The following is a 57671-nucleotide window of genomic DNA, read 5'->3' on the forward strand; positions in this document are numbered from 1 at the left end:
TACCAAGAAGCACTAGCCAGACTCAACGCCGAACGGGAAACAGCCACAAAGACCCAGGCCATAGCACCAGCCCAAACCCCAGACACAACGCCACAACAACCACCAGACCCACCACCCGGCAGCAGCTAACACCCCCAACCACCTAACGCAGCAAGGACAGCGCCAACCACCGGCCCCGTCAACAACAGAACCGTTGACGGGCACATCGGCGATCCTTCGAGACTGTGCACCCGTCGACCCAAGACAGGTTGACGGGGATACCGGCGATCCCACACAACGATTCATTTGCCGCTAGGTGCAGCAGGGTCGTGACGGCAAGAACCTTAAGCCCTTAAAAGGCGAAGCCCGCCAACCGGAAAATGGTTGACGGGTTTGCTGTCGTGCACTGATGCAGCTCGAGCAGGCCGAGCCTTGCGGCGGCTGACCGCGTTGGGGCGAAGACCAGAGGTGGTTAGTCGAGTACCGGCGTGGGATCCTCGCCGATGACGACCTCCACCGTGACGGCATCAGGGCGCAGGGTCTCTTCCAACTGGGCAGCTACGATGCCGCCCTCTGCCTTGACGGTTCGAGTAATGCGCAAGACCGGTTGGTTGCGTCCCACACCCAGAGCTTTCTGTTCCTCCGTGCGCGCGGTGGCGGCCACAAGGGAGTCCCGCTTAAACACGGGCACTAGGTCAAGCTCCGTCAACAGCTCGGTCAGCGGCTTCTGGACGTCCTCTTCCGTGAGGTCCGAGGCCAAGGCCTGCGGGATAAAAAGGGTGGAGGCCATGATGGGCGAGCCCTCGGTCAACTGCACCGCGCGGCATTCCCACACGGAATCGCCTTCCTCAATCCCGAAGGAGGAAGCGAGATGCCCAGGCACCTCAATCAGCGTCAGCGACAACACCCGCACCTCAACATCGAGGCCATGCTCACGCAGCTGGTCAAGCGCGCTGCGTCCGCTCGTCAGGCTCAGCGTCGGCGGGGTGGCACGCACGAAGGTGCCACCGGTGCGCCCGCGCTTGCGGTCAATGAGACCTTCGATCTGGACGATGTCCAGCGCGTGACGCACCGTCATGCGCGCCACCTTGTATTCCTGGACTAACTCCCGCTCCGTGGGAAAGCGGTCACCCGGCTTCAGTTCGCCGGATTCAATCTTGCTCCGCAGCGAATCCGCGATCACCAAATAGGCGGGGCGGCGACGTTGAGAGGTGGACACGCCTCATCACTGTACCGTGCGCTGCGTTTTTCGCATCTTGAGAGAAAATGCGGCTCCTACTTGCGCTGATTCAACTCAATGCGCGGGCGTACGCGAATCTCCGTAAGCTGCGTCGTCGGGCCAGCATCAACGGTGGCGCGGATGGCCTTCGCCACCTCCACAGGAGCGATGACATGCTCCGGGTTGTAATCCTGCAGGCCCTGCAGCATCGGGGTATCCGTCGGGCCCGGCGCGACGGTGGACACGCGGATGCCGAGTTCGCCGAGGCGGAGGCCGTCGGCAAGCGCGTACAAAGCATGCTTCGTGGCGGCGTAAATGACGTTATCCCCGTAGGAGTGGATGCCGGCACCGGAGTTAATGAACACCGCAAGCCCCTCCGCCGCACGCAGCGCGGGCAGAAGCTGGCGGGTCAGCTCGGCTGGCACGTGCACGTTGAGGTCCATCTGCGCGCGCCAATCCTCCGGCCTAGCGCTTTCCACCGATCGCTTATCCGCCCGGGCCGCCGCGTGCACAAGCACGTCGACGCGCTCAAGCGAAGCCAGCTCGGCGGGGAGCGGTGAGCCGTCGAGAAGCGACAGCAAGTCAATTGCCACCGGCACGATGTTCTCCGCCTCCGGCAGCTCCCCGGCGCGCCGCCCCAGGGCATACACGCGGTGGTCCCGGGCAAGGTCCTTGATGATCTCCGCGCCCATTCCACCCGTCGCACCAGTTACAACGGCAGTTTTCACCATGGTTGTTCCTCCTTCTCGTTAGCGGAAGCGCTTCGGCACATCCGGCTCCCCCAGCGTCAGCATCAGGCGGTTGGCCCAGTTGAAGAACGCGGTGGAGTTGATGACATCGATGATGGCTAGGGTATCGAATCCCACGGCCTCGAGGCGTTCAACGTGGGAGGCGTCGAAGGCAAAGGGCGACTCGGTCAGGGCCACGGCAGCGTCACGGATGACGGACCACTGCGCCGAGCCCAGGTCAGCGGAAACGCCTTCCTCGAGCAGGCGGTCAATCGCCGCGACGTCACCGCCCTCTTCCTTCGCGCGCTGCTGGTGCACCGACGCGCAGTACTCGCAGCCATTCAGGCGCGAGACCACCGTAGCGGCCAGCTCACGCTCAGCACGACCCAGTCCGCCGTCGGTGTTGTAGAAGATGTCCAGGTCCGTGAGCGTGCGCGCCTTGAGCGCGGCCGGATCGCGGGCGAGCAGACGGAAGTACTCCATATCGATGCGCTCGGGCTTAATGAGCGCATCGCGCTGTGCGTCTGTGAACTCCTCCTTCGGCTGCGGCGGCACCCACGGCTTCCAGCCCAGCGAGTGCGCTACAAAGCCCTGCGGCTTGGCGACGTCCGGCACCAGCGTCCCCTCCCCCGGCACCCACTCCGGGGTCTGGGTGGGACGCGGCGCCTCAGTCACGGGCGCGGGCTGTGCAGTACCGGCAAGCACGGAGAGGCCGTGCGCCACGCGCAGCTGGAAAGACAGGAAGCTGACCAGCTGCGCCAGCGTCACGATGTCATCGTCGGAACAGCCGGCCGCCTGCAGGTGACCAATCGCAGCTGGAGAAGCATCCTTGGGGTGGAAGACCAGAAGGTGGGCGAAGTCGAGGGCGGCGGCGAGGCGCTGGGAGACCTCGAAAAGCGTGAAGCCGCCATCAATATACGGGCCGGTGGTGATGCCGCTCTCCACCGCGCGGGATATTTCGACGGCAAGCTCCTCTGATTCCTCCGCCAGCAGGTCAGAATAAAAGGCGACGGCAGGCGTCGCCTGATACACGCCCGCCACAAAGGTAGCGATGGCGTAGCGTTCCGCATAGCTGAACGTGCCGGGCGTTGAAGGTTCGAGGAGCGCGGCGAAGGAGGCCTGCGCATTCTCCTTGGCTTCGGGGCGGCGCTCGCGCAGCTGGGCGACGTCCTCGCTTGCATCCGACAGTAGGTTAATGATGTCTGCCATGAACTAATCCTTTCTTGATCGGCCCCAGGCTACAGGCCGAGGTTGAGGTCGCCGGCGCGGTAGCGCGAGCCGGGGATGGCCTCGATAAGCTTGCGGGTAAACGGCGATTGCGGGTTGCTAAAGACCTCGGCCGTGGGCCCGCATTCCACCTGCTGGCCCTTCGAGAGCACGGACACGGTATCGGAGATTTGGTTGACCACAGCTAGGTCGTGCGAGATGAAAATGTAGGTCAGGCCAAGCTCCTCCTGTAGCCGGGCCAGCAGCCGCAGGATCTGGGCCTGCACGGTGACGTCGAGGGCGGAGACGGCCTCGTCGAGGATGACCAGCTCCGGTTCCACGATCATGGCGCGCGCGATGGCCACGCGCTGGCGCTGGCCGCCGGAGAGCTCGCGCGGACGGCGGTCGTAATAGTCCGGGTTAAGGGCGACCAGCTCGAGGAACTCTTTGGCCTTGGCTTTCGCGCTGCTTGCCGACGCCCCCTTCAAATTCCGTAGCGGCTCCGCCACCGTCTGGCCAATCGTCTGCTTGGGGTCCAGCGAGCCATAGGGGTTCTGGTAGACCAGCTGGATGTTGTTTCGCTCTTCGCGCAAGGCCTTGCCGCGAAGGCCTACGATGTCGCGCCTGCCGACGGTGATGCTGCCCGCAGTCGGGGTATTGAACATGGCGATGCTGCGCCCCGTCGTGGTCTTGCCGGAGCCGGATTCGCCCACGATGGCGTGGGTCGAGCCCTTGGCCACGGTGAAGGAGATGTCATCGACGGCGGTGAAATCACCGAAGCGCTGGGTCAGGCCCTCCACCCGCACCAAGGGTTCGCCCGCGGTGCGGTCAGTGGTTGTGTCGGTCTTGACGACGGCGTTGCGCGAAGTAGCTGCTCGGCCGGCGTCGGCGACGGTGAGGGAGGGGGCGTCGGCAAGCAGGCGTTTGGTGTAGTCGTGGCGCGGGTTCGTCAGCACCGTGGCGGCCAGGCCCTCCTCGCGCAGCTGGCCGGACTCCATGACCACGACGCGGTCGGCGCGGTCACCGGCCACGGCGAGGTCGTGGGTGATGAAGAGGATGCCCATGCCGAGCTCCGCGCGCATGTCATCGAGGAGATCGAGGATGATCTTCTGCACGGTGACGTCGAGGGCGGAGGTCGGCTCGTCGGCGATGATGAGGTCGGGTTCTAGCGCCACGGCGGCGGCAATGAGCACGCGCTGCTTCATGCCGCCGGACAGCTCGTGCGGGTACTGGTGATAGCGGCGCGCAGGGTCATCGATGCCGACGCGCTCCAGCAACTCCAACACCTTTGCCTTGCGCTCGGCGGCAGTGCCCACCTTGTGGATACGCATGCCCTCCTCCACCGAGGCGCCGATGGTCTGGACTGGGTTGAGGGAGTTGTTCGGGTCCTGCGGGATCAGCCCGATGCGTCGCCCTCGCAACTCACGCCACTGACGGCGGCGCAGCGAGGTGATATCGCAACCATCGAAGGTGATGGTGCCGGCATCGATCGTGGCATTCGAGGGCAGCAAACCGATGGCTGCCATGGCGGAGGTGGTCTTGCCAGAGCCGGATTCGCCTACGATGGCGGTCATCTGCCCCGGGTGAACCTCGAGGTTGACGCCTTGCACGACGGAAACGTCACCACCTGCGGTGGAATAGGACACGTTGAGGTCCCGCACGCGCAGCAGGGGCTGCGCTGCATTTTTTGTAACAGACATGTTAGGCCTCCACGGGGAAGTTTTGGGACAGGCGGTTGGCGGACATCACCACGGCGACCAGCGCGATGCCGGGCAGGATGATGAGCCACCAGGCGGTGGCCATGAAGTCGCGGCCTTCGGCAATAATGAGGCCCCACTCCGGGGTGGGCGGCGGGGCGCCGTAGCCCAGGAAGCCGAGGATGGACAACTGCAGGATCGCGGTGCCGAACTGCAGGGCGGCCAGGGCGATGACGGGCGTGAGTGAGTTGGGAAGGATGTGGCGCAAGAGCACCGTGGCGTGGGTGGCACCGGCGCCGTATGCGGCCTCGATGTAGTCCGAGCTGGCCACGGTGATCACCTGGGAGCGGGCCAGGCGCGCGAAGGTCGCCACGGACGTCGCACCGACAGCCACCGCCGCCTGCACGGAGCCAAAACCAAGCACGATGATGATGGACAGCGACAGCAGGATGCCGGGGATGGACAGCAGCACGTCGACCACACGCATGAGGACGGTGTCCACCGCTCCGCGCAGGGAGCCGGCGAGCAAACCGATGAGCGTGCCGACGACCAGACCGACGGCCACGGCGATCAGCGCGCCGAGCAGCGACTGGCGGGCACCGTAAACGATGCGCGCATAGAGGTCGCGCCCCACCGCATCCGTGCCCATGAGGTGGCCGGACTCCCCCGGCGCCAACAGGGCCACGTCGGTGCCCGCATAGGGGTCGGCCGAGGTGAACAAACTTGGGAAAAGCGCGGCCAGGAAAGCGATCACGAGGACCACGATGGCGATGATGGAACCCGGCGCGAGCCAGGGATTCGCGGTGTGGCGGCGTGGCGCCCGTGTAGAACGCAGCGGATTGGTGTGCGTCATGCTCATGAGCGCACCGTCCTTTCTTCAGCAGCGGCAGCGCGGCGCTCTGGGGCGCTGGCGCGCAGGCGCGGATCCAGCACCGGGTAGAGCAGGTCCACCACGAGGTTGATGATGATGTAGGAGGTCGCAGCGATGAGAACCACGGCCAGCAGCACCGGGGTATCGCGGTTCGCCACTGCTTGGGCCACCATGTAGCCCAAGCCGGTGCGGCCAAAGACGGTCTCGGTCACCACGGCACCGCCGACGAGCTCACCGAAGAGCAGGCCCGCCATGGTCAAGGTGGGCAGCAGCGAATTGCGCAGGACAGTTCGCCAGAAGATCCACGCCTCCGAGGCGCCGCGTGCGCGCACCGCCTGGACGAAGGGCCGCGATTGCGTCTCATCGATGGAGCGGATCAACACCTGAATGAGCGGCGCGGCCATAGGTACCGAGAGCGTCAAGGTAGGCAGGATGAGGCCCTCCACGCTGCCGGGTTCAATGACGCGCACCCAGCCCAACTGGAAGGAAAAGAACTGGATGAGCAGGATGGCAATCCAGAAGCCGGGCAGCGAGACCATGAAGGAAGGCAGACCCCGGAAGAAAGAACCGATGGCGCCAAGCCCCGGCAGCGTGGCCACAAAGGCCACGAGCACGGCCACGATGAGTGCGAGAACGATGGCGCTGGCGGCGAGGATGAGGGTGTGGGGAAGGGCGTCGGCAAGCAGCGTGGCTACCGGAGCGCCCGACTGCGTGGAGTTGCCGAAGTGCCCGGTGAGGAAGCCACCCAGAGACGTGAAGTATTGCACCACGAGCGGCTTGTCGACGCCCATCTCCTCCCGGATGGCGTCAATCTCCGCCTGGGACAGGCCCAGGGCAGGGTCGCCGAAGCGCGACTGGACGGCATCCGATGGCAGCGCCGACAGGAGCACAAAGGCCACGGTGTAGGTAATGAGCAGCACGAGGAGGGCCTGCCCAATGCGGCTGAAGAGTTGGCGGGTTGTCATTTATTTCTCCTCCTCATCCGATGCCGCGGCGTCGATGGACACCTCGTAGAACCACGGGCGCGCCACCGATTCCGGGCTGAAGCCCGAAATACCCGGCCGGACGGCGTAGACCACGGGCTCCTCAAAGAGCGGCAGCGCATAGGCCTGCTCGGTGATGTAGTCCTGGACTTCTTCCGTGGCCTTGATGCGGCCTTCCTTGTCGGGGGTGTCGAGGACGGCGTCGAGAAGCTCCTGCAGGTGCGCGTCGATTGGGGTGCCCTCCGCGTCTTGGTTGAGGAAGGCGTCGCGGTTGTTGATGCCGTAGAGCGAGGTGATGACGTCGTAGTCGGCGCGGCCCACCATCGAGTGGTAGATCTGCACCTTGTCGACGTCCTTGGCATCGGCGTTCTGCGTGGCCTGGTCGCCGGCGTTGACTTGGATGCCGATGCCCAGCTCACCCAGCTGGTCCTGCACCATGGTCATGACTTCCTTAGAACGCGGCTGCGGCAAGGCGGTGTTGGTGCGCAGGACAAGGCGCTGGCCGTCCTTGACGCGGATGCCGTCGGGGCCGGGTTCCCAGCCGGCCTCGTCGAGAAGCCGCTTGGATTCCTCGGGATCGAAGGTATAGGCGGCGGACTGGTCCTTGTAGGCCAGGCCGGTCTTGGCCACCGTCGAGGTGGCCAGTGGGTAAGACTCGGAGAAGAGCACGCGGAGGATTTCCTCGCGGTCCACGCCGTGGATGATGGCCTCGCGCACGCGCTTGTCCTGCAGCAGCGGGTGGTCGAAGCGGAAGGCGAACTGGTTGTTCATGGAGTTCGTGCCGCGCGAGATGATGCCAACACCCCGGTCCTTGAGCAGCGGCTCCTGCGGGGCGGAGATTTGGCGGGCGATATCGGCCTGACCGGAAAGGATAGCGCCGGTGCGCACGGATTCCTCGGCGGCGAGGATGTAGTGGACGCCGTCGATCTCCGCGCGCCCCTGGTGCTTGACCGCTGGCGGGGCCCAGTCGTAGTCCTCGCGGGTCTTGAGCTTGAGGTCGGTGCCGATTTCTTCCGATTCCACCACGAAGGGGCCCGAGCCAATGACGTTGACCGCGTTGCCGGGGCCGAAGCCCTCGTTGTCCAGGGCCAGCGTGGAATCGGAGAGCAGGCCGGCGTTATAGGCAGAGGTGGCTTGGAGGAAGCCCGGGGAAGGCTGGGTGAAGTAGAACTTCACGGTGTCCTCGTCCACGACCTCGCCGTGGTCATAGTTGGCGATCTGCTCTGAGCTGGTCAGCGTGCGGGACTTATCGCCGCGGCCGAAGAGGTCGAAGTTGGCCACGACGTTTTCGGCGGTCAGCGGGGAGCCATCGGAGTAGGTGACGTCGGTGCGGATGTTGAACGTGTACTCCGTGGCATCCGCGTTGACCTTGGGCATCTCCGTGGCGATCCACGGCGAGAGCTCGAGGGTCTCGGGGTCTTGGTACAGGAGGCGATCGGTCAGCTGGTTGACCACGCCGCCGTTGGGATAAAAGCCGGCGGCCGGCGGGTAGAGCGTGCGGAAGAACTGCGGCTCTAGGTAGGTGAGGACGTTGTCCTCCCCGTCCGGCCGCTCCGCGGCGGAGCAGCCAGCTAAGGCGAGGGCTGCTGCCAGGGTGGCGGCGAGTGCGCGTAGGGTTTTCACGGTATTGCTTTCAGAGAGTAGATAGTCGGTTTGAATTGTGTCTACGGATTTAACACAACGTATACTGACCGGTATTATTCCACTAGACAGAACAGTCTAAAAGTTTGAGGTTGATTTTTATGCCCTCCATCGCCATCGTCGGGGCCGGCCCGCGCGGCATCTCGCTGGTCGAGCGCCTCGCGGCCCACCTGCGCGCGACCCCCCTTGAGTCACCCCTGCGCCTCCACATCATCGACGATGCCCCGCTAGGTTCCGGCCGCATTTGGGACACCGAGCAGACCCGCACGTTGTGCATGAACACGCTGGCCGGCGCGGTCACTCTGTTCACCGAGCCCAACTCCACCACCACCGCGCCGGTCCTCGAGGGCCCCATCCTCTACGAGTGGATCCAGCTCCTGCGCGGCGAGCGCCCCGACATCGCGCCTGCCAAGTTGGAGCTTTATGATTCCCACCCGCCGCGCGAGGAGTTAGCCGCTTCCTTTGCCGAAGAGCTCGCACAAACCCGCCCGGAGTCAAACCCTTCCCGCGCGCTTTACGGCGCCTACCTGGAGTGGGTCTTTGAGGTTGCGCTGACTCAGCTGCCGGAGAACGTGGACGTCGTCCAGCACCGCGCCCGCGCGCTGTCCGTGGAGGAGCGCGGTGAGCAGGACGCCATCGAGCTTTCCGACGGCACCACCATCACCGCCGACGCCACCGTCCTGGCCTATGGCTGGCAGGTGCCCGCTCTGAGCGAATCCGAACGCGCACTGGCGGAGGCTGCGCACTCGGATCTGCATTGGGTGCGGCCAGATAACCCCGTCGAGCAGCCAGTGTCTGAGGTCCCCGCGGGCGAGAAGGTCCTGATCCGCGGCCTGGGCATGGGCTTCTTCGACATCATGGCGCTGCTCACCATCGACCGCGGTGGTGAATTTGTGGAGGATCCCTCCACGCGCTCCGGGCTGCGCTACGAGCCCAGCGGCGAGGAGCCGCACTTCATCGTCTCCTCCGGCCGCGGCTACCCTTATATCCCAAAGTCGGAATATCACGCGCTGCCGCCGAAGGCCGCGCTGACCCGTTTCCGCGCCGCGGTGGCCGCACTGGACCCGGAGATGGAGCTGGACTTCGGCACGCAGTTGCTGCCGCACATTCTGCGCGATGCCTACGCCGAGTACTACGAGAACCAGGCGCGGGTCGCGCCCAATACACTGCAGCGCCCCCTCGCGGATATCATCGCCACCATCGATACCACTGTGGTGGATGCCAACGACCTAGCAGGCATGGCAGACCAGCTCACCGCAGCCCTCGAGGGCTCCTCCGCGCAGCCTTTGGATCTTGCGCATTGGGCGAACCCGCTCGACGGTTTCACCGGCGGTGAGATCACCGAGTACATCGCCGAAGGCTTAGCGCGCGACATCATCGAGGCCGTCGCCGCCGCCGATTCCCCGCTGAAGTCCGCGCTCTGGGCCATCTCGGCCGCGCGCAAGCCCTCCTCGATTGCGGGTTCAGAAGGCCGGATGACATGGGAGTCCCGCACCAGCACGTACAAGGAGTTCATGGCCTTCGGACAGATGGTGGGCTCCGGCCCGCCGCTCTTCCGCACGCGCCAGCTGCTCGCGCTTGTCGACGCCGGCCTCGTCACCTTCTTAGGCCAGCGCCCCCAGCTGGAGATCGGCGAGAAGTTCACGCTGCACACCGCGCACGGTGAGGCTTCCTCGACCTGGCTTATCGACGCCTGGATGCACTCCCCCGACGTCCGCCGCGCCGGCGACCCACTGGCGGTATCCCTCAACGGGCGTGTTCGCGCGTTCGTCGACCATGGCCAGGCCACCGGCTCGCCGGAGACGACGTGGAACCGCCGCGTGGTCAACCCCGGTGGCATCGAGGACCCGCGCCTGCACATCGTGGGCATCCCCACCTATTCGCAGTGGCCGGACACCACCATTTCCCCCATGCCCGGCACGGATCCGCTCATGCTGCAGGAAACCGACCGCACGGCCGGCTCCCTGCTCAATTCCCTCTAACCACACACAGCGAAAGCGCCGAGGCTCAAAACCTTGGCGCTTCGGCGGTTTTAGTGAAGGGCGTCGAGGGCCTGCTCCAGGTCCGCGAGCAGGTCATCGATGGACTCGATGCCCACCGAGATGCGCACGAGGTCTGCCGGTGGAACAAGTTCGGAGCCTTCGGCGGAAATGTGCGTCATGTTCTGTGGGTGCTCAATGAGGGACTCGACACCGCCGAGGGACTCAGCCAGCGAGATGAGCTTGGTGTTGAGACAAATCTGGCGGGCGTGCTCCTCGCTGTGGAAGCGCACGGACATCATCCCGCCGAAGCCACGCATCTGCTTCTTAGCCAGCTCGTGGCCCGGATGCGAGGGCAGGCCCGGGTAGAGAACCTGCTTGACCTCCGGGCGGGATTCCAAGAACTCGGCCACGGCCTGCGCATTGGAACAGTGGCGGTCCATCCGCACTTCAAGGGTTTTGATGCCGCGGGCGGTGAGGTAGGCGTCGAAAGGCGAGGACACCGCGCCGACGTTGCCCTGGAAATACAGCAGGCGCTCATCCATCTCCGCGGAGTTGGTCACGACCGCACCGCCCAGCACATCCGAGTGGCCGCCCAGGTACTTCGTGGTGGAGTGCAGGACGTGGTCCGCACCCAACTCCAAAGGGTTCTGCAGGTAGGGCGTGGCAAACGTGTTGTCGACGACGACTTGGGCGTCGCCGGCCGCCTTAACAACCTCAGAGACTGCGGCGATATCCGTGATCGTCGTCGCCGGATTGGTCGGGGTTTCCAACCAGATCAGCTTGGTGTTTTCCTTGAGCGCCCCTTTAACCGCCGCGGAATCGGCGGTATTGACGATGGACAGCTCGATGCCCCACTCGCCGTAGTCATGATGCAGGAGGCGATACATGCCGCCGTAGGCATCGTTACCCAAAATCACGTGGTCACCTGGGCGGACGAGAATCCGAATGAGGGTATCGACGGCCGCCATGCCCGTGGCGAAACAACGGGCGTACTCAGCGTTCTCCAGCGCCGCGAGGGTCTTCTCCAGCGAATGAACGGTGGGGTTGGCCACGCGCCCGTACTCATAGCCGCCGCGCAACTGCGCGAGGCCGTCCTGTTGGTAGGTCGTGGAGGCGTAGATCGGTACGTTGATGGATCCCATGTAGGGATCCGGCTGGTAACCGGCATGGATGGAACGGGAGGAAAAGCCAAGAGTGCGGTTGTCAGTCATGAGGCACAATTCTAGACCAAGCTGTTCAGTCGCGGGAAAGACAAGCTTTTTATATTCAGCTCTCTTCCCTACCATCGGTAGGTGTCAGTCGTGAGCGATAGCAGAAAGGACACACGTGACCAGACCAACCGCATACCTAAGCGCTTCCTCCGAGCCAACCGACGGGGCTGTCGACGCGGTCACCCGCTGGTGGCAAACAGAAAACATGCAGTCCTGGCTCATCGACAAACCCATCGGCATCGCGCTCATCCTCATCGTCGCCATCATCGGCAGCTGGCTGCTGCGCCGGCTCATCACCAAGCTGGCTGATAACAGCATCAAGAAGGGCAAGCTCAGCTCGCCGCTCTCCCCGCGCAAAGCGCACAAAACAACCGACAAGGTCCTCGAGCAAACACAGGAGGCTCGGCGCACCTCCCGCATCCAGACCCTCGCCGGCGTTGGACGCTCCGCGGTTGCCATATTCGTCTGGGTCTGGGCAGCGCTCGCTATCTTGGACAAGCTCGGAGTCAACGTCGCCCCGCTCGTAGCCTCAGCCGGCGTGGTTGGTGTCGCCCTTGGTTTCGGCGCCCAGGCGCTGGTCAAGGATTTCCTGTCCGGCATTTTCATGCTCATGGAGGACCAGTACGGCATCGGTGACACCATCGACCTCGGAAACGGGGTCTTCGGCGACGTGGAGTCCATTTCCCTACGTATTACCACGGTCCGCGATATCGATGGCGCGCTATGGTACGTCCGTAACGGCGAAATCTTGCAGGTGGCCAACCATTCCGACCGCTACTCCGTCGCCCGCGTGCAAGTGCCCATCGCACTGAGTAACGACCCCACCCGCGCAGTCGATGTCATCACCTCCGCAGCAGAGGACGCCGCCCGCGACCCCGAAATCAAGGGCTTCATCCTGGCCAAACCTACGGTCAATGGCATGTCCGGTTTGGAAGTTGACCACATGTCCTACCGCGTTTCCGTCAAGACGCTACCGGGCAAACAATGGGATGTGCAGCGCGCGATGCAGGCGAAAATCCTCACCGCCATGCATACGGAAGGAATTACCACGCCCTACCCGCGAGGGATGACTATCTTTGATTTGGAAGAACCCAGCCTGACGCGAAAGGAAGATTAGGCGTGCAACCAACGAGCGTGTACGAAGCCGTCGGCGGAATGGAGACCTTTGAGAAACTCGTCGGCGGTTTCTATGCACAGGTGCGCGAGGATGATCTCATCGGACCGATGTACCCGCAGCAGGATTGGGAAGGCGCGGAAAAACGCCTGACCTGGTTCCTCGTGCAGTACTGGGGCGGACCCCAGCTCTTCTCAGAGAATCGCGGTCACCCGCGCCTGCGCATGCGCCACGCGCCCTACCCCATCGATATGGCTGCCCATGATCGCTGGCTCGAGCTCATGGGCAACTCGTTGGCGCAGATCGACGAGGAGACCATCCCGCCGGCCTACCGCGCGATGATTTGGGACCACATGGAACGGGTAGCGGAGATGCTCATCAACCGCGCACCCTAAAGCCCGAAGGCCTCCTTCACGGGCTTGGACACCAGCTCTCCCCCGCGGGTCATCAGACCATTGGCCAAGCCAGGGAAGCGCTCGACTGCACCGTCGAAGCCGCCGGCAGCCAGGGCGCGCATGTACGGCAAGGTCGCCGAGCCGAGTGCGCGCGCGGAGGTGTTCGCCACCGCGCCCGGCATGTTGGCAACACAGTAGAAGAGGGTGTCGTGCACCTTGAAGGTTGGCTCATCGTGCGAGGTCTTGTGGGAGTTCTCGAAGCAGCCGCCTTGGTCAATGGCAACGTCGACAAGCACGGCGCCCTTCTTCATGCGCTTAACCACATCCTCCCGAACCAACTTCGGGGCGGCAGCACCGGGTACGAGGACGGCGCCGATGACGAGGTCGGCGGCGAGAAGCTCCGCTTCCAGCGTGGCAGGGTCCGACACCAGGGTGCGCACGCCGCCCTGGTACTGCTCATCGAAGCGCTGCAGGACGTGTGGGTCGAGGTCGAGCACCGTGACTTCCGCGCGCAGGCCGTGCGCCATAGCCACCGCGGACGCGCCAACCTGGCCGCCGCCGATGACCACCACTCGCGCCGGTTGGGTGCCCGGCACGCCGGAGACCAGCAAGCCACGCCCACCCTGCGTGGACAACAGATGGTGAGTTCCCTCAATGACGGCGAGGCGCCCGGCCACCTGGGACATCGGTGTCAAAAGCGGCAGGGTGCCGCGGGCATCGGTAACCGTCTCATAGGCCACGGCGGTGGTTCCGGCCTCAACCAGGGCGTCCGTCAGCGGACGGTCCGCCGCCAGGTGGAGATAAGTGAAGAGCAGCAGATCCTCGCGCAGGTAGCCATACTCGGCCTCGAGCGGTTCTTTGACTTTGACCACCATGTCCGCCGCCCAGGCCTCCTTAGCGGTGGCGACGATGGTCGCACCCACGGCTTGGTACTCGGAGTCTGGGAAAGAAGCGCCTTCTCCGGCCCCAGTTTCCACTAGAACCTCATGGCCGTCTTTGATGAGTGCGTGCGCAGCGCTCGGGGTAAGAGCGACGCGGTTCTCGTTGTTCATGATTTCTTTGGGTGCCGCAATACGCATCGTGCGAGCTATCTCCTTTTATTGAAGAAACTGAATTCGACCCCTTAATAGTAACGCAAATCACGCTGCGTTGCGGGCGTAGAAACCACACAGTTTTCCCGCGGTGCTGTGCCCCGCCGCGGACTCTGCGGCGGCGAGGCTGGAGACGTTTTAGAACAAAGACAGCCGCGTGGAGTGATAAACACTGCCATAGGGCGCGTCGAGGCGCACCCACCGCCCCTTGCCCGCCACGCGCAGGTGGCGGGGGATATCGAGCGACGCAGCAAAGCCCGGGATGAGACCCAAACTCGTGCAGGCGAAGATCATCCGCATGGGAATCTCTACTTGGGTCTCCGCGCTCTCCACGGTGAGCACGGTTTGATTCAACAGGCTTTTCGGTGGTCCCATCGGACCGGAGAATTGCCGAGCTAACTGCCGGCCTTTATCCGCTAATTCACGGACGACGTCGACAGGCAATGAATCAATCTCTCGAAACCCCGTTGCCGGCGGCAAGGCCCCCGGCCATGAGGGGTCGCGCGCGGGGCCTAGGTCAAGCACCTCCGCCCCGTCCTCTTCAAGAAGGTGTTCGGGGGTGGTGCGGAGGGCGTCGAGAAGCGCCTGCGCCGACACCACTGCACCATCGCGGCCAACGTTGCCTTCGCAGCGCCGCGCTACGACGACGTCGAAGGGGGTCGTGACAAAAACCTCAACGTGGGTGGCGTCGTATTGACGCAAGCGCACCGTCGCTGAGGCATCCAGCCCCGTCGCACGAGCGAGGAGGGCCTGCAGCCCCACCCCGCCGTTGTGCAATGTCAGGGATTCACTCTCCATAATTGCGCTGGCCGCCTACTGCTCGTCCAACTCGACGACAGCATTTTCCAGGATGATGGTGCGCTCCTGCTCAGAAACCTCCCGCGGCATCTGCGTATCTGGATCAATTGTGACCTGTACGCAGTCAATAACGCAGGCAACCTGGCCCTGCGCGTCCTTGATCTTCTGGCGAGTGGTAAACGACGTGGTTCCAAGGCGCACCACCGTGGTCTCCACCGTCACCGTGCCGTGCCGTCCATCCCACTTGATGGGGCGAACATAGTCCGCGTCGATGTGGCGAACAAAAGCCACCATGTTTAGGCCACGTGAATAGAAGTGGTGCATGGCAAAGGCCAAGCGCGCCTCCTGTGCCAGCTCGATAAAGTTGGCGTTCATCATGTGGCCGTACATGTCGAAGTCCGACCAACGCACTCCCACGGTGAGCTCGTGGACGTTGTCCTTAGTCTCCTCCGACACAACATTCTGAGCGGGCATTCCAGAATCCTTCCGAAGATTTCCTTTGAGTGTTAGGGCTGAGCGGCCCTAGCGGCTGAGCTTGCGGTGGGTAACGCAAGACGGACGGGCGGCGTCCTCACCGAGGCGCTCGACCTTGTTCTTCTCGTAATCACCGAAGTTACCCTCGAACCAGAACCACTGGCCTTCCTCGACGTTGCCTTCCCAGGCCAGGATGTGGGTACAGGTGCGGTCGAGGAACCAGCGATCGTGGGAAATAACCACGGCACAGCCGGGGAACTTCTCCAGCGCGTTTTCCAGGGAGCCCAGGGTTTCCACGTCCAAGTCGTTGGTCGGCTCATCAAGGAGGATCAGGTTGCCGCCCTCTTTGAGGGTCAGGGCCAGGTTCAGGCGGTTGCGCTCACCACCGGAAAGAACCTTAGACGGCTTCTGCTGGTCCGGGCCCTTAAAACCGAATGCGGAGAGGTAGGCGCGGGACGGCATCTCGTTCTGGCCAACGTGGATGTAGTCCAGCCCATCGGAGACGACCTCCCACACGGTGGCCTCTGGGTCGATGTTTTCGCGTCCCTGGTCAACGTAGGAAAGCTTGACGGTCTCGCCGACGGTGACAGAACCGGAATCCGGCTCTTCCAGGCCCACGATGGTCTTGAACAGGGTGGACTTACCCACACCGTTCGGGCCGATAACACCGACGATGCCGTTGCGCGGCAGGGTGAAGGACAGGTCCTTAATAAGGACGCGACCATCGAAGCCCTTGGTCAGGTCCTTGACCTCCACAACCTTGTTGCCCAGGCGCGGCGGGGTCGGAATCTGAATCTCCTCGAAATCGAGCTTCTTGTACTGCTCGGCTTCTGCAGCCATCTCCTCGTAGCGCTGGAGACGGGCCTTGTTCTTGGCCTGGCGCGCCTTCGCACCGGAACGAACCCACGCGAGTTCTTCCTTGAGGCGCTTCTGCAGCTTCTTGTCCTTAGCACCAGCAACTTCGAGGCGCTCTGCCTTCTTCTCCAGGTAAGTGGAGTAGTTGCCCTCGTAGGGGTAGAGCTTGCCGCGATCAACCTCGCAGATCCAGCCCGCAACGTGATCGAGGAAGTAGCGGTCGTGGGTCACGGCCAGGACGGCGCCCGGGTAGGACTCAAGGTGCTTCTCCAGCCACTGGACGGATTCGGCGTCGAGGTGGTTAGTGGGCTCGTCGAGCAGCAGGAGGTCCGGCTCACTCAGCAGCAGCTTGGCCAGCGCGACGCGGCGGCGCTCACCACCGGACAGGTTAGTCACCGGGTCATCAGACGGCGGGCAGCGCAGCGCCTCCATGGCCTGCTCGATCTTGGAGTCAACCTCCCACGCATCCGCGTGGTCGAGCTCCTCCTGCAGCTTGCCCATTTCTTCCATGAGCTCGTCGGAGTAGTTGGTGGCCATCTCTTCCGCGATCTCCTCGAAGCGCTGCTTCTTCTGGAAAATCTCCCCGAGGCCTTCTTCGACGTTCTCGCGAACCGTCTTCTCCTCGTTGAGCGGCGGCTCCTGGAGAAGGATGCCGACCGTCTTGCCCGGGTCAATGAAAGCCTCGCCGTTGGAAGGCTGATCGAGGCCGGCCATAATTTTCAGGATCGAGGACTTACCTGCACCGTTGGGGCCCACGACGCCAATCTTGGCGCCCGGGTAGAAAGCCATAGTGACATTGTCCAAAATAACCTTGTCACCGATGGCCTTACGCACGTTTTTCATCGTGTAGATGAATTCGCCCATGTTTCACCCTTTACTTCTGTCAGGATTGGTCAATAACAGTACAAAGAGTACATCACATGGGCGGTGGTAGTCCCCCGTCCTTAGGCCATAGCTTCTTCTGGCGCCGGTTCTCGGTGAGGTTCGGCCGCACTCTGCGCTTGCTGACGATCCGCCGCAGTATCCTGCGGGGTATCTCCCGACTGCAGAGCAGCCGGCAATGCCTCATCCTCCGCAGTACTCGGCGGTGCCGTGTAATCCACATCCGGTACTGGCGGATTCTCCCCCAGCCAGAGGGCTTCGCTGCCCTCCTGGCCATAGGAGGTACCAATCTTGGTGGACGTAATGCAGAAACGGTTCAGGTCAAGGCCCACGTGGGCGATCTTGATATAGGTCCTGGAGCGCGTGGCCCCGTTCTTATCCTCCCACCGGTCCGTGACAATGGAGCCCATAACAAAGACCGGCATGCCCTTAAACAGGGACTTCTTAACGTTGATGGCGCACTGACCCCACACCTCACCGTCGATATAGTTAAGGTCCAGCTCCCGCCACACAGTCTTGCCCTCGTCATCCTTTTCCGGAACGCTGCGCGAGGAAGCAAAGCGGAGGCGGGCCTTGTACATGGTTTCGCTGATTTTGGTCAGGTGCGGGTCGTGAGTCAGGCGCCCCGTGAGTGAAATTGGGTATTGAGACATTGCGTGATTCCTTTGCTGTTTGTGGCTGGTGCTCTTTTCAATGCGAGGAAGCGATGTGCCTCCCGTACCTCGCATCATCGCCACCGATCAGCGCGCCCGCAATGGCCTCACTGCCAACCTGTGAATAACTTGTTGAAAGTATCAACAAAAAATCCGTTTCGCCTGGTAAGGACTCCTTTTCACGCACCCAGGGTGGGCACTCCCGCTAGTGCTGGCGGAAGGTGGAATCATCCCCTTCGCTCATTTGCTTGAGCATGGCGTTATAGCTTTCCAAATCAGCATCACCGTCAATATCTGCCTTAGCATCATGGCGCCGAGCGGTGGCACGATCCTCCCGCAGCCAGTCGAGGAAGAGCGAACCAAACACAATCACCAGCGGGAATTGGCCGAAGCCCCAGGAAATACCGCCGCCGGTTCGTTGGTCCGTGACAAAGTCCGGGTGCCACGGCAAGCTCAAGGACTCATAGAAGTCCAAGCCCAGAATGACTTGCATCTGCATGAGGTAGACGCCGGCAAAAAGGTGCAGGGGCATCGACACGAAGAGGATGAGCAGGCGAATGCCCGTCGGCGCGCGCCACGGCAACGGGTCCGGGCCAATAACCTCCCAGTAGTAGATGTAGCCAGAGATCAAGAAGACCCAGTTCATAATCACGTGCCCAGCGTGTTCCGAAATAGCGAGCTCATAAAAGTTCGGGAAAAGGTAGAGCACGTAAAGGAAAGCCAGGAACTGCACAACGTTGACCGCCGGATGCGTAAGAATGCGCAAGGTACGGGCCTTGGTGAGGGCGACGGCAGCGTCGTGAAGCGTGGGCTTGCCCGGCTCCCCAGGCTCAAAAGCTTCCATCACTAAGGTCACCGGAGCGCCGAGCACAAGGCACAGCGGGACTGCCATGGACAGAATCATGTGCACCAACATGTGCATGGAGTACAGCGCCGGCATATACAAGCCGATGCCATTGCTCATGATCAGCGTCATACCCAGCGCTCCCACGAGGAACCACGCAGTGCGTCCTGCCGACCACGTCAGCCCGCGGCGCTTGAGGCGCCACAGCGCGTACAGGTAGAAGCCGGCCAGCACGATCCCCAGCGAGCCAAACATGAGATCAAAGCGGAACATGGTCCACACGTTGGTGGCGGTGGGGGCGTCGAAAAGCTCATAGCCCAGCAGGATCTGCATGGCGTTGAGATTCGGGTCCCGCGGCGGCGGGGGCGGCGTACGGCCCATCGAGATGGCCACGCCAACGGTCGCCGCCATGATGAGAACCTCAACCACAGCCACCCTGGTAAACAGGCGCGGCGAACTCTTCAAGTGAGGGATGGTAACCCGTCGGTGCACGAAGCCGATGGCCGCCAACACCACGGTGAGCACCGCTTTGCTCAGCACCAACAGGCCGTATCGAGTAGTGAACAGATCCCCGAACTCAACGCGAATCAGCGCATTAACTACGCCTGTAGCTGCCAGCCCCACGATGGAGAACAACGCGACCGTGGAATAGCGACGCACCGCCACGCCCATATCTGGGCCAAGGCGGCGGCCATGGGCGATGAGCCCCATGAGTCCACCGACCCAGAGCATGATGAAGAACAGGTGCAGCAGCAGCGAGTTCGTACCGTAGTCATGATCGCCGCCGGAAGCCGAGTGGCCCTCCATCCCGAGAGGCACCGTCAGCAACAAGGACAAGAAAAACGTTCCGACTTGGCCCGCCCATGTGCGTGCGACAAAACCAGATACGGCAACGACCACTGCGATTGCTGCGGTGAGCAGCCAGACTTGCGACGCCGCGATCTGCCCCACTGCCATGCCCATCAGCTCTGGGTTGAGAACCTTGGCCAACGGGGTACCGGTGAGATCCGACATGACGAGAGGGACCTCTAATAAAGACACCACCGCGGCGCCCACCGCCGCCCATGCGCCGGTCCGTGCTGCGATGTGCCCATCGACGGTGAGCGTGGCCTTGATGAGACGCTCGTTGTCCTTATCCGGTACCGCCGGGTAGATAAAGAAGGCGCTCGACATAAAGGAGCCGATGGAAAGCGCCATGAGCATCCACGCGATAGCGCGGAAGAAGGGCAGGCCGAACGTTGTCATGCGCCCTGGGTCGGGGATGCCTAGGGCGGCGAGCGAGTCCGCAAGAAAGAACAGAGAAATGATTCCGCCCACGAGGCCCGCGAAGACGACGAAAGAAAGATTCAACAAGCGGGAAGGCTGCGCTCCCGACGTCGAGCGCGCCGCCCCCCGAAAGCGCTGTGAGCTGGGAGTTTCTTTCTCAGTGTGCATGGTGGGCAGTCTACCGTCACGGAGGTTCTCTTACCTAAAAAGTAGTTTTTTCTAAGCTTTCGGGTAGTCTGCTCTTATGGACTCTCGCCAGCTTCACCATTTTCGGTCCGTTGTGGACCACGGTTCATTCACGCAAGCTGCGGAAGCACTGCAGCTCACGCAACCTTCTTTAAGCCTGACCGTGCGCAAACTTGAAAAGGATCTCAACGTGAAGCTGCTCTCCCGCGGGCGCGGTGGAGTCCGAACCACAGAGGCCGGAGATTACCTCTATGGCGTCGCTACCTCGATAGATTCCCTTCTTACCACCGCCACCACGCGCCTTGCCGAAATTGCATCCGGCAGCGCGGGCTCGGTGACGTTATGCTCCGCCCCTGAGTTCAACTGGCTTTATATGCCTGAGATTCTGTGCCGCATGCGCCAGCGCGCGCCGGAGGTAAGTGTTTCCTTAAAGGACTTAGAACCAACCGCCACGTTGAGAGAGGTCCTGGATGGCTCAGCGGAGTTAGGAATCCTCCTCACCACTAACCCACAGCGCTTCCGCCAAGACTACGGCGCGCAGCTCACCATTGACTGCGCCGCAGAAATTGAGGTGCGCGTCGCGCTCCCCGAGAGGCTTAAAGGCTTGCCCGACCCCGTGCGGTTGACCGACCTGAGCGCTGAGACCTGGCTCTTGCCGCCGCGCTGGCCGGAACTCAGCGGTTTGCCGGAAGCAATGGATCAGGTGTGGGCTAAGTCGGCATTAAGCAAGCCCGTCACGGTCCAAGAAGTTCCCACGTTGCAAACGGGGTTGCCACTCGTGGCGGGCGACTACGGCATCAGCCTCCTGCCGCACACCGCGCAGGCTTTAGGCCAGCAGGGAGTCCACTTCCGGCGAATCGCGGAAGCCCTCCCGACCGTGCAGGCGCTCGTCATCCACCGCGCGGACCGTGCGCTGAGCCCAGCGGCGCGCACGCTTAACGACGTCCTCCTCAACGCCAACGCCGAGCCAACGCCAGCGGTAGCCCGATAATCGGACTACACGCCCCAGTGCGTTATGATGGCGCGGTACGCCTCCATAGCTCAGTGGATTAGAGCAGTGGGTTTCTACCCCATGTGTCGCGGGTTCGAATCCTGCTGGGGGCACGCAGGTCAGGGCCACTTTTTGGGTTTTTATTAAGCCTCGGAAAGTGGCCCTTGGGCACAATTTAGGCACACTTTTATGGACATCACCCTCGCGACTTTTGACCACGCTCCACAATCCGCGCTGCGCGGAATGCGCTTCAGCAATGCCTGGGGGACGTCACCAAGCTATGCGGAGTCACGCCGCGGAGTGCTCACCGGGCAGTACCCGCAGCGCGGAGCCACAACGCGCATCACGGATATCTTTGCGGCAGCTGGCTTCGAGGTTCGGGAGGACACCAGCCCCGCATCGTCACGGGTCTTTCGGCTTCTTGAGCAACCAGACCCCCACGTGTTGGATGATCTCGATGGCGTCGTGGCAGTGTGTTCCCTGCAGGAGGATAAGGCCGCGATGTCTTTCCTGTGGCCCGGGGTTGCAGAGTCCGGGGAGTGCACTGAGCTTGTCTCCCCGCTCGACCTAGCTCCTACCCTCGCGGCGATCGCGGGACTTGATGTGCGCCCCAACGCGCCCTTGTCATTCGACGGGCTCAATTTGGTGCCGGTCCTCCGTTATGGCGCTTCCGGGCACGGGGCTCTCTTCTTCGACTACGGAGTGCGCATGCAGGACGCCGTGCTTGTCGACGGCACCGCTACCCCACCCAGCGCCCTGCCGCGTCTGCGGGATGAGTGGGAAACGTGGAAGCGCTTCATGGCGATGGGTCCGCTGCAGTAATTTGCAGAAGTTACCGATTACTCCACTGGAATGACGACCCAGAGGATGAGGTAGAGCAGAATTCCTGAGAAGCCCAGCAGCGTGGCAACAACGAAGAGGATTCGCACCAAGGTCGGGTCGAGGTTGTAGGTCTGTGCGATGCCGCCGCACACGCCTCCGAGCATCGTGTCAGTTGTGGAACGGGTCAAACGTTGGTTGTTCATGATGTCTCCTTTCACTGTCCATTATCCAGAGTTGGGCCGAAGGGTTCATCGGTGTTTACCCTGATTTAGACCCTGATTGCTCTACGCTGGGTGGAAACTTCCCACCCTGAGAGAAAGGACGCCGTTTCATGGCTCACTCCCCCGGGCTGCCCGCCCCTACCCGCTCCTCGTATGCGCTGCTGACCGGCGCTAGCCAGGGCATTGGCGCTGCGATGGCCAAGGACCTAGCCGCCCGCGGCTACAACGTCATTCTCGTTGCCCGCCGCGAAGACGTCCTTGGATCCATCGCCGCGGACCTGCGCTCGCGCCACGAGGTGGACGCCATCGCGCTGGCAGCGGACCTCTCCGAGGTCGCAGACGTGGACCGCGTCATCGAGTTCATGGCGGGCAAGGAAATCTCCATCATCGTCAACTCGGCGGGCATCGCCAGCTTTGGCAAGTTCATGGAGCAGGACTGGGATTATGAAACCCGGCAGTTCGACCTCAATGCAAAGGCCGTTCACCGCCTGACGCGCGCCGCCCTTGAGCAAATGCTGCCGCGACGCAGCGGCGCTATCTGCAACGTGGGATCGGCCGCGGGCAACGTCTCCATCCCGAACAACGCCACCTACGTGTTCACCAAGGCAGGTGTTAACGCGTTTACGGAGGCCCTGCACTACGAGCTCAAGGGCTCCGGCGTGACCTGCACGCTGCTTGCCCCCGGCCCGGTGCGCGATGCCGTCATCCCCGAAGAAGAGCAATCCATCGTGGACAAGGTAGTCCCGGATTTCTTGTGGACCACCTATGAGTCCTGCTCCGAAGAGACCCTGGAGGCCATGGCCCGCAACCAGCGCCGCGTGGTCCCTGGGCCGCTATCAAAAGCAATGAACGCGTTGGGCAAGATTGTGCCCACCCCAATTGCTGCACCGCTCATCGGCAGCTTCTATTCCAAGATGGCCTAGGACATAAAAATGCCCGCTCTCCTCCGTGGAGAGCGGGCATTGCTTTACTTGCCTTGGAGCGGCGATTGCTCCGCGATAGCCTTCTGTGCGGCCTCCTCCCGGGCGAGCTTGCGCTCTACCCAGAACTCGGCGTTCTTGATGCCCAACGCTTCTGGGTCAAATTGCGGGTCCTTGCCAGCTGCCTTCTGTGCGCTGTAATCCTTGAGGCACTTGAGGGCCGGGACCTGTAGGAAGAGGATGGCGATGATGTTGAGCCACGCGGTCGCGCCAACGCCGATATCGCCCAGCGCCCAGGCAGCACCCGGAGTCGTCGTTGCGCCAACAACCACGGACACCACGAGGAGAATGCGCAGGAGCCACACCAGCGCGCGGCGGGCGGTCTTGTTGCTGATCCAGCGGTTGAAGTAGGTCAGGTTGACCTCCGCCATGTAGTAGTACGCCAGAACGGTGGTAAAGGCGAAGAAGGCAATAGCGATGGCAATGAAGCTCGGGCCGAAACCTGCCAACAGGGTGTCCAGACCGTGCTGGACAAAGCCCGGACCGACCTCGACCCCATCCGGGATTGCACCGGCGTAGCGCACTGGGCCATCCTCCGACTCGCCTTCGAAGACCTTGTACATGTCCGTAGAGATAATGATGAAGGCAGTGGCGGAGCACACGAAGAGGGTGTCAATGTAGACCGCGAAGGCCTGCACGAAGCCTTGCTTGGCTGGGTGGGATACCTCCGCAGCTGCGGCAGATTGCGGGCCGGTACCTTGGCCTGCCTCGTTGGAGTAGATACCGCGCTTCACACCCCACATGATGGCCGAGCCCAATAGGCCGGAGAAAGCCTGCTCCGCACCGAAAGCGGACTTAAAGATCATGCCGAAGACCTCGGGGATCTGGTTGAAGTTCATGATCAGGATGATGATGGCAAAGAGGATATAGGCGCCGGCCATGAACGGGACCACGAGGGACGCGAAGTTAGCGATGCGCTTCACACCACCAATAATGATGATGGCGAGGATTCCGCCCAGAATCACGGCAGACCAACCGACCTCAACACCCCAAGCGTTCTGAACGGCCGCAGCCACGCCGTTAGCCTGAATGCCGGGCAGGAAGTAGCTGGTGGCAAGGATCATCGCAATAGCGAAGACGATTCCATAGACCACCATGAAAGGACCGGCCTTGGTGTGCTTATAGGCCTTCTCAATGTAATAAGCCGGACCACCGCGGTATTCGTCGGTGTCTTGGTCCTTCTCCTTATAAACCTGCGCCAAGGTACATTCCACGAAAGAAGTTGCGGAACCGAGCAGAGCCACCGCCCACATCCAGAACACGGCACCTGGGCCGCCGAAAGCGATGGCGGTTGCAACGCCCGAAATGTTTCCCACGCCAACGCGGCCCGCCAGGGAAATCATCAGCGATTGGAAGGACGAGACACCTGAATCGGAGCTTTCGCCGTCCTTCAGCTGCTTAATCATGTCCGGAATGCAGCGCACCTGTAAGAACTTGGTGGCCAGGGTGAAATAAATTCCCGCGCCGAGGCACAGGAAGACTAATGCTGGTGACCAAATTAATGAGTTGAGAGTGTCAAGAAAGGCTGACATCGGTAGGTTTCCGTCCTTCGATATATGTGAGTGCCATCACTTTAAAGGCTGACCTAATAATGTCCCATCTCCCAAGGCTTTGGTGAGAGAAATCATGAAAAAGTTCAAAAAGCCCTCGACACTGCCCCTCAATGCCAACCAGAAAACCCCAGAACACCTCGATAAAAAGGCACCTTCCACAACGAGACCCCTCCTCACCCCCATTTACCCCCATCTCAGCCGACTAGGGCACCTCCCAAACCATGACCGAAGAGAAACTATGGTGGAAGCCATGAGTGATATCCCCGCCAAAAATGACCGCCTCGTCTGGATCGACTTGGAGATGACCGGACTTGAACCGCAGCGCCACGTAATCGTGGAAGTCGCCGCCGTCATCACGGACGCCGAATTAAACATCCTCGACGAGGGCCTCGACCTCGTCGTGCACGCTACAGAGGAAGAACTGGCGGAGATGGATGACTTCGTCACCGAGATGCATGCGAAGTCCGGTCTCGACAAGGAAATCCGGGAATCCACGATCACTATCGAAGAGGCGGAGGAAGCGGTACTGAAGCTCGTCGAGAAGCACTGCGACGCCAACCACCCTGCTCCCCTTGCAGGCAATTCCATCGCCACGGACCGCACCTTCATTCGCGAGTACATGCCGCGCCTGGACGCCGCGCTGCACTACCGAATGATTGACGTTTCCACGATTAAGGAACTAGCACGCCGCTGGCACCCGCGGGCATACTACAACCAGCCACAAAAGGGCATGGCACACCGAGCCCTGCAAGACATTATTGAATCCATTCGAGAGCTCGACTTCTACCGCCGCAGCGTATTCCGCACGGACGACGGCCCCTCCACCGCGGAAGCGGAGGATCTTAAGGCTGCCACTACCGATGACTACCAGGCGTTTTTGTAAATTCAACGAGGTGAGTTAACCTGTATCTCGTTGCTTTCAGGCAACGATGGTGGCTGTAGTTCAGCTGGTAGAGCACCAGGTTGTGATCCTGGGTGTCGCGGGTTCGAGCCCCGTCAGCCACCCCGAATGTGCCCCGCGTCCTGTTCCGGCAGGACGCGGGGTAATTTTTTATGCCCACCAACCTTAAGCATGTTAGCCTTACCTAAACTTAGAGCATGTGGGCTTCTGTCCTCACAGAAGATCTAAGCTCATGAAGAGATAGCAAGGATAGTGATAACAATGGCTGACCAGGGCAAAGAGGCAGCGCCGAAGCGCAAACCCCGCAAGGCACATGAAGCGACCGTAACTGGCCGCCGCCAAGTATCTCCAGACCTGGTTCGGTTACACATGAACTCTCCAGCATTCATAGGCAAAGAGCTGGAGTTTACAGATCACTACATCAAGCTGTTGTTCGTGCCAGAGGGCGCCGATTACTCTTGGCCTTTTGATATTCAGCAGATTCGCGCAGAGCAACCGCGCGATAAGCAGCCGATTCTCCGCACCTACACCCTGATCAACGTGAACTCAGAAACCGGGGATTTTGACATCGATTTTGTGTCCCACGGTGATTCCGGCCTGGCTGGCCCCTGGGCACGCAGAGCCGAGGTTGGAGAGAAGCTCGGTTTCCTCGGCCCTGGTGGCGCGTGGGGACCAACCGAAGACTATGAGCACTTTGTGTTCGCCGGCGACGAGTCTGCAGCACCGGCCATCAGCGCTGGCTTGAAGCGGCTTCCCGACGGCGCGACTGCGACTGCATATATCGAGATCGAAGCCGAAGACCGCACGTTTGAACTGCCCACCCGCGATGGCGTGGAAATCACCTGGGTAGTCCGCAATGGCGCTACCCACGGTACTGAGCTATCCCGTGTGGTCCGCGCGGCTGGTATCCCCCAGGAGAAGAAAACCGGATGGTTCATCCACGGAGTCGCCGAAATGATCAAAGAGCTTCGTCGCTTCCTTTTCGTTGAATCAGGGATTCCCAAGGAAGACGTTTCTATCTCTGGCTACTGGCGTATCGGAATGACTGAGGACCAGTGGCAATCCTCCAAGCGTAATTTCAACGCAGAGATTGAGGCCGAGGAAGAACGAGCTAAGGCCTAACGTTTGTTTTCACGTTAGACTGCGGCAATGATCGATTTCACCGACACCGCCGACGTCGTTGCTCCCCAGCTTCTGGGCACGGTGCTCACGCACAACGGCGTTTCGGTGCGCATCACGGAGGTCGAGGCTTACCTCGGCGCAGACGATGAGGCCTCTCACACCTTCAACGGCCGCACCCCGCGCAACGCCGCCATGTTCGGCCCACCCGGCCGCCTCTACGTCTACATGTCCTACGGCATCCACCGGAACGGCAACATCGTCTGCGCGCCCGAAGGAACCGGTCAGGGTTGCTTGCTCCGCGGCGGGGAAGTCATCGACGGAGTAGACCTTGCCTACCAACGCCGGGGCGACACGGAATTTCATAACCTCGCCCGCGGACCCGGCAACTTGGGCAAGGCCTTAGGTTTCCGCCTCGAGGACAACGGCACGCCCATTCGCCTTAAACAACGCGATAAGGAACCTGAGTGGGTCCGCGGGCCGCGCATCGGCATCTCAAAGAACCAGGACGCCGCCCTGCGGTTTTGGATCCCCTTCGACAAGACAGTGTCTCGACGTCGCGGGCTCCCCCGCTAACCCCTACCGGTGTATGAGTCTCAGGACTCATACACCGCATGTGGGCTCATGCACCGTATCTTTAAGCCAAGGTTGCCCGCACCAGCTCCGCTGCCTGCGAGGGGGTCTTGCCCACCTTCACACCGGCCGCTTCCAGCGCCGCCTTCTTGCCTTCTGCCGTACCAGAACCACCAGACACGATGGCGCCAGCATGCCCCATCGTCTTGCCCTCCGGCGCGGTAAAGCCTGCGATATACGCAATGACCGGCTTTGTGACGTGGTCCTTGATATAGGCAGCGGCATGTTCCTCTGCATCACCGCCGATTTCACCGATCATGATGATCGCCTCGGTATCGGGATCATTCTGGAAGGCCTCAATCGCTGAAATGTGCGTGGTCCCGATAATCGGATCACCGCCAATTCCTACGCACGTACTAAAACCAATATCGGATAGCTCGTACATCATCTGATACGTCAAGGTGCCCGACTTCGACACCAAACCAATCTTTCCTGGGTTCGGCGCAGTCTCTGCCGGAATAATGCCCGCATTGGATTCACCCGGTGTGTAGAGCCCCGGACAGTTCGGCCCAATGATGCGTGTTTTGGACTCTCGTCCCAGCGCATAGAGCTCAGCGGTGTCCTTCACCGGAATTCCCTCCGTGATGATGACCACGAGTTCAATACCGGCACGGATGGCTTCTTCCGCGGCGTCCTTAGTGAATTTTGCCGGCACAAAAATCACGGTGACGTTGGCCTCTGTCGCCTGCATGGCCTCACGCACGCTGCCGAAGACGGGAATCTCGCGCCCGTCAATATCGACGCGCTCACCTGCCTTGCGCGGGTTGACCCCACCCACAATGTTGGAGCCGGATTCCAGCATGCGGCGCGTATGCTTCATGCCTTCGGATCCCGTCATGCCCTGCACGATGATCCGCGAGTCTTTGTTGAGAAAAATCGACATGTCTACTCCTAGTTCGCCAGCTCCGCAGCCCTGCGGGCGGCAGCATCCATGGTTTCTACCTGCTCCAGTTTGGGCAGGTATGCGTCGTTAAGAATCGTGCGTCCAAGTTCCGCGTTGTTGCCGTCGAGGCGCACCACGAGAGGCTTGGGCTCAATTCCCTCCGAGTCCAAGATCTTGTAGGCCTGCACGATGCCCTTGGCCACTTCATCACAGGCGGTAATACCGCCAAAGACGTTGACAAAGACCGCTTTCACCTGCGGATCACTAAGAATCACTTCGAGCCCGTTGGCCATCACTTCAGCGTTAGCGCCACCACCGATGTCTAGGAAGTTCGCGGGCTTCGGTTGCGAAGAAAGGTCCTCGCCGGCATAGGCCACAACGTCGAGCGTGGACATCACAAGGCCAGCACCATTGCCGATAATCCCCACGGAACCATCGAGCTTCACGTAGTTCAGCCCCATCTTTTGCGCCTTGAGCTCCAGTGGATCGGTCGCGCCATGGTCTTGGAGGTCGCGGTGCTCTGAGTGACGGAACTGCGCGTTATCATCCAGCGTAATTTTCCCATCGAGCGCAATGATCTCACCGCTCGATGTCTTGACCAGAGGATTAACTTCCACCAGCGTGGCATCTTCCTCGGTATAGACCGTGTAGAGCTTCTTGAACACGGGCACGAGCTTGGCGACGTCCCCCTCATCAAACCCGGCCTCATATGCCATGTCCCTAGCGAGGGTGTCCGTCATACCGTCGAGTGGGGAGAAGCTGCGCTTAATCAGGGCATCCGGGCGCTCTTCGGCGAGCTTTTCAATCTCTACGCCGCCCTCCTTGGAGAGCATGGCTAGGTAGCGCCGCTTGGTGCGGTCGAGGAGGATCGAGAAGTAATACTCCGCCGCAATGTCCGCGCCTTCGGCCACCATAACCTTGCGCACGGTGTGGCCTTTGATCTTCAGGCCCAAAATCTCGTTGGCCTTTTCCGCAGCTTCCGCGGGGCTATGCGCGAGCTTGACTCCCCCGGCCTTGCCGCGTCCGCCAGTTTTAATTTGCGCTTTGACCACGACCACCGGTGTCCCCAACTTCGCGGCTGCTTCTTCAGCCTGCACAGCTGAGGTCGCAACGATGCCTTTGAGGGTGGGAACGCCATGAGCTTCAAAGAGGTCTCGAGCTTGGTACTCGTAGAGATCCACTTCTGCCTCCATCTTTGCAGTGAAAACTAGTTCTCCACAAGATTCACCAAAACAAAGACGTGATGCAAACCACTTTACAAAAGCTAAAGCGTTACGCTTCACACACTTTGCACTCCGTACGCATGCGCCGCAACGCTGCCCGTTATAGCCGTTTGAACCACCGGCAAAGAATTAGCTGATTTAGCTTTCGGGGGCACCCTGGTCGGCAACGTCGATAAGCGCCGCCGCCCCAGGAGAGCTACTGATTAGCGGTAGCGTTGCCCGCAGACCAAGAAGCCCAGTCCATGTTCCAATCACCCAGACCATCGAGCGGGCTCAGCACGCCACCGCCGGTATTGGAGACCCTCACAATATCGCCGCGCTTGACCGTGTTTTGGAACCACTGAGCAGCCTCAGTAGTCACGTTGATGCAGCCGTGAGACTGGTTGTAGCTACCCATCGCACCGACAGCCCACGGCGCTGCGTGGACATAGATTCCGGAGTAGGACATCTGGGTTGCCCACTGAACGTCAGTCCTGTAGCCGCCGGCGTCGAGAGCCAGGCCGAAGGTAGTGGAGTCCATAACGAGGGACGGGTACTCGTCACCGATGACATAGGTTCCGTTCGGGGTATCCCACTGGCCATCCCTACCCATCGAGACAGGCAAACGGCGCAGCACTTCACCGTTTTTGAACACCGACATCATCTTCGTGTTGTTGTCGATCAGCGCGATGACGCGGTCACCAATGGTGAAGTTAGTGGAAGCATCCTCGCCGCCGTAGATGCCGCCGCCGAGGTTGCGGCCGTACAGGTCGACATCGACGGTCACTTTCGTGCCGGGTTCCCAGTAGTTTTCCGGGCGCCACCGCACTTCCTGGTTGTTGACCCAGTAGAAAGCACCTTCAACGGCAGGCTCGGTCTTGACTGTGATTGCCTCTTCGGCCGCCTTGCGGTCGGTGACGTAGTTTCCGAATCGCACGCCGATGACCTGGCCAACCCCCACCTCAGAATCCGGTATCGGACTCAAGGCCACTTCGGACACGCCTGCTGCCTGCGGAGTGGTGAAGGTGATGGTTTTATGGGTGCCGTCCTTGTCCGTGGCGTCGATGGTGTAGGTGCGGTTATACCCCAGCACTTCGGCGCTCTTCCACGTCTTCGAATCAGATGACAGCTCATCGTCCACTTCGATGCCGGCTTCGTTGGTCATTGTCACCGACTTAAGCCCGGCCGGGGACGTAACCTCAACCGGCTTGGAGGGATCTACGTCGCTCGCACCATCCTTGACGGAAAACTTCAGCTGCTTCGCCTTGGCGGCTGCCGACGCCGATGCTTCCGCCGAAGCGCTCGCTTTGACGTCAGCCTCCGATTGGGCAGTGGCCGGACCGGAATCCGCGGCACCACCAATGGTGCAGGCGGTTAAGAGTGAAGCGGTCGCAACGATACTCGAGAGAAGCATTGCGGGACGTGCGGAAGGGAATAGAGAATGCACACAAACCCCTAGCTCATAGAAAGACACAGACAATAATAAGAGTGCACATAGACTAACCGCACACGCACCCTACGAACCAGTTAGCGCCACCGCTCTTAACCGTTTCGTTACCCACCCGTCAGACTTCCACACCCGCGACTCTTTGAGAGAAGCATTTAGCCATGGCATTAATCGCGGAAAACACCCATTTACCTGGCGATTTTACCTTTTTACGAAGAGGGTGTTAAAGTTACATCTCGTTGCACGGCAGGCACTGAGGAAATCAGAGCCGGTCAGAGACACCAAGCGCCATTAGCTCAATTGGCAGAGCAACTGACTCTTAATCAGTGGGTTCGGGGTTCAAGTCCCTGATGGCGCACAGTTTAAGCCCCTCACCCCCGTGGTGAGGGGCTTTTCCGATCCTAGCCCAAGACCTCGAGCTGCTGCGTTTTGGGGCGCCACCACGCGGCCTGCGCCGCCGTGAATTCCTTGTGCTCAAAGGTCGAGATTTCATCGAGCGCCCGCATATACTCCGGCACCATCGCTCGCGGCAGCCGCAGCCCCATCGTCAGGTGCGGGGTCCACCGCGGGCCCCTCCCCTCCGGGTTCGAGGCACTGAGGCGGCGCGCGGCGGATTCCAGCTCATCCGTGGTTTCTAAAAGCCACGCCACGGTCTGTTTACTCTTCGTCCCAAAGACCACCGTGCCCACGCGGCGAAAGGCCGCGGGCAGAAGCGGCGGGAGCAGGTTGCGGGCCTCGTCGACGACTGCGGTCTCGAGCGCCGGCGCGAACGTCACCGTAATGTGCGGGCGCTGGTGCTGCACCGGAAAGCCACGCTGAGCCAGGGCAGCATAGACGTCCCGGATGGTGTTTTCATCCTCCGGGGTGAGGTATAACAGGAGGTTCTCGGGCGAATTTCGGCTCACACGGCCCGAGTCTAACTAACCTCCCGCAGCGCCACGACGGGTTGCCCGCGGTGGTCCAGCACATCCGTCTCTACGCCGTAGACCTCGCGCAAGAGTTCCTCCGTGAGCACCTCCCCCGGCGCGCCATGGGCGCGGGCCTTGCCACCGTGGAGCACGACGAGCTGGTCGCACATCCGAGCCGCCAGGTTGATGTCATGAATCGCCACCAACGCGAGGCTGCCTTCCTCCCGAGCTTTTGCCCGCACGCGACCCAAGACGAAGAGCTGGCGGTTGAGATCGAGGGCGGAGGTGGGTTCGTCGAGAAGCATGAGCCCAGGGGTCCCCACCAGCATCTGCGCCACGGCGACGAGCTGGCGTTGGCCGCCGGAGAGCTCGTTGAGGTAGCGCTGCGCAATGTCGTCGAGCCCCATGGAGTGCAGGACCTCGGCGGTGCGGGTGATTGGGTCCTCGCACGCTTCGCGTCGCGCCGCAATCAGCACCGCCTCAAACGCGCGCAGCGCCGCGGTGTGCGGCAGGCCCTGCGGCACATAGCCGATGAGCTGGCGGCGCCGCTGTCCGCGCGGGCTCTGGCCGTCGACGCGAAAGTCCACCGTGCCGCCCCGCGCGCGGTGCACGCCGGCGAGCGACTTAATGGTGGTGGTCTTGCCGGACGCGTTCGGCCCCAGCAGCCCCACGACCTGCCCGCCGCGCAGGGTGGGAAGGCTCAGCCCGTCTACCACCGTGCGCGAACCATAACCGGCGGTCAGATCGGAGATGGTGAGTTCTACGTCCACAATGCCCTCCTCCGGGTCATGACGATGGCGATGAAGAATGGCACGCCTAATAGAGAGGTGACGATGCCGATGGGGATGGCCAGCCCGGGCTTAATCAGGAGGCTGAGCGCGTGGGCGGCGCACATCACCGCCGCGCCCGCGGCCATGGAGGCCGGTACGAAATAGCGCTGGTCCTCACCCACCAACATGCGCGCGATGTGCGGGCCCACCAGGCCGATAAAACCGATGATGCCGGCGAAAGCCACGGTGGTGGCCGCGACGAGCGAGACCACGACGAGAACAATCACGCGTAGGCGGGAGGTGTTGATACCGAGGGCGGTGGCGCGGGCGTCGCCAAGCCGCAGCGCCGTTAGCCGCCACGACAGCGCTCCCAGGATGGGCAACGCCACCGCAAGCACGCCGGCCAGCACGGCGTTGGCCTGCCAGCTAGCGCGGGTGAGCGAACCCATGGACCAGAAAACGATCTGTTGGAGAGCCTCGCTGGAAGAGCGGTATTGAATGAGCGCCAGCATGGCCTGGAAGAAGAAGACGAGGCCGATGCCGAGCAGCACCATCGTCTCGGACTTCGCACCGCGAATAACGGCGGCAACGACGATGATGGCTGTGGCCAGCGCCGCCGACAGCCACGCGATGAGTGCGAGGTTGAACTGCGGTTGGGCCAGAAGCTGCCAACGCAACACGATGGCGCTGGCTCCGCCGAAGGCAGCCGCCGCGGAGATGCCGAGGGTAAAGGGCTCCGCCAGCGGATTATCCAGGATGGTCTGCATCTGCGCGCCAGCCAGTGACAGGCTGGCGCCGATAAGCAGCGCCATGACGGCCATAGGCAGGCGCAGGCTCCACAGGACTGTACGCGTTTGCTTGTCGACGCCTCCCGGATCCACCATCCCCCGCAGCACCTGCCCCGGGGTGAGGTCGATGGCGCCAACGATCACGCTAAGAACGAATGCGGCGAGCGCTACGACGATAAGCCCAGCGACGATGGCGATGCGGCGGCGGGTCACGCGGGAGTGCTCGCGTGCGAGGGCCTCCACGGGAAGCACCGCGGTTTCTGCGTGCGTGGTCGGTTCAGGGCTTGCCGAGCGCGCGGTTGAGGTGAGAATGCTCATGACTAGTTGGTGCTGAAGAAGGTTCCGTCGCCGGGGACGGGCGAGTATTTCTCTTGGGCTTCGGCCCATTCTTTCTGAACGTTGACGTCTGCGTAGTCCTCTGGGTGGAGCCACGCGGCGATCTGAAGGAGTGCCAGGTAGTTGAAGGGCGAGTTGTAGAACTGGTGCCACAGGCCGTGGAGGTTGTGCTCCTTGACGGCAGAAAGATCCTCAAAACCAGGTTGGACGCCGGCCAGCGAAGCGGCGCTCTCGTGGGCATCCTTTTCGCTGATGCCATAGCCGGCGGCAGCGAAGCCGGTGTGGCCCTTTGCGTTATCCACTTTGGCGGACCAGTCGCCGCCGGTGGCAATGATCATGTCGGGATTGGCGTCGATGACCTTCTCCGGGGTCAGCGCGCCGGACTCACCCTCGATGATGCCGTCTGCCACGTTCTTTCCACCGGCGACGTTGACCAGCTCAGAAATGTTGGAGTCATTCCACGAGCCGCAGCAATCGGAGACACCCGCTGCGCGCCACACGAAGGTGGAGGGCTTGTCCTGCGCTTTCGTGGCGCGCTCGGTTACCAGATCCACGTTCTTTTGCCAGTCCGCGATGAACTCCTCCGCGCGGTCCTCGTGGCCGAAGATATCGGCGAAGATTTCCATGGTGGGAATGGTGTTCTCCAAGGGCTTGGCGCGGAAGTCCGTGACGGCATAGGTCAGGCCGGCCTGATCCAGCTTGTCGGTGAGCCCAGCGGTCTGGGAGGCCTCGTACTGATCCTTGGAGAGCACGATGAGGTCCGGGTCGAGGCTGATGAGCTCCTCCACAGTGACATCGCCCTTGGTGAAGCCGCCGATTTCCGGCAGCTCGTTGACTTTGGGCGTGGTCTTTTCCAACTCGCGGTAGTAGTCGGGCACATTCTGCTTCAGGTCCGATCCGATGGCCACGACCTTGTCCAGCGGGTCTTCCTTGTTGAGGATGCCGGTGGCAAAGACGCTGCGGCCTTCTCCCAGGATGACGCGTTCCGGCGCGTGGTCCAGCTCCACCTGGCGGCCGGCAAGGTCTGTGAAACTCACAGCGGCAGTCCCCTGCGCTCCCGTGGCCTGCTCGCTGCCGGCATCGGCATTGTCGGAGGCACAGCCCGCCAGCGCGCTGGCCAGCGCCGCCACCATGGCGCACGCCCCTACTACTCGCCCGGCGCGCGGACGGGATGCCTGGCCTGCAGGCGTCGATACGTGAAGCACGATTTCTCCTTCAAACTTTGGTCTTATGGTTTGTTCGGAGGTTCATACTACACAGAGAGGTAAGGCTACCCAAAGTGCGCATAGGGTAGGCAATGCTTCCAGTAACGCATGCGGAGCGCAAAAATGCCCCACCCCGGGGTATTTCCCAAGGCAGGGCCTCTAGGTATGCAGTCGCGCCCAACGGAGCTAACCGGCTCTAGCGACGCTCAGCGAGCAGGCGCTGCAGTTCCTTGATATCGGACTTGCGGCGCTTGGAGCGGAAAACGGAGAAAGCGATAAGGCCTACGACGGCTGCACCAACGCCGGCGAGCGCCATCTGCACATTGCGCTCCTGCAGCTTCTGGGTTGCCGCGCCCTTAGCGTCCTCGACGAAGTTCTGCGGCTTGCTGCGATCAGCCAGCTCATCCAAGGTGCTAGCCAGCTGACGGCGGGTGCGCTCGATGTCGCGCTGGATATCATCAATGTTGCGTGCCACGTGAATCTCCTGAATTTGGCTTCGTTCGGTGTTGCTGCGGTTAGTGTCTTTCTAACCGTTGTGGTTCTAACGTCGACATTCTACATTGACCGCCAGCTCCCCTGCAGAGTTGGCCAACGTTTGTTTCACCCTCGGTGGCGTAGATACGCCAGATAGCCTCCCCGTAGGGCACGGTAAGGTAGACAGCATGACTGAAGCACAACGACTGTCCGTAGGAGACAAGGCTCCCGCTTTTTCCTTGAGCGATGATGCCGGCAACACCGTAAGTCTGAGTGACTATGCTGGCCAGCGCGTCGTGGTTTACTTCTACCCGCGCGCCAACACCCCTGGCTGCACGAAGGAAGCCTGCGACTTCCGCGACAGCCTGGAGCAGCTCAATGACATGAACATCGCCGTGGTGGGAATCTCCCCTGACAAGCCCGAGGCACTGGCAAAGTTCCGCGAGGACCATGAGCTCAACTTCCCGTTGCTGTCTGACCCCGACAAGGAAGTCATGACGGCTTATGCCGCTTTCGGCGAGAAGAAGAACTACGGCAAAATCGTCCAAGGCGTTATCCGCTCTACCTTCCTTGTAGAAGAGGACGGCACGATCGGCCAAGCCATGTACAACGTCAAGGCCACCGGCCACGTCGCCCGCGTGCTTAAGGGGCTCAACTAAACCGTGGAATCCAGCTCGAAGTCACCGGAGATTCTGGTCCCGAGGCGTCGCCCAGCGCAGGCACGCAGCCGGGCCAAGTATGACCGGATCTTGTCCTGCGCGCGGGAGACGCTCGTGGACTACGGCTTCGAGTCCTTTACCTTCGACGAAGTCTCGCGCCGCGCGGAAGTGCCGATTGGCACGCTCTACCAGTACTTCGCCAACAAGTACGTGCTGATCTGCGAGCTTGACCGCCAAGACACCGCTGAGATGCTGGCTGAGGTTGAGCGCTTTTCCCAGCGCGTCCCTGCTCTACAATGGCCGGACTTCCTCGAAGAATTCATCGACCGCATGGCTCGTGTTTGGCGCAACGACCCCTCGCGCCGAGCGGTGTGGCATGCCGTGCAGTCCACACCCGCGACCCGCGCCACGGCCGCCGACACGGAGCTCAGCCTGCTCAAGCCCATCGCGGAAATCATCGAGCCTCTTGCCCAGGGCATGGACGCCGACGCCCGCGTGGAGATCGCCGCCTTCCTCGTCCACACCGTGGTCTCCCTGCTCAACTACAGCACCATGCGCTCCGAGGAGAGCTTTGATGGCGTGGTGGAAGAGATTAAGCGCATGCTCATCGCCTACCTCTTCGCCATTGCCACGAGCGCCTAGCCACACCCAGCGAAGCCAGGTGCACCCAGGCGTGTTTAGCGCGAAAGGTACACAATGGCGGTGGCGTAATCACCATCGTGGCTAATCGACAGCGCAGTTGAAAAATCCCCCAAGGACTCCCGCGCGAGGCGGGCAATCTCACCACGCAACTCGAGTGCTACTCGCCCCCACGCATCCGGGCGGACCTCAATCTCCGCCCAGTCCACGGCTTCCTCTGCGATGACCGGCGGGTGCGCGTAGAGCGCTTGCGACCACGCCTTGATGAAGGCCTCCTTCGCCGCCCAGCGCCCCGCCAGGTGCTGCGCGCGGGCAGCACCGCTCAGCCCCCGGGCCTGCGCCACGCGCAATTCGGAGGCGCTGAATACCTGCGCGAAGCGCGTTCCGGGAAGCTCCAGCTGCTGGGCAAAGGACGGGATATGCACTAGGTCGGTGCCCACGCTCACGCCACTTTTTGTCATGCGGGCAAGCTTAGCGCGCCAGCTCCTGTTTGAGCTCCTCCAGCTCGTCGCCGCCCGCCATCCACTGGGTCAGCTCCGGCAACGTGACCTCCTCCTTGGAGGCGTCCAGCGACATCTGCCCCACCGTGAGCACGATGAAGTGATCGCCCACGAGGTAGGCGTGCTGCGGGTTGTGCGTAATAAAGACCACGCCCATGCCGCGTTCGCGGGCGGCGTCGATAAAGCGCAGCACCATGCCCGACTGCTTCACGCCGAGTGCTGCGGTGGGCTCGTCCAGGATGATGTAGCGCGCGCCGAAGTAGATGGCGCGGGCAATCGCCACCACCTGGCGCTGGCCGCCGGAGAGCGCGGAGAGTTCCACGGAGACGTCGCCAAGCTCAATGCCCATCTCGGACAGCTGCTCGTGCGTAATGCGCTTCATCTCTTCCTCACGCAAGCTCCCCAGCGCCCCGGTGAGTTCCTGGCCCAAGAAGAAATTGCGCCACACCGACAGCGAGGGAACCAGCGCCAAATCCTGGTACACGGTGGCGATACCGGCGTCGAGGGAATCGCGGGGGCTGGCGAAGTTCACCTCTTCCCCATCGACGGTGATGGTGCCGCCGGTGGGCTGGTTGAGGCCGGCCAGAATCTTGATCAGCGTGGACTTGCCCGCGCCGTTATCACCCAGCACGCAGGTCACCGCGCCCTCTTTCACAGAGAGGTTGATGCCGCGCAGGGCGTGGAAGTTGCCGAAGGTTTGGGACATATCGTGCAGCTCAATCATGGTTATCGCTTCCTCGTAAAGTTGGCCACCGAGGTGTTCGTAAGCACGGCAAAGAGCAGCATGGCGCCGAGGAAGAACTTGAACCAGTCGGGGTTCCAGCCGGCGTACACGATGCCCTGGTTGGTCATGCCGAAAATGAGCGCACCGATGGCGGTGCCCACCGCGGTACCGCGTCCGCCGGTCATGGAGCAGCCGCCAATCACTGCGGCGATGATGTAGAGGAACTCGTTGCCAATGCCCTGACCGGCCTGGATGGAATCGAAAGCAAAGAGGGTGTGCATGCCCACGAACCACGCAGCAAAACCGACGAGCATGAACAACGCCACCTTGACGCGGCGCACGGGAACACCAACGGCCCGGGCAGCGTCGTCATCGCCACCGACAGCAAAGATCCAGTTTCCCCAGTGCGTCTTGTACAGCACCCACGAGGCAATAGCGACGAAGAGGATCCACCAGATGACGGTGGCGCGGATGCTCAAGCCACCGATGTGGATGGTGCCGGCAAAAATGATGCGGGCCGAACCGAAGCCTTCCATGTCCGAAATGGTGGGGGTGGCTACCTGGCCGGTGACCAGCTTGGTAATCGCCAGGTTGAGACCCTGCAGCATGAGGAAGGCCGCCAGGGTTATGAGGAAGGAGTCAATCTTGGTGCGCACCACAAGGAAGCCGTTGAGCGCACCGATGGCCAGTGCGGTCAGCAGGGAAAGGCCCACGCCCACCCACGAGTTGAGGTGGAAGTTGTAGTTGAGCATGGTGGCCACGAGCGCCGCAGAGGTCACCGCCACACCGGAGGACAAATCAAACTCGTTACCAATCATGAGCAAGCCCACCGCCAGAGCCACGATGCCCAACGTGGAGCTGGCGTAGAGCACCGTGGAGAAGGCCTCCACCGAGCGGAAGGCGGGCGCCACAATCATGAAGAGGACGAAGATGACCACAGCGCCGAGCAGGCTGGCCAACTCTGGGCGACGGATGAACCGTGCGAAGCCGCTGCGGCGGGTCAGGCGGGTATCGGCGGGGCTAGATAGAGCCTCGTCTGGTGCAGTAGCGGTTTCGCTCATCGCAGACCTTCCTTAGCGGATTCGGAGATGATGTCCACGTTGGTGGAGTCCACGAAGGAGGGGCCGGTGTACACGGGGCGTCCGCCGCCCAATGTGGAGCCGTTGCGGTGTGCCAGCCACAGCGAATCGACGGCAAGGTAGCCCTGCATATAGGGCTGCTGATCGACGGCCCACTCGATGCGGTTGTCCGCGATTGCGCCGACCAGCTCGGCGTTGGTGTCGAAGGTGGAGACCTTAGCCTTAGAGGAGGCATCAGCAACCGCGTCGGCGGAGCGCATAGCCACAGAGGCCTGCAGCGCCATCACCCAGTCAATGGACGGGTCCTGGCTCAGCTTCGCATTGATGGTGGACTGCACGGCGGTGAGATCCTTGCCATTGACGTAGAGGATTTCCACCTCGCCGTTGTCCAGCCCCTTCTTTACACCGGCACAACGCGACTCCTGGGAAGAGTTACCCTGCTCGTGGATGACGCACAAGACGTGCTTGGCGCCATCGTCTTTGAGGCGCTCGCCGGCCTTGGTGCCGGCGACCTTTTCTTCTTGTCCGAAGAAGGCACTCATGCCGTATTTCTGGTAATCATCCATGCCGGCGTTAAGACCCACGGTGGGGATGCCAGCATCCACGGCCTTCTTGGCCATCGGTCCAATCGCCCCAGCGTTGGGCATGGTCACGGCGATGCCATCCACGCCGGAGTCGATGGCGGACTGTACCAAGTTTGCCTGGTTGGGTGCTTCGGGGTCGGAGGAGTAGCGCAGCTCGATATTGTCCTTGCGGGCGGCGTCCTCCGCGCCCTTGCGCACGAGATCCCAGTACGTATCACCTGGGGCGCCATGGGAAATCATGGCAACGACAAGACGCTCGGTGTCGACGCCACCGGCTAGCTCGCCGTCAGCTTCGGGACGGGGCGCACCACCGGTGGCGGAGCAGGCGGCAAGAAGGGTGGCAGCGGCCACCGAAATAAGGCCTAGTAGGGGCTTCTTAGCTTTATTCACCCTTGCATGGTGCCCCAGATTGGGGGACTTCTCCAACCCGCCTGACCTGCTTCTTTATCGTTCCAGAGGGGACACGCTGGGGATACTCTAGCGCCTGCTACCCCCGTTTCGTTGTGTCTCCTCCCTCCGGTTCAAGAATGCCGTTACGCAGCCGCGCGGATTCGCTCAGCAACACCGCGGCCTCTCTTTCGGTCACCTCGGTGGCTGGGCCCGAGCCGAGGTTGCGGTTCACCGGCCTCTCGTACAACGCTGGCCCACCGCGCATCCCTTCTTCTAAGCGCCGCAGTCCACGCAACTCACGTTCGGCCGCGGCTGTCCACCAGACTTCGGCCTCGGCCTCACCCCGCTCGCGAACCAGCGCGGCATAAAACGCACCCGGGTGGACCAACGCGATAAGAGCGGAGACATGCCCGAAGCCCAGAGAGGTCACCAGGCCCGCCTTCGGCGGGGTGCGTCGCAGATCCAACGGTTGGCGCAGCCACACCAGGTGCTCGTGGCGGCGCAGCACGGGGTCGACGCAATCAAGAGAACGGTTCGGAGGGAGAATTCCGCTGCGCAACACCTGGGTCAGGCCGATGAGTTGGAAAGCAGCCGCCCCGCCTTTGGCATGCCCCGTCAGGCTCTTCTGCGAAACCACATAGAGCGGATTGCCGGGGCTGCGGCCGAGGGCGGCGGCGATGCGCTCGTGCAGGTCAGATTCGTTGGGGTCGTTAGCGTTGGTGGACGTGTCGTGTTTCGACACAACTGCGATATCATCTGCGGCCACGCCGAGGGCCTCCAGCGAGCGGGCCAGGCGGGAGTTCTGCCCGCCCCGCGCCGCGGAGAGCGCACCTAGGCCCGGCGCGGGGATGGAGGTGTGTGCACCGTCAGCGAAGGACTCGGCAAAGCCCACCACGCCAAGGACGGGCAGCCCCATCTGTGCCGCAAAGCTTCCCCGGGCGAGCAGGATAGTCCCGCCGCCTTCGGATTCCACGAAGCCGGCACGGCGGCGGTCGTTGGCGCGGGAAAAGAAGCGATGCTCAATCCCCTTCGCCCCCATCTCCGCGCTATCGGCCGTGGCCGCCATGTCACCAAAGCCGGTGATTCCCTCAATCGACAGAGCATCGATGCCACCGGCCACGACGAAGTCGGCCTTGTTAAGGCGCAGCTTGTCGACGCCCTCCTCCACCGACACCGCCGCCGTGGCACACGCGGCCACGGGGTGCACCATCTGGCCATAGCCGCCGACATAGGACTGCATCACGTGCGCGGCAATAACGTTGGGCAGCGCTTCCTGCAGGATGTCATTGGGGCGCGGCTGGCCCAGCAGCTTGTCGACGTACAGCGAGCGCAGCGCCTCCTGGCCTGCCATGCCGGTGCCTTGGGTGGAGCTCACCCGCGCCGGGTGGACGTGGGACAAGAGCTCGGCCGGGCAAAAGCCTGCAGAAAGGAAGGCATCCACTGTGCACACGAGGTTCCACAAGGCGAGCCGGTCGAGGTTATCCACCATGTCCGCGGGTATGCCGTAGACCTGTGGGTCAAAGCCCTCCGGAATCTGGCCGCCCACAAAGCGGGTCATGGCGACGCGCCGCGGCACCCGCACCGCGGAACCGGCGGGCCGGGTGACCTTCCATTCGACCTCACCTGTCGCGCCATCGACGCGGCGCAGCGTCGCGCCCTCACAGCTGTCAACGAAACTGCGCGCCGTCCCTTCATCCTGCACAGTGAAGCTCAGCGGCTTCTCTAGATAGATAGTGGTCAGCTCGGGCGCGAGGTTATCCAGCATAGGTAGGTGCGGTCCGAAGTCATCGTGGAAGCGGCGTACACCAATCCCGGCGAGAACGTCGTCGTGGAAGCGCTCGTAGACGTCTTCCTCTGCTAACTTCTCACCTTCGGCCGTCAGCCATCCGGCTGTGCACTCATCCCAACCGATGAGCCCGCGGCTCCAGGCCAGTTCCAGCACGCCAGCCGCGGAGAGCTCTCCGCCAATCTCCGCCTCATAGCGGGTTCGCGACGAGCCCAGCGGGCCCAGCTCGCCCGCGCCGACGATGACCACCATATCTTCGAGGGACTGCGTCACCCCGCTGAAGTCTGGGCTGGTGCATTCTTCAGGCCTGAGAACGTTCGGCAGGGCCTTTACCGTGCGCGGAGCTTGCACACCAAGAGTGCCCCTTGCGGGATGGTCAGCAGCATCGGGGGTGTCACCAAAACCGGCCCCGGCGTTGTCGGCACGCGCCTCGCGGGCCAGCGCGGCTAGGTCCAGCTCAGCCTCGGCCAGCCCGCCGGTCAGGTCCACGCTCAGCGGCGCTTGTGCTGCTTCGGCGCGGATGTCGGCGGAGGCGGTGGCGTCGATAAGCTGCACCGCCATCTCCTTCGCTGAGAAGGTCTGCACGCCGCGGGCCTCCACCTGTTCAACCAGCGGATCGTTGCCGCTCATCAGGCCAGTGCCACGCACCCACCCAATGTGGGCATGCACCAGCGAGGTCCGCGCTCCCCAGTTGGATTGCTCGGAAGACCAGCGGTTAACCAAGGCATCGAAGGCCGTCTTGGCCTCGCCGTAGGCACCATCGCCGCCAAAGCGACCACGGTTGGGTGAGCCCGGAAGCACCACGTGCAGCCGGTGACCAACGTGGGTATCCGCGCCCACAGCGGAAAGCGACGCAATGAGCTTTTCTACCGACCACAGCAGCAGGCGCATCTGGGACTCCGCCCCCGTACCGGCATCCTGGAGGGTGCCCGCCACGCGCGGCGCGGCGAAGGGCAAGAGGAGATCCGGCACATAGGCCGGCTTCAGTTGCACGGACTCACCACCCACGGTGGCGGTGTGCTCCGCCGCAATCCATTCCACGAGCGCATCCACGTCCGCGAAGGAATTGAGGTTTGCTGGAACTACCCACAGCGCCGCTGACCCAACGGCGCGGCTGCGATACAGCTCCTTATAAAACTCTAGGCGTTCGTGGCTTAAGCGCGAGGTCGTGGCAATCACGGTTGCGCCCTCCGCAAGCAACTCACCGATGAGTTCGGCGGCAATCGAACCCGGTGAGCCACCCGTCACCACCGCCACCTGGTCAGCGAAGAGCAACCCATCGGCCGGGGTGCGGGCATCGCGAGCCAGTACCTCGTAGCCGAAGTGCTCGGATAAAAGCGCAACCTCCTCACCGGCGCCCAACACGTCTAACTCGGGATCTACTTCTCCGGCGGCGGCCGCGCGGGCGATGTCCTCGCGGGCGCTGGCCCAGCGGTCGTCGAGAAGCACTGCCTTGCGCGCATCAAAAGCGGGGGCGACGCGCTGCTGCCAGTCGGGGCCTAGCTCCGCTGCAACGAGCTGCTCTAGCTCCGTGTGCGAGGCGCTGTCCCCCTGCTCAGTCGGGGTCTCCTCACGGCCTAGGGCGGCGAGTGCAGCGCGGGCGGAATCCTCCAGCGCCGATTCCAAGCGTTCGGTATAGGCGCGCACCGCCTCTGGGTCCGCGGCCTCTACGGGTGCTGCCGGAGTTCGCTTCTGCAGCGCTACTCCCACACGCTCCCCGGCGGCGCGCACGGCAGCGTCGATCAGTTCATCAAACTCAGCTACCGACGCCACGTCGGTCGTGGGCAAGCTGGCCAAGTCCCCGCCGCGCAACGAGGAGCCCTCGCGGGTACCCAGGACCAGCTGCACAGTCACGCGATCGACCCAGCCCGGCCCTAATCCCCAGGTTCTACTCACGCGCTCAGCCACATAGCTCGGCTTCTTGCCCGCAGGTCCAGCTAGCCGGTTGAGCGCCTGCGCGACGTGCTCTCTGAGAACCTCCCCGAAAGTGGCATAGCCCGGCGCGCGCTGCGCCACGCTCTCCGCCAGCTGCGGGATGGGGGTGTCCGCCGCATTCTCGATGGCGCTGATGCCGAACTCCACGCCGAGGTCAACGAGCAACTGGTTGCGGCGGGAGGATACGCCTTCCACAAGCGTTTCGATGGAATCAGTCGCCGACATTTGATCGGGGCGGACCTTCGTCCACAACGCAATAAGCATCTCCAGGGCCTGGTGTACGCTCAGCGGGCGATCCTCGACGGCGGACGGCGCCTCCTCACGCGGTGCTTGCACCGTTACTTCCAGTTCTGCCGGCTCCGCTTCGGCGGTGACCGGCTGTGCAGACTCCTGCGCGGCTGTCTCGGGCGTCGGCTCAACGTCTTCGTCTTCGGCAAAGACTCGCCCGTGGTCGCGCTCATAGTTGAGCACCTCGATGTCGGTGCTGCCCGCGTACTGGGGCAGGCGCAGGGTTTGGCCCAGCATGTTAGAAAGCGTGGGCGCGACGCCGACGCCGACCTCGATGAAACGCTCCACCCCCAGTTCCCCAAGGAGCAGGTCCTGGGTCTCAATCCAGCGCACGGGGGAAGCAAACTGCCACGCCAAAAGCTCGATGAGCAGGGTTCGACCCAGGCGCGCCGGGTTCGCCACGGCACCATCGAAGTCGGCCAGTATCTCCACGATGGGTTCCGAATCCACCACTGCGACGATGGATTCCACGAACTCGCAGCTCAGCGCGAAGGGCCGCGCCACAAGGTTTGGAATATAGCGCCCCACCAGTGCATCGAGGTTGATTTCATCAGGGATGAGGGCATCGAGGTGCGCGCGGAAATCCGCCACACCGCCCACGAGGCGGGAGGAGTGGAAAGGCACGTCAATCCCCGGGATGGGGATAACGGCGCGTTGCCCAAGGGCGCGACGCTCGGCGTCGCGGGCCAGTGCATCCAGGCCCGCCTTCGTGCCGGCCACTGCATATTGGCGCCCAGCAATATTGTGGTTGACCACCTCGAGGAACTCGCCCGTCTCCGCGGCCACACGAGCGACATGGTCAAAGGCTTCGGTCGCGCTCATCCCCATCTTGTTCGGGCGCAGCGCCGCCAAACCGTAGAGAGACTGCCCAGCGGAATCGCGCTCGACCAGACGGTGCATGGTCAGCCCGCGAACATAAACAATGTCCAGGACCGCCTCCAGCGACAGGACCTCGGCATAAGCGGCCAAGGCGTTGTATTCACCGACCGAGTGTCCAGCGAAGAAGGCACCGCTGTCGAAGACTCCGGATTCCTTCAGCGCCGCAATCTGCGCGCAGCCGAGCGTCGCCATGGCCACCTGCGTAAATTGCGTCAGGTAAAGCACACCGTCCGGGTGCGTGAAGGTCTCACCATCCACGACCACCGTGTCCGGGTTGTGACGGACGATTTCCAAGATGGAGAAACTCAAGCTCTGCCGCGTGTACTTATCCGCGCGCTCCCACACCGCGCGTGCCGCTGCGGATTCTGCATAGTCTTTCATCCCCATCCCCGGGGATTGGATTCCTTGGCCGGGGAATGCATAGAAGGTGGTGGGGCTGCTCATCGTTGCCTGGGCCTGCAGCACCGGCACGCCCTGACTGGTGGCAGTCACGCTGCGGACCTCGCCGTAGCCGCCGCGCTTGTCGACGCCCACCCGTTCCACCTCGAACTCCACCTCACTGCCCGGTAGCACGGGAGCAAGCCAGGTAGCGGACCACTCGCGGACGCGGGCGCCGTCAAAAGTCGCGGCCGCCTGCGCCAGCGCCGAGGTCCACATGCCGTGGACGATGGGGCCTTGACGATGCCCCGCCAATGCCGCCGCGTTCGATGACAGGTGGATGGGGTTCCTATCCCCCGTGACCACGGCGAAAGGCAGCAAGGATTCCGGTGCCACCACGCTGGTGCGGTGGCGGAAAGAGCGCGGTGTCTCACGGACCAATGATTCTGCTGTCTCTGCCCCGTTTTCTTGTGCATCATAAGTTGCGGTGCGCGCGAGCTCGAGTGGGGCGTCACCACGCCGTCCGGTGATGAGGAAGCGCTCGTGCATCTGCGCGAACTCATGTTCTTCGCCGTGCACGGCGAGGTTGACAGCAACGCTCACGTCGATGAGGCGTCCCGAGGGCGTAGCGCGTACCTCCTCCAGCTCGGCGGTGTAGCGCAGGTCCAAAGACTCAGCGTCGGGGGCAGTGCTGGTGAGAAGCAGCTCCCAGGTATCTGGTTTGAGGCTCAGCGCGTGCTCGAGGTGGACGAGGTCAAGGAAGCCCTCCACTACCGGCTCCCCTGACGCCGTATGGGCGCTGGCCAGCACGGCGAAGGTGGCCGGCCAGACGGGGCCGACGAGGACATCGGGCGAAACAGTAGCGCTCGTCTCCCCGTTCGTCACCGCCGCGTAGTGAGCAATGTCGGTGGCACTGAGGTGAGCGCTGACCATCGCGGTCCCGGAGTAGGTATCCGGAAGGTCACCGCCGAGAGCCTGGCGCAGCAGCTCCCGCATGGCGGTCTCGGCATCCTCGACCTTTACGAGTGGTGAGGCACCCGGAATGCGCGGCGAGGTGATGCGAACGCGCATCTCAGAATCGGAATGGAACGGGACCGTCAACCACATGGCGCCGTCATCGGCAGATTCCAGCGTCACCCCGCAAAGGCCAAGGCTCAGCGGGTTGGGCTGCTCGCGCCCGGCCCAATTCAGGCTCGGGGCACGGCGGATGAGCTCTTCGTCGCTCATGTTGAGCTCGCCCGCAAGCCCCTCGGCAAACTCTGCGTCGGAGGCGTCGAGAAGCGCAAGCGCCGCCTGTTCAAATCGGGCAAGCGCCTGCGCCACTGGCTCGTTGGCCTGCTCGATTCCCTCAACGGCTGCCGTGCCGGGGATGATGCAGACATCGTCAGCGTCGTAATGCTCATCGTGGGCCTGCCACAAGGTGTCGCGACGCCAGCGGCGGCGAACGTCGGAATCAATGACCGGCACAAAGTTCGCAGGTTTGCCGGGGCCATCCACGAGCTGGAGGAACCACGCGGCGTCGGTCGGGTGCAGCGCCGCGTCACCGTAGAGTTCGGTCAGCTGATTAATTGCCTCAGCCGGTTTCTCGCGGTCAACCTCAACGCACAGCTCAATCTCGCCGTGGTCGGTCGGGTGAAGGCGGGCTTCGGCCCGCGCCACCATGCGCGTGAATCGGTTAAACCAGGATTCATCGACCCAGCCGTCCAGGTAAGACAGCTCAAGGTAACGCTGCAGCCACTCGGAATAAGACATCCCGTCAAGGTCTCCGAAATAAGGCTTGCACGTGCGCCCAATGGCTTCAATGATCTCGGCGCGGTGAGTCTCCACGGCCGCTGCATCACCAGCCACCTCATCCAGGAGCCGCCCGGCGCGGGCAAAGGAATTGTCCAGCTCATGAATGTCCGCACCCAGGTCCGAGCGGCCTGACACAACGTCCTCGCTGTGCGCAGCGACGAGTGCGCGCTTTACCGACTCCGAAGCGGTGGATTCCTTCGCCGCCATGACAGCGGTGCCCACCATGATGGCATCGACTGGCGCTATGGGAAGGCCGAAGCGCTGCGCCCACGTTCCCAACAGGTACTCCGTGCCCCGCTCCGGGGTGCCGATTCCCCCGCCGACGGCGAGGAGGACATTGTCGCGCTCACGAATCCGCGCGTAGGTGGCGGCCAGAACATCATCGAGGCCCTCTAGAGAGTGGTGTCCGCCGGCCGCGCTACCTTCGAGCTGCATGATAACGGTGGCATCAGGGAGAGCATCGGCAATGCGAAGAACCTCCTCCACCTGTGCCGAAGTTCCCGGTTTGAAGGCGACCCACGGGATGTTCGCGGCGTGGAGCTTTGCCACCAGCTCTACCGCCTCCTCCACGGGCGGGATCCCGGCGGAGACGACCACGCCGTTGATGGATAGCCCCGATGCACGTGCTCGCAGAATCGAATTCGGCCCCTCGATCTGGCGGCGCCACTGGGAAGCCGCAAGGTACAGCGCATTGAACTGGGCGTTTACCCCAGGCTGCAGTAACCGGCCCAGGGTGTGCAGGTTCTCGTCCAAAATGGCGTCGGTGTGCTGTCCCCCGCCGGCCAGCTCCGCCCAGTGCCCAGCATTGGCGGCTGCGGCGACGATACCCGGGTCCACCGTAGTGGGCGTCATCCCGGGGAGCATGACCGGTGAGTAGCCGGTGGCTCGCGTAAAAGCAGTCGACAGGTGCCCGTTTTCAACGCGCGGTGCCCACTCGGACCACGCGCGAGGCAGAGACGGTGCACGGCCCGGCTCCACGAGCTGGGCCAGTCCTGCTGGTGTACCCACAGACAGTGTGCCCACGCCGCGCCCGGCGACGAGATCGCGTGTCAGCGGCTCCACCCCGCGGGTGGGCCCGACTTCCAGGATCCAGCGAGCCCCGGCCTGAAGCGCCGAGTCAATGCGCTCGGGCCAGTCCACGTAGTCCGTGAGCACGGCGCGCGCGAGCTGTGCGGTGATTTCTGGATCCAAGCCGATTCGCCCCGCCCAGCTTTCTACCTGTTCCACCGCATACTGCATGGTGGGATGGTGGAATGCGGCTGAAACCTCAAGGTCGGTGACAACGACGGCGGCTGACTCCCCTTCCCTCCCTTCCTTAGAGGTCGAGTTCTCCTGCAGCGCGGCCTTCACTCGGGCAAGCTCAACCGGTGTTCCGACGATGACAAAGCGCCCCTGCCCATTGTCGAGCCCGATGTGGGTGCCGGCAGCGCGCAGTTGCTGCTTCGTCGCACCGGTCACCGCCGCCATGGGAGCACCCTGCGCGGTGCGGACGAGCCCAGCGCTGCGCGCAGTTGTTTCCATGGCTGCACCAATGAGGCGCGCTAGTGCTAAAGCTGCCGCCGGGCTAATCTTCTCCTCCACCACCGCTGCGGCGAGCGCTCCTTGGGAATGGCCAATGCTCGTCACGGCATCCTCAACCTTTACTCCATGCGCGCGCAGGTTTTCTAGCACCGCCAACTGCGCGGTGAGGATGCCGGGGGTGGAAAGCGAGGCGTCGGCAAGCGAGTGCGCCCACGCCGGCTGCTCGTCTGCCCAGGCCATAAGCGCAAACCCGTGCGGTGTGGAAGGCAGGAGTTCCTCTTCCAGCGGGGCCAGGAGTTCCTCGGCCTCGGCAAGGTACTCCGTTATTTTCGGTCGGACGCCGGTGGCGAGGGCATCGCGCAACGTCGGCAGCCAGGCATAACCCTGTCCAGAAAAAGAGAGCGCGAAAGACTCAGAGTCCAAGCGCGCGGACAAAGGCACAGAGACGTGGAAATCAGACACCTACGCTACTCCCCCAAAGCGCGAGCGACGAGCTGCGCGGCCTCATCAAGGGAAGACTGGGTCTTCGGCTCAGGCGCATCAGAAAAGACCTGGCAGGCGTGGTCCGGGACAACCTCGGCCGAGCGCGTCAGGCCGCGTTCAGCGAGGTACTCGTCAAAGAACATATCGATACTCATACCGTGTGCCGATTCTACCCACTAGGATCAATGCGTCATGGCCACTCGTACCCCGTTCCTCATCGCCGCGCTGCTCAATGCCGCGGTAGCAGCACTGGTGGCTGTGGGCCTTTTCCTTCCCGCCCCAGCCGAACCTGCGCCCGATCGGCCCAGCGTCACTACTTCAACGGCGCCCACGCAGGAAGGCCCAGCAGAAGAACGCACCGAAGAAAAACATGCCGACGAGGCCGCGCCCGCACCGGACATCGCCGAAGCGCTCACTGCCTTAGATTCCTTGGAGGTCAAAGGCCGCGCGCCCAAGACCGGCTATGAGCGCGAAGAGTTTGGCCAGGCGTGGTCCGATGACGTCACGGTGGAGTTCGGCCACAACGGCTGCGATACCCGCAATGACATCCTCCGCAGGGATCTCGCTCCGGACAGCCTCGTACTCAAGGAAGGAACTCACGACTGCGTCGCGCTCGCCGGTACTTTGCACGATCCCTATTCGGGCCAGGACATTGAGTTTCAGCGCGGGGCACAGACCTCACGTGCGGTGCAGATCGATCACGTTGTGGCGCTGGCCGACGCCTGGCAGAAAGGCGCCCAGCAATGGTCGCCGGAGAAGCGCCGCAACTTTGCCAATGACCCACGCAACCTCCTCGCTGTTGACGGCCCCCTCAACCAGCAGAAAGGCGCTGGTGATGCCGCCACATGGCTGCCGCCTAACAAAGGCTTTCGCTGTGAATATGCGCGCCGCATCGTCGAGGTAAAAGCGACCTATGAAATCTGGGTCACGAAGGCAGAAAAGGATGCACTAAGTCGGCTGCTGCAAGCCTGCTGAGTATTTCTACATCCTTAATGCGTTTTAAGCGTTGCGGGTGCGTTCCGGCTACCCCCGAAATTATGCACATAATATTAATTCGCGCCTAACGCTGGAGTCCAGTTTTCCAGGATCGGAATTCCGGGACGCACTGCACGGGCAAAGGGCCTGACCCGTTCCCGGCATCTTCACCGGCGCCATCATCGATGGTGAAGAATATCGGCTACGTCGAGTAGGTAACACGCCAGACACCGCACCACATGATGCGCGTTGTCTAGCCGCTCCTCCGCCGTCTGAGGCAGCAAAAGAGGGCCTTCCCGAACTGTGTGGGAAGGCCCTCTTTTACGGGGTGCGCTTAGTTATTGCCCTTATTGAGCTGGTTGCGCAACTGGTCAAAGTAATCGCGCGCGCTCTGCGGCTGGTTATTGCCCTGCGGCGGGGCCGGGAAGCCCGGAATCTGGCCAAAGCTCTGGTCCTGCTGTGCGTTCTGCATCCGTTCCTGAGCCTGTTGCTGTGCGCGCTGCGCCTGCTCCATCATCTCAGCATCGCGGCGGGCACGCTCATCCCGCTCACGGCGCTCCTGTTCCTCGCGACGGCGACGCTCCGCGGCGGCATCCTCGCGGCTGTGCTTTGCTTCACCGGCTGGCACCTTCGGCTTCGGGGCTTCGTTAATAGCGTTCGTGGACAGCAAAGTATCGCGCATACCGCCGAAGAGATCCTGCATGCCGCCCGGGTTAGACGGCATGTACAGCACATTGGTGTGGGCGCGGTCGGCCACGTCCACCATGGCATCGAGGTACTGGGAGACCAGCATGAGGGTCTCGGGGTTCTCCTGCACGCCGGCTGCACGCAGCAGCTCATACTGCTGGGCAATACCTTCGACAATCTCTTTACGCTGGTCAGCCACACCGCGGCCCTGCAGCTTCTTGGCCTCGGCTGCACCTTCGGCTTCCTTAACCACGCGAATCTTCTCAGCCTCTGCCTGCGCCACGGCAGCCTCGCGCTCACGCTGCGCCGCGTTAATGGAGTTCATGGACTCGCGCACGCGGGCATCCGGGCGAATATCGGTGACCAGGGTGTTAACGAAGTTCCAGCCATAAGCGGCCATGTTATCGCGCAGGGACATCGCTACGTTGCGGGCGATGGTGTCCTTGGAAGAGAAGGAATCATCGAGGTTCATGTTCGCCACGGAGGAACGAACGTTGTCTTGCACGTAGGCCACGATCTGCTGCTCGTGGTTAGACAGGGTGTAGAAGGCCTGACGCTCTGCTCCCTGCACTACCTCGTACTGCACGGCGACTGGGATCTGAACGAAGACGTTGTCCTTGGTCTTGGTTTCCACCATGACATCGAGCTGACGGATCTGCAGGCTGATCTTGGCGCGCACGCGGTCAACGTAGGGCACCTTGAAGTGCAAGCCCGCGTGAGCAACGTTCACGAACTTACCCATCCGCTCAATGATGGCGGCCTCCTTCGTCCGGACGATGTAGAAACCGTCGAAGGCGGTGGCAATAATAATTAGAAGAATCACGCCGATGACGATGAGTCCGCCCATAGGCTTATCCTTTCTGCTTCGGTTGGATTTTCCTAACCAGTTTGCCACACGGTGACCACCACCACATCTTGGGGGAGATTGCTCCCCGAACGCACTCGACGCACGTTAACGCTCGTCAGCCGCCCGGAAGAGCTCGCCCAAAATCCCCGCGCCGTCTTCGCTAATACCGTTGTGCTGGAAGCGGTTGGTCACCACCGGGCGCAAATCGCGGTAGGTCTCCCCCGTGGCCAGGGAATTTTCGAAGGGCACGAAGATATCGTCAAGGTAGATGGCGGCGGAGGCGATAACGGGGGCGTCGGCAAGCGCGGCAGCATCGTACGGCGAACTTGCCCACTCGTGGACGGCGAGCTCCTCGGCGGCCTGCTTGAAGGGGCGCAGCGCCGGGTCCTCGTCGAACTGCCAAGGGAAAATGTGCTCGCCGGTCAGATAGGTGCCTTCCTCGGCGAACTCGGGGAATTCCTCGCGCACACGGTGCGCCGCCCAGCCTGTGACGGCCTGGCCGCCCACGCCACCGTAAATGGACTCATGGATGGCCGCGTAGAGAGGCCCAGCCTGGAAGCTCACGCGGCTACCGACGTTGTTGAGGAAGTCCGAACGCAAGCGCTTCTCGCCGTTCACGGTGCGGAAAGGCTCCTCCAGCAGGTAGCCCAGAGAATCGAATCCGGTACCGCGGCCCAGTTCGATGCCGATAGTGCGGAAGCGGCGCGAGGACAGGCGCTCCCCTGTCGGCAGCAGCTCTTCCGAGTTGTCCAGGTGGTGGATGAGCTCCTCGATGCGTGCTTGAGCCCACGGGAACTGGGCATAAAAGCGCTCGTGGCGGACCTTGAGCTTGGCAAAGGTCGTGCGGTAGAGAGCATCCGCGCCCTTGGTCAGGGTGGGCAGGCCGCCGGTGAGAAAGGCACGGCCGATGGAATCGGGGAACATCGAAACATAGGCGGTAATGATGAAGCCGCCGAAGGATTGGCCGTAGAGATCCCAGGAGTCCTCGCCGAGGTGCTCGCGCAGGCGCTCGGCATCGCGCACGATATTCTCCTGCCGCAGCTGTGCCAAGCGCTGCGCCGTGCGATCCTCAGCCGGGCTGAGCTCATCGATGCGGTGGCTGCGCCCGGTGCCGCGCTGGTCCATGAGGATCCAGCGGTAGCGCTCCAGGCCCTTGCCGATGAGCCCGGTGGCACCCGTCGGCCGCGGCGCCGGGAAACCCGGCCCGCCCTGGTTATAGAGCAGCGCCGGGTACTTCTCACCGCCCGGCGGGATGATTTCCCGGGCGTAGAGCTCGAACTCCCCCGCGGCTGGATTGTCATAGTCCCAGGGGACGGTGATGATGTGTTCTTTGATGGTGTGGCCGAAGCGTTTCATGCTTCTAGTAGACCACGAAACCTTCCTTGCGGAACACCTCGCGAATCTTCTCCACGTCTTCCGGCTTCGGCGGCTTTGTATCCTCCAGGGTGTACGGGTAGCCCAGCTCGTGCCACTTGTCCGCGCCCATGTTGTGGAAGGGCAGCACCTCGACGCGCTCAACGTTGCTCTTCCAGCGGGAGACAATTTTGGCCACGTTGGCGACATTCTCGGGGCTGTCGGTAAGCCCCGGCACCACCACGAAGCGGATCCAGACCGGCTTGCCTATGGCGTTGAGGCGATCCCCAAAGTCGATCGTCGGCTGCAGCTCGCGGCGGGTGACCTTTTTATAGGTCTCCTCGTCACCAGACTTGACGTCGAGCAGCACCAGGTCGATGTTGTCTAGATCCTCATCGCGCAGGCGCGCGCCGAGGTAACCCGAGGTGTCGATCGTGGTGTGGATGCCTGCATCGTGGACTTCCTTGAGCACACGCCGTGCGAAGGCGATCTGGAAGAGCGGCTCACCGCCCGAGATGGTCAGGCCGCCCCCGGAAGCCTTGAAGATGGGCTTATAGCGTTTAATGCGCTTGACCACATCCTCGATGCGCTCCAACGTTCCGACCTTCATCTCCATGGTGTCGGGGTTATGGCAATACTGGCAGCGCAACGGGCAACCCGACATGAACATGGTCATGCGGGTTCCGGGTCCATCCACGGCCGTCACCAGCTCCCAGGAGTGCACGAGCGCGACATCGCCAGAGCGGCGGGCCTGCATCAACTCCGGGCGGGTGTAGCCCTCGAGGTCATTATCCGTTCCTAAACCGGCGGCGGCGCCGCGCACCTTCTCCCCTTCTTCAGGGGTGAGGTGCACGACGCCGGTAATGCCATCTGCCATTTAGGAGCCCTGGTGGAAGGTACGGGAGATGACGTCGAGCTGCTGCTCGCGGGTGAGCTTCACGAAGTTCACCGCGTAGCCGGAAACGCGGACCGTGAGGTTCGGGTACTTCTCCGGGTGCTCAACGGCGTCCTCCAGGGTGGACTTGTCCAGGACGTTGATGTTGGCGTGGTAGAGGCCCGAGTTCATGTTGTTGGCGGTGCGGCTGGCCTTCATGGAAGCGAGGCGCTCGTCGAAAGTTTTGGTTGCCATGTTGTGTTCTCCTTAGGAAGTGGTGTGGATGTGGTCTATTCGGAATCCATGATGAAGCCGGCGTCGAGGACGCCCACCAGGTTGGTGATGCGCTCCTCCGGGGTGCGGCCCAATCCGGACGGGGTGATGGTGTTGGTCAGCGAGATGCCGTCGAGTGCATCCTTGTAGTCCAGCTTGCCTACCGACAGCATGGAGGCAACCATGCCGTGGCTATCCGCGCCGTTCTCCGGGTTGGCACCCGGCGCGAACGGGGTGCCCGCCTCGTGGCCGGACGGGAAGGCACCGGTGGCCTTGCCGTAGACCACGTTGGAGGTAATGGTCAGCACCGACTGGGTGGGGATGGCGTTGCGGTACATCGGGATGGCCTTAATCTTCTCCATCACGGTGTGAACGATGGTGGCGGCGATGTCATCGGCGCGGTCGTCATCGTTTCCGTAGAAGGGGAAGTCACCTTCCGTCTTGTAGTCCACGATCAGCCCGGAATCATCGCGCACCGGGTAGACCTTGGCGTACTTGATGGCGGAAAGCGAGTCAGCCACGATGGACAGGCCCGCGATACCGCAGCCCATGGAGCGCACGATATCGGAATCATGCAGCGCCATCTCGATGGCCTCGTAGGCGTACTTGTCGTGGCAATAGTGGATGATGTTGAGGGCCTCAACGTAGGTGCCCACAACCCAGTCCAGCATCTCCTCGTACTTCTGCCAGACCTCGTCGAAGTCGAGCGGTCCATCGCCCTTAATGGGCTCGTAACCGTCGACGACCTGCTTGCCACTGACCTCGTCGCGGCCGCCGTTGATGGCGTAGAGCAGGGCCTTCGCAGCGTTGACGCGGGCGCCGAAGAACTGCATTTGCTTGCCGACGGCCATCGGGGACACGCAGCACGCAATTGCGGCGTCGTCGCCCCACTGCTCACGAATCTGCTTATCGGACTCGTACTGGATCGAGGAGGTCTCAATCGAGATGTGGGCGCAGAATTCCTTGTAGCCCGCCGGCAGCTGCGGATCCCAGAAGATGGTGATGTTCGGCTCCGGGGAGGGACCCAGGTTGATCAGTGTCTGCAGCAGACGGAAGGAAGTCTTGGTCACCATGTGGCGGCCATCGTCGCCAAAGCCGGCATCGGACCAGGTTGCCCAGTACGGGTCACCGGAGAAGATCTGGTCATAGTCCTCGGTGCGCAGGAAGCGCACGATGCGCAGCTTGAGCACCAGCTGGTCGATGATTTCTTGGGCGTCTTCCTCGGTGATGATGCCAGCGGCAAGGTCGCGCTCGAAGTAGCAGTCGAAGAATGCGGAGAGGCGGCCGATGGACATGGCGGCGCCGTCCTGGGACTTGATGGAGGCCAGGTAGCCAAAGTAGGTCCACTGCACTGCCTCGTGGGCGGTCTTCGCGGGCTTCGAGATATCGAAGCCATAGGACTCAGCCATGACCTTGAGCTTCTTCAGAGCCTTGATCTGCTCGGCGTGCTCCTCGCGGTAGCGTGCCCAGTGCTCGGAGAATCCGATATCACCGACTGCGTGCTTGGATGCCTCCTTCTCAGCGATGAGGTAATCCACGCCGTAGAGGGCCACGCGGCGGTAGTCACCAATGATGCGGCCGCGGCCATAGGCATCCGGCAGGCCGGTGATGATGTGAGAGGAACGCGCTGCGCGGATGCGCGGGGTGTAGATATCGAAGACCGCGTCATTGTGGGTCTTGCGGTAGCGGGTGAAGATCTTCTCTACGTCTGGGTCAACTTCCTTGCCGGCCTCAAAGATAGCCTGCTTGACCATGCGCCAGCCGCCGTTGGGCATCATGGCGCGCTTCAGCGGAGAATCCGTCTGCAGGCCCACGATGACGTTGTCGTCCTCACAGATGTAGCCGGCCGGGAAAGCATCGATATCGCTCGGGGTGTGGGTGTCCACGTCGAAGATGCGCTTCTGGCGCTCGATGGACAGGTAGTTCTCCTCCAGGTGATTCCACACATTCTTGGTCTTCTCGGTGGGTCCAGCAAGGAAGGAGGAATCCCCGTCATAAGGGGTGTAGTTGCGCTGGATAAAATCACGAACGTCAATGTTCTCAGTCCACGGGCCGGGCTCGAAGCCCTTCCATGCCTCGAACTGCACGGACTGTTCAGTTGCGGTGGTCACTATATTGACTCCCTTCGTAGTTCACACGACGCGTAATGCTTAGTCGCAGAAGGGCTTTAGGTGACTTCAATTCACGGGCAATTCGGTCAACCCGTCCGTCACCGAACCCCTCTCTGTAGCCCATAGTAGGGGTAAAGACGCACAAGCTCATATCGGCAAATGCGGGCCGCGCACCACCAAGGGTGCCAGTGTGAGCACTGCACAGGTCAGCTCCGTCATAGGTAACGGCCGTACGGTTGGATGCGGGGGTAAAGTACCCCCTGACGTGGCCTTTCCCACACTTTTTGGGGCGAGCTCTTGGTGCGTGTCCTTGCCGCGCTCTATTGTTATGCGCAGTATCCTCGTCTCGCTTTTTAGCAAGGAGCCTCCCCGCGTGTCCGACATCGCAACCGCCCCTCAGCCCACACACCCGGTCGACGCCGTCCCACCAGCCCCGAAGTTGGCAGCGCTCGGACTCCAGCACGTCCTCGCATTTTATGCTGGCGCGGTCATCGTCCCGCTGCTTATCGCGGGCTCGCTGGGGCTGGATGAGGCCACAACGATCCACCTCATCAACGCCGACCTGTTGACCTGTGGTCTGGCGACGTTGATCCAGGCGGTGGGCGTCGGCAAGCACATCGGCGTTCGCCTGCCCATCATCCAGGGTGTGACCACCACGGCGGTCAGCCCCATCATTGCTATCGGACTCAGCGCGGGTGACCAGCCGCTGCCTACGATTTATGGCGCAATTATTGCCGCCGGTATTTTTACGTTTTTCGCCGCGCCGGTCTTTGGACGAGTGCTCAAATACTTCCCGCCGATTGTCACCGGCACCGTGCTCTTGGTCATGGGTACATCGCTGCTGGCGGTATCTGCAAATGACTTTGTCAATTACGCCGACGGGGTTCCGGCCGCGCGCGATCTGCTGTATGGCTTCGGCACGCTGGCCATCATCATCGTGGTTCAGCGCTTCTTCCGTGGCTTTCTGGGGACGCTGTCGGTGCTGCTTGGTTTGATCATCGGCACCGCTTTGGCGCTCGTGTTGGGTGATACGTCCTTCGACGGTGTGCGTGAGGCCGACGCCATCGGCATGACCACGCCTTTCTATTTCGGCATGCCGCGCTTCGACATCATGGCGATTCTCTCCCTCATCATCGTCATGATCATCACCATGGTGGAGACCACCGGCGATGTTTTCGCCACCGGTGAGATTGTAAAGAAGCGCATCAAGCGCGATGACGTTGTGCGCGCCATCCGCGCCGATGGCCTCTCCACCACCCTGGGCGGCGTGATGAACTCCTTCCCGTATACCTGCTTCGCGCAAAACGTCGGCTTGGTTCGCCTGACCGGTGTGAAATCGCGCTGGGTGGCAGCATCGGCAGCCGGTTTCATGATCATCCTGGGACTACTGCCCAAGGCCGCCGCCGTGGTGGCGGCTATCCCCTCCCCGGTGCTCGGCGGTGCCTCGTTGGCGCTCTTCGCCAACGTTGCCTGGGCCGGCCTGCAGACCATTGCGAAAGAAGACATCACCGACGGCCGCAACGCCGCCATCGTTACCACCGCGCTGGGCTTGGCCATGCTGGTCACCTTCAAACCGGACGTAGCCACCGCCTTCCCGGAGTGGG

At 62.3% G+C, this 57671-nt stretch carries 48 protein-coding genes and 3 tRNA genes (1 of these 51 running past the window's edge); 16 read left to right on the top strand and 35 right to left on the bottom strand.

The features are described from left to right. Nucleotides 1–451: 451 nt before the first annotated feature. Genes HMPREF2698_RS00340 through HMPREF2698_RS00370 form a run of 7 tightly spaced genes read right to left on the bottom strand, consistent with a single transcriptional unit; the run spans nt 452 to nt 8306 of the window. A complete protein-coding gene (locus tag HMPREF2698_RS00340; RefSeq protein ID WP_070561366.1) occupies nt 452–1198 on the bottom strand; it encodes a GntR family transcriptional regulator in 747 nt (248 codons plus the stop codon). 56 nt (nt 1199–1254) lie between these two features. Then, a complete protein-coding gene (locus tag HMPREF2698_RS00345) occupies nt 1255–1929 on the bottom strand; it encodes an SDR family oxidoreductase (RefSeq protein WP_070561368.1) in 675 nt (224 codons plus the stop codon). A gap of 18 nt (nt 1930–1947) precedes the next feature. Beyond that, nucleotides 1948–3135, bottom strand: a complete 1188-nt coding sequence (locus tag HMPREF2698_RS00350) for an alkylhydroperoxidase domain protein (RefSeq protein WP_070561370.1) — start codon at nt 3133–3135, stop codon at nt 1948–1950. 29 nt (nt 3136–3164) lie between these two features. Next, nucleotides 3165–4832, bottom strand: a complete 1668-nt coding sequence (locus HMPREF2698_RS00355) for a dipeptide ABC transporter ATP-binding protein (RefSeq protein ID WP_070561372.1) — start codon at nt 4830–4832, stop codon at nt 3165–3167. Nucleotide 4833: 1 nt separating this feature from the next. Continuing rightward, entirely contained in the window at nt 4834–5688 is an 855-nt protein-coding gene (locus tag HMPREF2698_RS00360) for an ABC transporter permease (protein ID WP_070561374.1), read from the bottom strand. Beyond that, the gene (locus HMPREF2698_RS00365) at nt 5685–6665 is read right to left on the bottom strand and encodes an ABC transporter permease (protein WP_070531501.1); all 981 of its coding nucleotides are present in this window, start codon (nt 6663–6665) and stop codon (nt 5685–5687) included. The genes HMPREF2698_RS00360 and HMPREF2698_RS00365 overlap by 4 nt, the downstream gene beginning before the upstream one ends. Continuing rightward, a complete protein-coding gene (locus HMPREF2698_RS00370) occupies nt 6666–8306 on the bottom strand; it encodes a TIGR04028 family ABC transporter substrate-binding protein (RefSeq protein WP_070561376.1) in 1641 nt (546 codons plus the stop codon). It abuts the gene before it with no gap. A 119-nt stretch (nt 8307–8425) separates the two neighbouring features. Between HMPREF2698_RS00370 and HMPREF2698_RS00375 the strand changes: the two genes are divergently transcribed. After that, complete coding sequence (locus HMPREF2698_RS00375) at nt 8426–10306, top strand: FAD/NAD(P)-binding protein (RefSeq protein WP_070561378.1); 1881 nt, start codon at nt 8426–8428, stop codon at nt 10304–10306. Between the two features lie 50 nt (nt 10307–10356). On the opposite strand, the gene HMPREF2698_RS00380 is transcribed toward HMPREF2698_RS00375, so the two are convergent. After that, entirely contained in the window at nt 10357–11517 is a 1161-nt protein-coding gene (locus HMPREF2698_RS00380) for a cystathionine gamma-synthase (protein WP_070531510.1), read from the bottom strand. A 115-nt stretch (nt 11518–11632) separates the two neighbouring features. On the opposite strand from HMPREF2698_RS00380, the gene HMPREF2698_RS00385 reads away from it, so the two are divergent. Both HMPREF2698_RS00385 and HMPREF2698_RS00390 read left to right on the top strand, forming a co-directional pair. Further along, the gene (locus HMPREF2698_RS00385; protein ID WP_070561380.1) at nt 11633–12634 is read left to right on the top strand and encodes a mechanosensitive ion channel family protein; all 1002 of its coding nucleotides are present in this window, start codon (nt 11633–11635) and stop codon (nt 12632–12634) included. 2 nt (nt 12635–12636) lie between these two features. Beyond that, the gene (locus tag HMPREF2698_RS00390) at nt 12637–13026 is read left to right on the top strand and encodes a globin (RefSeq protein WP_083303752.1); all 390 of its coding nucleotides are present in this window, start codon (nt 12637–12639) and stop codon (nt 13024–13026) included. On the opposite strand, the gene ald is transcribed toward HMPREF2698_RS00390, so the two are convergent. The 6 genes from ald to HMPREF2698_RS00420 all read right to left on the bottom strand — a co-directional run bounded on the left by ald (nt 13023) and on the right by HMPREF2698_RS00420 (nt 20057). Then, nucleotides 13023–14105, bottom strand: a complete 1083-nt coding sequence (gene ald / locus HMPREF2698_RS00395; RefSeq protein ID WP_070531516.1) for an alanine dehydrogenase — start codon at nt 14103–14105, stop codon at nt 13023–13025. The genes HMPREF2698_RS00390 and ald overlap by 4 nt on opposite strands. Before the next feature lie 150 nt (nt 14106–14255). Further along, the gene (locus HMPREF2698_RS00400) at nt 14256–14915 is read right to left on the bottom strand and encodes a DUF8185 domain-containing protein (RefSeq protein ID WP_070561382.1); all 660 of its coding nucleotides are present in this window, start codon (nt 14913–14915) and stop codon (nt 14256–14258) included. Between the two features lie 15 nt (nt 14916–14930). Next, nucleotides 14931–15389: an acyl-CoA thioesterase gene (locus HMPREF2698_RS00405; protein WP_070531521.1), complete on the bottom strand. Its 459-nt coding sequence runs from the start codon at nt 15387–15389 to the stop codon at nt 14931–14933. A 48-nt stretch (nt 15390–15437) separates the two neighbouring features. After that, entirely contained in the window at nt 15438–17108 is a 1671-nt protein-coding gene (gene ettA / locus HMPREF2698_RS00410; RefSeq protein ID WP_070561384.1) for an energy-dependent translational throttle protein EttA, read from the bottom strand. Nucleotides 17109–17188: 80 nt separating this feature from the next. Then, on the bottom strand, nt 17189–17779 hold the full coding sequence (locus tag HMPREF2698_RS00415; RefSeq protein WP_070561386.1) for a single-stranded DNA-binding protein: 591 nt from the start codon (nt 17777–17779) through the stop codon (nt 17189–17191). Between the two features lie 205 nt (nt 17780–17984). Then, nucleotides 17985–20057, bottom strand: a complete 2073-nt coding sequence (locus HMPREF2698_RS00420; protein ID WP_070561388.1) for a bifunctional copper resistance protein CopD/cytochrome c oxidase assembly protein — start codon at nt 20055–20057, stop codon at nt 17985–17987. Nucleotides 20058–20133: 76 nt separating this feature from the next. On the opposite strand from HMPREF2698_RS00420, the gene HMPREF2698_RS00425 reads away from it, so the two are divergent. From HMPREF2698_RS00425 to HMPREF2698_RS00435, 3 genes are all read left to right on the top strand, one after another. Then, nucleotides 20134–21066, top strand: a complete 933-nt coding sequence (locus HMPREF2698_RS00425) for a LysR family transcriptional regulator (protein ID WP_070561390.1) — start codon at nt 20134–20136, stop codon at nt 21064–21066. A 39-nt stretch (nt 21067–21105) separates the two neighbouring features. Next, a tRNA-Arg gene (locus HMPREF2698_RS00430) sits at nt 21106–21179 on the top strand. Between the two features lie 76 nt (nt 21180–21255). Further along, nucleotides 21256–21888 (top strand): hypothetical protein, encoded by a 633-nt coding sequence (locus HMPREF2698_RS00435; protein ID WP_070561392.1) that lies wholly within the window; start codon nt 21256–21258, stop codon nt 21886–21888. A gap of 17 nt (nt 21889–21905) precedes the next feature. Here HMPREF2698_RS00435 and HMPREF2698_RS00440 read toward each other — a convergent pair whose 3' ends face one another. Beyond that, nucleotides 21906–22091 carry a PspC domain-containing protein gene (locus HMPREF2698_RS00440; protein ID WP_010191177.1) on the bottom strand — a complete coding sequence of 62 codons (186 nt, stop codon included), beginning with the start codon at nt 22089–22091 and terminating at the stop codon, nt 21906–21908. Between the two features lie 128 nt (nt 22092–22219). Between HMPREF2698_RS00440 and cmrA the strand changes: the two genes are divergently transcribed. After that, nucleotides 22220–23032 (top strand): mycolate reductase, encoded by an 813-nt coding sequence (gene cmrA / locus HMPREF2698_RS00445; protein WP_070522301.1) that lies wholly within the window; start codon nt 22220–22222, stop codon nt 23030–23032. Between the two features lie 44 nt (nt 23033–23076). Here cmrA and HMPREF2698_RS00450 read toward each other — a convergent pair whose 3' ends face one another. Beyond that, the gene (locus HMPREF2698_RS00450) at nt 23077–24621 is read right to left on the bottom strand and encodes an alanine/glycine:cation symporter family protein (protein ID WP_070561394.1); all 1545 of its coding nucleotides are present in this window, start codon (nt 24619–24621) and stop codon (nt 23077–23079) included. A 271-nt stretch (nt 24622–24892) separates the two neighbouring features. Here HMPREF2698_RS00450 and orn point away from each other — a divergent pair, with 271 nt between their 5' ends. The 4 genes from orn (at nt 24893) to HMPREF2698_RS00470 (ending at nt 27238) form a co-directional block, all read left to right on the top strand. Next, nucleotides 24893–25525 carry an oligoribonuclease gene (gene orn / locus HMPREF2698_RS00455; RefSeq protein ID WP_070522488.1) on the top strand — a complete coding sequence of 211 codons (633 nt, stop codon included), beginning with the start codon at nt 24893–24895 and terminating at the stop codon, nt 25523–25525. Nucleotides 25526–25574: 49 nt separating this feature from the next. Then, nucleotides 25575–25647 (top strand) — tRNA-His (locus tag HMPREF2698_RS00460). Nucleotides 25648–25804: 157 nt separating this feature from the next. Then, nucleotides 25805–26665 carry a siderophore-interacting protein gene (locus HMPREF2698_RS00465; protein ID WP_070561396.1) on the top strand — a complete coding sequence of 287 codons (861 nt, stop codon included), beginning with the start codon at nt 25805–25807 and terminating at the stop codon, nt 26663–26665. Between the two features lie 27 nt (nt 26666–26692). Further along, complete coding sequence (locus HMPREF2698_RS00470; protein ID WP_070561398.1) at nt 26693–27238, top strand: DNA-3-methyladenine glycosylase; 546 nt, start codon at nt 26693–26695, stop codon at nt 27236–27238. 61 nt (nt 27239–27299) lie between these two features. Here the strand turns inward: HMPREF2698_RS00470 and sucD are convergent, their stop codons facing one another. From sucD to HMPREF2698_RS00485, 3 genes are all read right to left on the bottom strand, one after another. Continuing rightward, nucleotides 27300–28178, bottom strand: coding sequence for a succinate--CoA ligase subunit alpha (gene sucD / locus HMPREF2698_RS00475; RefSeq protein WP_070561400.1), 879 nt, complete (start codon nt 28176–28178; stop codon nt 27300–27302). 8 nt (nt 28179–28186) lie between these two features. After that, complete coding sequence (gene sucC, locus HMPREF2698_RS00480; RefSeq protein WP_210386581.1) at nt 28187–29359, bottom strand: ADP-forming succinate--CoA ligase subunit beta; 1173 nt, start codon at nt 29357–29359, stop codon at nt 28187–28189. A 238-nt stretch (nt 29360–29597) separates the two neighbouring features. Further along, on the bottom strand, nt 29598–30794 hold the full coding sequence (locus HMPREF2698_RS00485; protein ID WP_210384644.1) for a L,D-transpeptidase: 1197 nt from the start codon (nt 30792–30794) through the stop codon (nt 29598–29600). A gap of 318 nt (nt 30795–31112) precedes the next feature. Here HMPREF2698_RS00485 and HMPREF2698_RS00490 point away from each other — a divergent pair. Beyond that, a tRNA-Lys gene (locus tag HMPREF2698_RS00490) sits at nt 31113–31185 on the top strand. 43 nt (nt 31186–31228) lie between these two features. Here HMPREF2698_RS00490 and HMPREF2698_RS00495 read toward each other — a convergent pair. The 5 genes from HMPREF2698_RS00495 to HMPREF2698_RS00515 form a co-directional block, all read right to left on the bottom strand. Continuing rightward, nucleotides 31229–31732: a 2'-5' RNA ligase gene (locus HMPREF2698_RS00495; RefSeq protein ID WP_070561406.1), complete on the bottom strand. Its 504-nt coding sequence runs from the start codon at nt 31730–31732 to the stop codon at nt 31229–31231. 11 nt (nt 31733–31743) lie between these two features. Then, nucleotides 31744–32505 carry an ABC transporter ATP-binding protein gene (locus HMPREF2698_RS00500; protein ID WP_070561408.1) on the bottom strand — a complete coding sequence of 254 codons (762 nt, stop codon included), beginning with the start codon at nt 32503–32505 and terminating at the stop codon, nt 31744–31746. Next, the gene (locus HMPREF2698_RS00505; RefSeq protein WP_246819407.1) at nt 32496–33611 is read right to left on the bottom strand and encodes a FecCD family ABC transporter permease; all 1116 of its coding nucleotides are present in this window, start codon (nt 33609–33611) and stop codon (nt 32496–32498) included. Before HMPREF2698_RS00505 ends, HMPREF2698_RS00500 begins: the two co-directional genes overlap by 10 nt. Nucleotides 33612–33613: 2 nt before the next feature. Continuing rightward, nucleotides 33614–34762, bottom strand: coding sequence for an ABC transporter substrate-binding protein (locus HMPREF2698_RS00510; protein WP_070561410.1), 1149 nt, complete (start codon nt 34760–34762; stop codon nt 33614–33616). Nucleotides 34763–35030: 268 nt separating this feature from the next. After that, nucleotides 35031–35309: a DUF3618 domain-containing protein gene (locus HMPREF2698_RS00515; protein WP_010191207.1), complete on the bottom strand. Its 279-nt coding sequence runs from the start codon at nt 35307–35309 to the stop codon at nt 35031–35033. Between the two features lie 187 nt (nt 35310–35496). Here HMPREF2698_RS00515 and bcp point away from each other — a divergent pair, with 187 nt between their 5' ends. Both bcp and HMPREF2698_RS00525 read left to right on the top strand, forming a co-directional pair. After that, nucleotides 35497–35967: a thioredoxin-dependent thiol peroxidase gene (gene bcp / locus HMPREF2698_RS00520; RefSeq protein ID WP_070522333.1), complete on the top strand. Its 471-nt coding sequence runs from the start codon at nt 35497–35499 to the stop codon at nt 35965–35967. Between the two features lie 3 nt (nt 35968–35970). Next, the gene (locus HMPREF2698_RS00525) at nt 35971–36609 is read left to right on the top strand and encodes a TetR family transcriptional regulator (protein ID WP_070522336.1); all 639 of its coding nucleotides are present in this window, start codon (nt 35971–35973) and stop codon (nt 36607–36609) included. Nucleotides 36610–36644: 35 nt separating this feature from the next. On the opposite strand, the gene HMPREF2698_RS00530 is transcribed toward HMPREF2698_RS00525, so the two are convergent. The 6 genes from HMPREF2698_RS00530 to HMPREF2698_RS13350 all read right to left on the bottom strand — a co-directional run bounded on the left by HMPREF2698_RS00530 (nt 36645) and on the right by HMPREF2698_RS13350 (nt 49102). After that, nucleotides 36645–37067 carry a holo-ACP synthase AcpS gene (locus HMPREF2698_RS00530; protein ID WP_070522339.1) on the bottom strand — a complete coding sequence of 141 codons (423 nt, stop codon included), beginning with the start codon at nt 37065–37067 and terminating at the stop codon, nt 36645–36647. Between the two features lie 10 nt (nt 37068–37077). After that, nucleotides 37078–37830, bottom strand: coding sequence for an ATP-binding cassette domain-containing protein (locus HMPREF2698_RS00535; protein ID WP_070561413.1), 753 nt, complete (start codon nt 37828–37830; stop codon nt 37078–37080). Nucleotides 37831–37832: 2 nt separating this feature from the next. After that, entirely contained in the window at nt 37833–38891 is a 1059-nt protein-coding gene (locus HMPREF2698_RS00540) for an ABC transporter permease (RefSeq protein ID WP_070561414.1), read from the bottom strand. Next, nucleotides 38888–39883, bottom strand: a complete 996-nt coding sequence (locus HMPREF2698_RS00545) for a substrate-binding domain-containing protein (RefSeq protein WP_070561416.1) — start codon at nt 39881–39883, stop codon at nt 38888–38890. Before HMPREF2698_RS00545 ends, HMPREF2698_RS00540 begins: the two co-directional genes overlap by 4 nt. A 97-nt stretch (nt 39884–39980) precedes the next feature. After that, a complete protein-coding gene (locus tag HMPREF2698_RS00550) occupies nt 39981–48926 on the bottom strand; it encodes a type I polyketide synthase (RefSeq protein WP_070561418.1) in 8946 nt (2981 codons plus the stop codon). Between the two features lie 5 nt (nt 48927–48931). After that, a complete protein-coding gene (locus HMPREF2698_RS13350; protein ID WP_168164013.1) occupies nt 48932–49102 on the bottom strand; it encodes a hypothetical protein in 171 nt (56 codons plus the stop codon). Nucleotides 49103–49139: 37 nt separating this feature from the next. Between HMPREF2698_RS13350 and HMPREF2698_RS00555 the strand changes: the two genes are divergently transcribed. After that, nucleotides 49140–49922, top strand: a complete 783-nt coding sequence (locus HMPREF2698_RS00555) for an HNH endonuclease family protein (RefSeq protein WP_070561420.1) — start codon at nt 49140–49142, stop codon at nt 49920–49922. A 334-nt stretch (nt 49923–50256) separates the two neighbouring features. On the opposite strand, the gene HMPREF2698_RS00560 is transcribed toward HMPREF2698_RS00555, so the two are convergent. The 5 genes from HMPREF2698_RS00560 to pflB all read right to left on the bottom strand — a co-directional run bounded on the left by HMPREF2698_RS00560 (nt 50257) and on the right by pflB (nt 56067). Beyond that, nucleotides 50257–51456, bottom strand: coding sequence for an SPFH domain-containing protein (locus HMPREF2698_RS00560; protein ID WP_070561422.1), 1200 nt, complete (start codon nt 51454–51456; stop codon nt 50257–50259). 105 nt (nt 51457–51561) lie between these two features. Next, nucleotides 51562–52812, bottom strand: coding sequence for an alpha/beta fold hydrolase (locus HMPREF2698_RS00565; RefSeq protein WP_070561424.1), 1251 nt, complete (start codon nt 52810–52812; stop codon nt 51562–51564). A 4-nt stretch (nt 52813–52816) separates the two neighbouring features. Then, nucleotides 52817–53686 (bottom strand): pyruvate formate-lyase-activating protein, encoded by an 870-nt coding sequence (pflA, locus tag HMPREF2698_RS00570; RefSeq protein ID WP_070561426.1) that lies wholly within the window; start codon nt 53684–53686, stop codon nt 52817–52819. Continuing rightward, complete coding sequence (gene grcA2 / locus HMPREF2698_RS00575) at nt 53687–53938, bottom strand: autonomous glycyl radical cofactor GrcA2 (protein ID WP_070525314.1); 252 nt, start codon at nt 53936–53938, stop codon at nt 53687–53689. A gap of 35 nt (nt 53939–53973) precedes the next feature. Beyond that, the gene (pflB, locus tag HMPREF2698_RS00580) at nt 53974–56067 is read right to left on the bottom strand and encodes a formate C-acetyltransferase (protein WP_070530034.1); all 2094 of its coding nucleotides are present in this window, start codon (nt 56065–56067) and stop codon (nt 53974–53976) included. A gap of 373 nt (nt 56068–56440) precedes the next feature. Here pflB and HMPREF2698_RS00585 point away from each other — a divergent pair, with 373 nt between their 5' ends. Next, on the top strand, nt 56441–57671 hold the 5' portion of the coding sequence (locus HMPREF2698_RS00585; RefSeq protein ID WP_070561427.1) for a solute carrier family 23 protein. Its footprint extends 680 nt past the window's final position; 1231 of the gene's 1911 nt are visible here — the first part of the coding sequence; it begins with the start codon at nt 56441–56443; its stop codon lies beyond the right edge, outside the window.

It is taken from the genome of Corynebacterium sp. HMSC072A02, assembly GCF_001810085.1.
Taxonomy (GTDB): domain Bacteria; phylum Actinomycetota; class Actinomycetes; order Mycobacteriales; family Mycobacteriaceae; genus Corynebacterium; species Corynebacterium hesseae.

Coding starts and splice junctions, on each gene's coding strand:
- HMPREF2698_RS00510 (WP_070561410.1), bottom strand. CDS start 34,762: ATGGTGGCGGCGCTGGCCAGCGCGCTGGCGGGCTGTGCCTCCGACAAT.
- HMPREF2698_RS00555 (WP_070561420.1), top strand. CDS start 49,140: ATGGCCACTCGTACCCCGTTCCTCATCGCCGCGCTGCTCAATGCCGCG.
- HMPREF2698_RS00425 (WP_070561390.1), top strand. CDS start 20,134: ATGGACTCTCGCCAGCTTCACCATTTTCGGTCCGTTGTGGACCACGGT.
- ald (WP_070531516.1), bottom strand. CDS start 14,105: ATGCGTATTGCGGCACCCAAAGAAATCATGAACAACGAGAACCGCGTC.
- HMPREF2698_RS13350 (WP_168164013.1), bottom strand. CDS start 49,102: ATGAGTATCGATATGTTCTTTGACGAGTACCTCGCTGAACGCGGCCTG.
- HMPREF2698_RS00530 (WP_070522339.1), bottom strand. CDS start 37,067: ATGACAAAAAGTGGCGTGAGCGTGGGCACCGACCTAGTGCATATCCCG.
- bcp (WP_070522333.1), top strand. CDS start 35,497: ATGACTGAAGCACAACGACTGTCCGTAGGAGACAAGGCTCCCGCTTTT.
- HMPREF2698_RS00420 (WP_070561388.1), bottom strand. CDS start 20,057: ATGCACACTGAGAAAGAAACTCCCAGCTCACAGCGCTTTCGGGGGGCG.
- HMPREF2698_RS00405 (WP_070531521.1), bottom strand. CDS start 15,389: ATGCCCGCTCAGAATGTTGTGTCGGAGGAGACTAAGGACAACGTCCAC.
- HMPREF2698_RS00485 (WP_210384644.1), bottom strand. CDS start 30,794: ATGCTTCTCTCGAGTATCGTTGCGACCGCTTCACTCTTAACCGCCTGC.
- HMPREF2698_RS00400 (WP_070561382.1), bottom strand. CDS start 14,915: ATGGAGAGTGAATCCCTGACATTGCACAACGGCGGGGTGGGGCTGCAG.
- HMPREF2698_RS00535 (WP_070561413.1), bottom strand. CDS start 37,830: ATGATTGAGCTGCACGATATGTCCCAAACCTTCGGCAACTTCCACGCC.
- ettA (WP_070561384.1), bottom strand. CDS start 17,108: ATGGGCGAATTCATCTACACGATGAAAAACGTGCGTAAGGCCATCGGT.
- HMPREF2698_RS00380 (WP_070531510.1), bottom strand. CDS start 11,517: ATGACTGACAACCGCACTCTTGGCTTTTCCTCCCGTTCCATCCATGCC.
- HMPREF2698_RS00440 (WP_010191177.1), bottom strand. CDS start 22,091: ATGAACAACCAACGTTTGACCCGTTCCACAACTGACACGATGCTCGGA.
- HMPREF2698_RS00355 (WP_070561372.1), bottom strand. CDS start 4,832: ATGTCTGTTACAAAAAATGCAGCGCAGCCCCTGCTGCGCGTGCGGGAC.
- HMPREF2698_RS00360 (WP_070561374.1), bottom strand. CDS start 5,688: ATGAGCATGACGCACACCAATCCGCTGCGTTCTACACGGGCGCCACGC.
- HMPREF2698_RS00505 (WP_246819407.1), bottom strand. CDS start 33,611: ATGAGCATTCTCACCTCAACCGCGCGCTCGGCAAGCCCTGAACCGACC.
- HMPREF2698_RS00540 (WP_070561414.1), bottom strand. CDS start 38,891: ATGAGCGAAACCGCTACTGCACCAGACGAGGCTCTATCTAGCCCCGCC.
- orn (WP_070522488.1), top strand. CDS start 24,893: ATGAGTGATATCCCCGCCAAAAATGACCGCCTCGTCTGGATCGACTTG.
- HMPREF2698_RS00470 (WP_070561398.1), top strand. CDS start 26,693: ATGATCGATTTCACCGACACCGCCGACGTCGTTGCTCCCCAGCTTCTG.
- HMPREF2698_RS00375 (WP_070561378.1), top strand. CDS start 8,426: ATGCCCTCCATCGCCATCGTCGGGGCCGGCCCGCGCGGCATCTCGCTG.
- HMPREF2698_RS00435 (WP_070561392.1), top strand. CDS start 21,256: ATGGACATCACCCTCGCGACTTTTGACCACGCTCCACAATCCGCGCTG.
- HMPREF2698_RS00415 (WP_070561386.1), bottom strand. CDS start 17,779: ATGTCTCAATACCCAATTTCACTCACGGGGCGCCTGACTCACGACCCG.
- HMPREF2698_RS00560 (WP_070561422.1), bottom strand. CDS start 51,456: ATGGGCGGACTCATCGTCATCGGCGTGATTCTTCTAATTATTATTGCC.
- grcA2 (WP_070525314.1), bottom strand. CDS start 53,938: ATGGCAACCAAAACTTTCGACGAGCGCCTCGCTTCCATGAAGGCCAGC.
- HMPREF2698_RS00565 (WP_070561424.1), bottom strand. CDS start 52,812: ATGAAACGCTTCGGCCACACCATCAAAGAACACATCATCACCGTCCCC.
- cmrA (WP_070522301.1), top strand. CDS start 22,220: ATGGCTCACTCCCCCGGGCTGCCCGCCCCTACCCGCTCCTCGTATGCG.
- sucD (WP_070561400.1), bottom strand. CDS start 28,178: ATGTCGATTTTTCTCAACAAAGACTCGCGGATCATCGTGCAGGGCATG.
- HMPREF2698_RS00345 (WP_070561368.1), bottom strand. CDS start 1,929: ATGGTGAAAACTGCCGTTGTAACTGGTGCGACGGGTGGAATGGGCGCG.
- pflA (WP_070561426.1), bottom strand. CDS start 53,686: ATGGCAGATGGCATTACCGGCGTCGTGCACCTCACCCCTGAAGAAGGG.
- HMPREF2698_RS00365 (WP_070531501.1), bottom strand. CDS start 6,665: ATGACAACCCGCCAACTCTTCAGCCGCATTGGGCAGGCCCTCCTCGTG.
- HMPREF2698_RS00450 (WP_070561394.1), bottom strand. CDS start 24,621: ATGTCAGCCTTTCTTGACACTCTCAACTCATTAATTTGGTCACCAGCA.
- HMPREF2698_RS00350 (WP_070561370.1), bottom strand. CDS start 3,135: ATGGCAGACATCATTAACCTACTGTCGGATGCAAGCGAGGACGTCGCC.
- HMPREF2698_RS00465 (WP_070561396.1), top strand. CDS start 25,805: ATGGCTGACCAGGGCAAAGAGGCAGCGCCGAAGCGCAAACCCCGCAAG.